This is a genomic window from Labrys sp. 22185 (assembly GCF_052045555.1).
Lineage (GTDB): Bacteria > Pseudomonadota > Alphaproteobacteria > Rhizobiales > Labraceae > Labrys > Labrys neptuniae.
On the sequence record NZ_JBQEPH010000022.1, the window covers coordinates 57,015 to 97,950 of the forward strand.

Annotated in this window: 35 protein-coding genes; 16 read left to right on the top strand and 19 right to left on the bottom strand. The window is 64.8% G+C overall.

The window, feature by feature from the left end:
- Positions 1 to 209 precede the first annotated feature (209 nt).
- Positions 210 to 1,781, bottom strand: coding sequence for an aldehyde dehydrogenase family protein (locus ACTJKX_RS28980; RefSeq protein ID WP_440727357.1), 1,572 nt, complete (start codon positions 1,779 to 1,781; stop codon positions 210 to 212).
- A gap of 179 nt (positions 1,782 to 1,960) precedes the next feature.
- On the opposite strand from ACTJKX_RS28980, the gene ACTJKX_RS28985 reads away from it, so the two are divergent.
- The 5 genes from ACTJKX_RS28985 to ACTJKX_RS29005 all read left to right on the top strand — a co-directional run bounded on the left by ACTJKX_RS28985 (position 1,961) and on the right by ACTJKX_RS29005 (position 8,133).
- Positions 1,961 to 3,172, top strand: a complete 1,212-nt coding sequence (locus tag ACTJKX_RS28985) for a 3-hydroxybenzoate 6-monooxygenase (RefSeq protein ID WP_440727358.1) — start codon at positions 1,961 to 1,963, stop codon at positions 3,170 to 3,172.
- 48 nt (positions 3,173 to 3,220) lie between these two features.
- On the top strand, positions 3,221 to 4,015 hold the full coding sequence (locus ACTJKX_RS28990) for a class II aldolase/adducin family protein (RefSeq protein WP_440727359.1): 795 nt from the start codon (positions 3,221 to 3,223) through the stop codon (positions 4,013 to 4,015).
- A 373-nt stretch (positions 4,016 to 4,388) separates the two neighbouring features.
- Positions 4,389 to 4,826 (top strand): MarR family winged helix-turn-helix transcriptional regulator, encoded by a 438-nt coding sequence (locus ACTJKX_RS28995; RefSeq protein WP_440727360.1) that lies wholly within the window; start codon positions 4,389 to 4,391, stop codon positions 4,824 to 4,826.
- Between the two features lie 278 nt (positions 4,827 to 5,104).
- A complete protein-coding gene (locus ACTJKX_RS29000) occupies positions 5,105 to 6,457 on the top strand; it encodes an MFS transporter (protein ID WP_440727361.1) in 1,353 nt (450 codons plus the stop codon).
- Positions 6,457 to 8,133: a GMC family oxidoreductase gene (locus ACTJKX_RS29005; protein WP_440727362.1), complete on the top strand. Its 1,677-nt coding sequence runs from the start codon at positions 6,457 to 6,459 to the stop codon at positions 8,131 to 8,133. The genes ACTJKX_RS29000 and ACTJKX_RS29005 overlap by 1 nt, the downstream gene beginning before the upstream one ends.
- A 237-nt stretch (positions 8,134 to 8,370) precedes the next feature.
- Here ACTJKX_RS29005 and maiA read toward each other — a convergent pair whose 3' ends face one another.
- The 4 genes from maiA to ACTJKX_RS29025 form a co-directional block, all read right to left on the bottom strand.
- Positions 8,371 to 9,018, bottom strand: a complete 648-nt coding sequence (gene maiA / locus ACTJKX_RS29010; RefSeq protein WP_440727363.1) for a maleylacetoacetate isomerase — start codon at positions 9,016 to 9,018, stop codon at positions 8,371 to 8,373.
- Positions 9,015 to 9,716, bottom strand: a complete 702-nt coding sequence (locus tag ACTJKX_RS29015; RefSeq protein ID WP_440727364.1) for a fumarylacetoacetate hydrolase family protein — start codon at positions 9,714 to 9,716, stop codon at positions 9,015 to 9,017. Before ACTJKX_RS29015 ends, maiA begins: the two co-directional genes overlap by 4 nt.
- A 195-nt stretch (positions 9,717 to 9,911) precedes the next feature.
- Positions 9,912 to 10,472 (bottom strand): maleylpyruvate isomerase N-terminal domain-containing protein, encoded by a 561-nt coding sequence (locus ACTJKX_RS29020; RefSeq protein ID WP_440727365.1) that lies wholly within the window; start codon positions 10,470 to 10,472, stop codon positions 9,912 to 9,914.
- On the bottom strand, positions 10,472 to 11,548 hold the full coding sequence (locus ACTJKX_RS29025; protein WP_440727366.1) for a cupin domain-containing protein: 1,077 nt from the start codon (positions 11,546 to 11,548) through the stop codon (positions 10,472 to 10,474). Before ACTJKX_RS29025 ends, ACTJKX_RS29020 begins: the two co-directional genes overlap by 1 nt.
- Positions 11,549 to 11,640: 92 nt before the next feature.
- Between ACTJKX_RS29025 and ACTJKX_RS29030 the strand changes: the two genes are divergently transcribed.
- The 6 genes from ACTJKX_RS29030 (at position 11,641) to ACTJKX_RS29055 (ending at position 20,146) form a co-directional block, all read left to right on the top strand.
- On the top strand, positions 11,641 to 12,069 hold the full coding sequence (locus tag ACTJKX_RS29030) for a MarR family winged helix-turn-helix transcriptional regulator (protein ID WP_367625769.1): 429 nt from the start codon (positions 11,641 to 11,643) through the stop codon (positions 12,067 to 12,069).
- Between the two features lie 82 nt (positions 12,070 to 12,151).
- Positions 12,152 to 13,147: a LysR family transcriptional regulator gene (locus ACTJKX_RS29035; RefSeq protein WP_440727367.1), complete on the top strand. Its 996-nt coding sequence runs from the start codon at positions 12,152 to 12,154 to the stop codon at positions 13,145 to 13,147.
- Between the two features lie 230 nt (positions 13,148 to 13,377).
- Complete coding sequence (locus ACTJKX_RS29040) at positions 13,378 to 15,498, top strand: hydantoinase/oxoprolinase family protein (protein WP_440727368.1); 2,121 nt, start codon at positions 13,378 to 13,380, stop codon at positions 15,496 to 15,498.
- Positions 15,485 to 17,608, top strand: coding sequence for a hydantoinase B/oxoprolinase family protein (locus ACTJKX_RS29045; RefSeq protein WP_440727369.1), 2,124 nt, complete (start codon positions 15,485 to 15,487; stop codon positions 17,606 to 17,608). The genes ACTJKX_RS29040 and ACTJKX_RS29045 overlap by 14 nt, the downstream gene beginning before the upstream one ends.
- Before the next feature lie 25 nt (positions 17,609 to 17,633).
- Positions 17,634 to 18,395 (top strand): SDR family NAD(P)-dependent oxidoreductase, encoded by a 762-nt coding sequence (locus ACTJKX_RS29050; protein WP_440727370.1) that lies wholly within the window; start codon positions 17,634 to 17,636, stop codon positions 18,393 to 18,395.
- Positions 18,396 to 18,691: 296 nt separating this feature from the next.
- On the top strand, positions 18,692 to 20,146 hold the full coding sequence (locus tag ACTJKX_RS29055; RefSeq protein WP_440727371.1) for an aldehyde dehydrogenase family protein: 1,455 nt from the start codon (positions 18,692 to 18,694) through the stop codon (positions 20,144 to 20,146).
- Between the two features lie 154 nt (positions 20,147 to 20,300).
- Here ACTJKX_RS29055 and pcaD read toward each other — a convergent pair whose 3' ends face one another.
- From pcaD to ACTJKX_RS29100, 9 genes are all read right to left on the bottom strand, one after another.
- Positions 20,301 to 21,086 (bottom strand): 3-oxoadipate enol-lactonase, encoded by a 786-nt coding sequence (gene pcaD / locus ACTJKX_RS29060; RefSeq protein ID WP_440727372.1) that lies wholly within the window; start codon positions 21,084 to 21,086, stop codon positions 20,301 to 20,303.
- A 74-nt stretch (positions 21,087 to 21,160) separates the two neighbouring features.
- Positions 21,161 to 22,492, bottom strand: coding sequence for an MFS transporter (locus ACTJKX_RS29065; RefSeq protein ID WP_440727373.1), 1,332 nt, complete (start codon positions 22,490 to 22,492; stop codon positions 21,161 to 21,163).
- A gap of 72 nt (positions 22,493 to 22,564) precedes the next feature.
- Positions 22,565 to 23,350 (bottom strand): benzoate diol dehydrogenase BenD, encoded by a 786-nt coding sequence (gene benD, locus ACTJKX_RS29070; protein WP_394315304.1) that lies wholly within the window; start codon positions 23,348 to 23,350, stop codon positions 22,565 to 22,567.
- Complete coding sequence (benC, locus tag ACTJKX_RS29075; RefSeq protein ID WP_440727374.1) at positions 23,347 to 24,375, bottom strand: benzoate 1,2-dioxygenase electron transfer component BenC; 1,029 nt, start codon at positions 24,373 to 24,375, stop codon at positions 23,347 to 23,349. Before benC ends, benD begins: the two co-directional genes overlap by 4 nt.
- 36 nt (positions 24,376 to 24,411) lie before the next feature.
- Entirely contained in the window at positions 24,412 to 24,900 is a 489-nt protein-coding gene (gene benB, locus ACTJKX_RS29080) for a benzoate 1,2-dioxygenase small subunit (RefSeq protein WP_440727375.1), read from the bottom strand.
- Positions 24,897 to 26,255, bottom strand: coding sequence for a Rieske 2Fe-2S domain-containing protein (locus tag ACTJKX_RS29085; RefSeq protein ID WP_440727376.1), 1,359 nt, complete (start codon positions 26,253 to 26,255; stop codon positions 24,897 to 24,899). The genes benB and ACTJKX_RS29085 overlap by 4 nt, the downstream gene beginning before the upstream one ends.
- A gap of 171 nt (positions 26,256 to 26,426) precedes the next feature.
- Positions 26,427 to 27,365, bottom strand: coding sequence for a catechol 1,2-dioxygenase (gene catA, locus ACTJKX_RS29090; protein WP_440727377.1), 939 nt, complete (start codon positions 27,363 to 27,365; stop codon positions 26,427 to 26,429).
- Between the two features lie 71 nt (positions 27,366 to 27,436).
- Positions 27,437 to 27,727 (bottom strand): muconolactone Delta-isomerase, encoded by a 291-nt coding sequence (catC, locus tag ACTJKX_RS29095; protein WP_149250260.1) that lies wholly within the window; start codon positions 27,725 to 27,727, stop codon positions 27,437 to 27,439.
- A gap of 10 nt (positions 27,728 to 27,737) precedes the next feature.
- A complete protein-coding gene (locus tag ACTJKX_RS29100; RefSeq protein WP_440727378.1) occupies positions 27,738 to 28,916 on the bottom strand; it encodes a muconate/chloromuconate family cycloisomerase in 1,179 nt (392 codons plus the stop codon).
- Between the two features lie 138 nt (positions 28,917 to 29,054).
- Here ACTJKX_RS29100 and ACTJKX_RS29105 point away from each other — a divergent pair, with 138 nt between their 5' ends.
- Entirely contained in the window at positions 29,055 to 29,978 is a 924-nt protein-coding gene (locus tag ACTJKX_RS29105) for a LysR substrate-binding domain-containing protein (protein ID WP_440727379.1), read from the top strand.
- Positions 29,979 to 30,333: 355 nt separating this feature from the next.
- Here ACTJKX_RS29105 and ACTJKX_RS29110 read toward each other — a convergent pair whose 3' ends face one another.
- Positions 30,334 to 31,152, bottom strand: coding sequence for a phytanoyl-CoA dioxygenase family protein (locus ACTJKX_RS29110; protein ID WP_440727380.1), 819 nt, complete (start codon positions 31,150 to 31,152; stop codon positions 30,334 to 30,336).
- Between the two features lie 85 nt (positions 31,153 to 31,237).
- Between ACTJKX_RS29110 and ACTJKX_RS29115 the strand changes: the two genes are divergently transcribed.
- Entirely contained in the window at positions 31,238 to 32,137 is a 900-nt protein-coding gene (locus tag ACTJKX_RS29115; protein ID WP_440727381.1) for a LysR family transcriptional regulator, read from the top strand.
- A 103-nt stretch (positions 32,138 to 32,240) separates the two neighbouring features.
- On the opposite strand, the gene ACTJKX_RS29120 is transcribed toward ACTJKX_RS29115, so the two are convergent.
- The 3 genes from ACTJKX_RS29120 to hutC all read right to left on the bottom strand — a co-directional run bounded on the left by ACTJKX_RS29120 (position 32,241) and on the right by hutC (position 35,831).
- Positions 32,241 to 33,662: an FAD-binding oxidoreductase gene (locus tag ACTJKX_RS29120; protein WP_440727382.1), complete on the bottom strand. Its 1,422-nt coding sequence runs from the start codon at positions 33,660 to 33,662 to the stop codon at positions 32,241 to 32,243.
- 158 nt (positions 33,663 to 33,820) lie between these two features.
- Positions 33,821 to 34,930, bottom strand: coding sequence for an aminotransferase class I/II-fold pyridoxal phosphate-dependent enzyme (locus ACTJKX_RS29125; protein WP_440727383.1), 1,110 nt, complete (start codon positions 34,928 to 34,930; stop codon positions 33,821 to 33,823).
- 139 nt (positions 34,931 to 35,069) lie between these two features.
- On the bottom strand, positions 35,070 to 35,831 hold the full coding sequence (hutC, locus tag ACTJKX_RS29130) for a histidine utilization repressor (RefSeq protein ID WP_440727384.1): 762 nt from the start codon (positions 35,829 to 35,831) through the stop codon (positions 35,070 to 35,072).
- Positions 35,832 to 36,217: 386 nt separating this feature from the next.
- On the opposite strand from hutC, the gene ACTJKX_RS29135 reads away from it, so the two are divergent.
- Genes ACTJKX_RS29135 through ACTJKX_RS29145 form a run of 3 tightly spaced genes read left to right on the top strand, consistent with a single transcriptional unit; the run spans position 36,218 to position 38,913 of the window.
- Complete coding sequence (locus ACTJKX_RS29135) at positions 36,218 to 37,114, top strand: ABC transporter substrate-binding protein (protein ID WP_394315316.1); 897 nt, start codon at positions 36,218 to 36,220, stop codon at positions 37,112 to 37,114.
- A gap of 45 nt (positions 37,115 to 37,159) precedes the next feature.
- Positions 37,160 to 38,128, top strand: coding sequence for an amino acid ABC transporter permease (locus tag ACTJKX_RS29140; protein ID WP_394315317.1), 969 nt, complete (start codon positions 37,160 to 37,162; stop codon positions 38,126 to 38,128).
- On the top strand, positions 38,125 to 38,913 hold the full coding sequence (locus tag ACTJKX_RS29145) for an amino acid ABC transporter ATP-binding protein (protein WP_440727385.1): 789 nt from the start codon (positions 38,125 to 38,127) through the stop codon (positions 38,911 to 38,913). Before ACTJKX_RS29140 ends, ACTJKX_RS29145 begins: the two co-directional genes overlap by 4 nt.
- A 509-nt stretch (positions 38,914 to 39,422) precedes the next feature.
- Here ACTJKX_RS29145 and ACTJKX_RS29150 read toward each other — a convergent pair.
- A complete protein-coding gene (locus ACTJKX_RS29150; protein ID WP_440727388.1) occupies positions 39,423 to 40,895 on the bottom strand; it encodes a nucleobase:cation symporter-2 family protein in 1,473 nt (490 codons plus the stop codon).
- Between the last annotated feature and the right edge of the window lie 41 nt (positions 40,896 to 40,936).

The window sequence follows — 40,936 nt, forward strand, 5'->3', positions numbered from 1 at the left end:
AACGCGCGTCCCCTGCTTGGTTGTCAGCACACAAAACTGGAATGCGGCCGGGTTTGTCCTGAAGGTTTCGCCTTCAATCTCCGCCTGCCTTGAAGGCCCGCGGATACTCCCTGGCTCATTAAACAGCATACATAAATTCAGTATGCTGTCAATATGACCGCGACGCTCTGCCGGCGCCAGCTCATCCGGGCGGGCCGGCGCCCCCGCCCCTACCCCTTCGGCAGTATGATGTTGATGGTCTTGGTCTCGGTATAGCCCAGCATCTCTTCGATGCCTTCCTCTCGCTCGATCCCGGAGCTTTTCATGCCGCCGAAGGGAACGCCAATGAAATGCGCCGAAGAACCGTTGATCCAGGTGTGGCCGGCGCGGATCTTGCGTACCATCCGCAAGGCGTCGTTGATGTTGTTGGTCCACACCGCCGCCGTCAGGCCGTATTCGGTACTGTTGGCCTTCTCCACCGCCTCGTCGAAGCCCGTCCACTTGCCAACCGACAGGATCGGGCCGAACACTTCCTCCTGCCACAGCCGCATGCCCGGCTCGACATCGGCATAGACGGTCGGCTCGACCCAGTAACCCTTTTCGAACATCGGACCATAGGGACGCTTGCCGCCGGTCATCAGGCGTGCGCCATCCGTCTTGGCGCTCTCGAAGAAGGAAAGCACCTTTTCCAGCTGCACCCGCGAATTGACGGGCCCCATGCCGGTACCGGGCGATTGCGGGTCACCGAGCCGGATCGCCTTGACCTTGTCGACGACACGCTCCAGCACGGCGTCGTAGATGTCGGCATGCACGAGGAGACGGCTGGTTGAGCCGCAGGATTGGCCCTGCCACGCGAAGTTCATGCCACGGACCGCTGCATCGGCAATCCGGTCCGGATCGACGTCCGGAAAGGCAATGAAGGGATTCTTGCCGCCCAGCTCCAGGCTGACATGCTTGACGCCGACCTCCGCCGCCGCGCGCTGGATCGCCCGCCCCGTCTGCGGCGAACCGATGAAGGCGATGCGCTTGACCAGGGGATGCTGGACCAGGGCGTTGCCGACGGTCCGGCCGTCGCCGGTGACGATGTTGAAGATTCCGGGCGGTAGCGCCTCCCGCGCAATCTCCGACAAGATCATGGCCGAGAGAGGGCTGGTTTCCGGCGGCTTGACCACGATGGCATTGCCGGCGGCCAGTGCCGCCGCGGTCCTCGCCACCGCGAACATCAGGGGATGGTTGAAGGGGGCGATGCGCACCACCACGCCATAGGGCTCGCGCAAGGTGATGTGCAGGTTTTCATGCGTGGAGGGGATCGTCTGGCCCTTCAGTTCATGCGCGAGGCCGGCATAGTAGTCGAGGCTGTCGACCGCGAAGCCGACATCGCCACACATGGGCGTGATGGTGTTTCCGGTATCGGCGACCTCGACCTTGAGGATCTCCTCCGAGCGGGCGCGCAATGCCTTGCCGAAATCGCGCATGGCACGGCTGCGCGCCAGGGGCGTGAGCGCGAACCATTCCGGCCAGGCCGCATCGGCAGCCCGGACAGCCCGGTCGACATCCTCGACCGTCGCACGCGGCACCCGGCCGATGACCTCTTCGGTCGCGGGATCGATCGACAGGTCGAACGCGCCGTTGCTGGCATGCACGAGTTCGCCGCCGATCAGCATGCGGTCCGCCTGGGTGACGTAGTTCATCGGATGGTGCTCCTCCCGTTCAACGAGCCGGTCGACAGGCCCGTTCGATTTTCCAGCCACCGGCCTCGCTTTCCGCAGGGCGTAGAACCGACGCGCCTCGGAACGGATCATGGTGGCTCATTTGATAATTGACAGTATACTGATTATCAGTTAACTGTCAATTATCAAATGCCTGATCGAACACTGCCAGGATCGCGAAGCCGGGGGTGCCTGCCCCGGCCCGCCGCAGGGTCTGCGATGCCGTGCGGACGGCACCGATCCCAATGGCAGGGACGGAGGAGACACTCGAAATGCAACACAAGATCGTCATTGCCGGCGCGGGAATTGGCGGCCTGGCAACCGCGCTCGGCCTTGCCCGCAAGGGATATGCCAGCATCGTGCTCGAGCGTGCCCCGGCACTGGGCGAGATCGGCGCCGGCATCCAGCTCGGCCCGAACGCCTTCCATTCCTTCGACTATCTCGGCGTCGGCGATGCCATGCGCAAGCTGGCCGTCTATGTCGACCAGTTGCGCATGATGGATGCGCTGACGGCCGAGGAGATCGCCTCCATCGACCTGACCGAACCGTTCCAGAAGCGCTTCGGCAATCCCTATGCCGTCATCCACCGCGGCGACATGCACCGTGTCCTGGTCGAGGCCTGCCGCGCCGATCCGCTCATCGACTTGCGCACCGGCTGCGCCGTGACCGGCTATGAGGAGGAGGGCACCAGCGTCACCGCGTTGCTCCAAGACGGCGAGCGCGTCAGCGGCAGCCTGCTGATCGGCGCCGACGGCTTATGGTCCAACATCCGCACCCAGCTGGTCGGCGATGGCGCGCCGCGGGTGACGGGGCATACCACCTATCGCAGCGTGATCCCCACCGAGCAGATGCCGGAAGATCTGCGCTGGAACGCGGCGACCCTGTGGGCGGGCCCCAAATGCCACATAGTCCACTATCCGCTGTCGGACTGGAAGAGCTTCAACCTGGTGGTCACCTACCACAACAACGCGCCGGAACCGGTTGCCGGCAAGCCGGTCAGCCAGGAGGAAGTGCTGACCGGCTTCCAGCATGTCCATCCCCGCGCCCAGGACATCATCCGCCACGGCAAGGATTGGAAATTATGGGTGCTGTGCGACCGTGATCCGACCGATAGCTGGACGAAGGGACGGGTCGCGCTGCTCGGCGATGCCGCCCACCCCACCCTGCAATATATGGCGCAGGGTGCCTGCATGGCGCTGGAGGATGCGGTCTGCCTGTCCGACGAGATCGCTGCCCATCCCGGCGACCACGAGACCGCCCTCGCCTCCTACCAGCATCGCCGTATCACCCGCACAGCGCGCATCCAGTTGATGTCGCGCGCGGTCGGTGATCACATCTACCATCCGGCGGGCGTCCACGCTCGCTTGCGCAACGAGATCATGTCGGCCAAATCGCAGGAGCAATGGTACGACACGCTGCAGTGGCTGTACGGCAGCAACGGCCTCGGCCTAGCCTCGGCTCCCCAATCCATTTCGGCGGCCTGACCGCCGCGCACCGATCCAGCCCTTCAAGAATATTTCGAGGACCTTCTCATGTGTGTCGATAAATCCCACGCTTCCGAAGATGCCGCCGGTGTCGTCGTCGCCGACCAGGCCAGTGCCGGTGCGGCACCATCGCCAGCGCTGATCGAGGACCTGGTTAACGCCAACCACATCCTGTTCGACCAGGGCGTCGTGGATGCCTTCGGCCATGTCAGCGTACGCCATGACGGCCGGCCGGACCGCTTCCTGCTGGCGCGCAACATGGCGCCGGGGCGGGTGGCGGCCGAGGACATCGTCGAGTTCACGCTCGACGGCGATGCCGTCAACGCCGAGGGACGGCGGGTCTATCTCGAGCGCTTCATCCATGGCGAGATCTATCGCCGCCGCCCCGACGTGATCGCCGTGGTCCACAGCCATTCGCATGCGATCGTGCCCCTGAGCGTGTCGAAATCCACCAGGCTGCGGGCCCTGTTCCATATGGCCGGCTTCATCGGCCAGGCCGCTCCGGTGTTCGAGATCCGCGAGGCCGGCGGCGACAGCACCGATCTCCTCATCAGTAACAACGCGCTCGGCCGTGCCCTCGCCGAAGAGTTCGACGCCAGCGACATCGTGCTGATGCGCGGCCATGGCTCGACCGTCGTCGCCCAGTCGCTGCCACAGGCGGTCTACCGGGCTGTCTATGCCGAACTCAATGCCCGCTACCAGCTCGAAGCCAGCCGGCTCGGCGAGGTGACCTATCTCAGCGAGGGCGAGAGCCGGACGGCGGCGCAGAACATTGAGGCGCAGGTCCATCGTCCCTGGGATCTCTGGGTCGAGCAGGCGAAGGCACGTCGCGGCCGGGGCTGAGGTTCGAATCCGGCGGCCAAGCTGCTTTGATTTGCTGCGGGCGATGATCTAGAGGCTGTTATGGACCATGGATAGGGTTTTGACGTGAGCGATTTTGCTCGAGGATGTCCGCACTTGCTTCGCAAGTGCGTGGGAGCGTGAGGACGCAAGCCTTGCGGCTTGCTACGACACGCGACGCGCTCATCGAGCAAAAGCGCCACGCCCTTTCGGGGTGAGGTGAAGACTGGCCATCTGCAGCGTCGCTTCGCTTGCCAAGACACAAGTCTTGGCAGCGCTCGCTCCTCCCATCCGGCCAGTCTTGACCTCATCAAAACCCTATCCATGGTTCATAACAGCCTCTAACTATCGTCCCGCGAAAATTGGGTAGCATGCAATGACAGAGCTCTATGGCATGCCGGGACACCTCATCCGGCGCGCACAGCAGATATCGAGCAGCATCTTCGCCGAGGAGTGCGAAGGCTTCAATCTGACGTCGGTGCAGTTCGCGGCGCTGTTCACTATCCGCGCCAATCCCGGCCTCGATGCCACGCGGCTGTCGAGCCTGATCGCCTTCGACCGCTCGACCATCGGCGACGTGCTCGAGCGCCTCGAGGCAAAAAAATGGATAAAGCGGCGAGCCAGCCCGACCGACAAACGCGCCAAGCTGCTTTATCTCGCGCCGGCCGGCGAAAAGCTCCTGGGCGATGTCGAGCCGGCTGTCCATCGCGTGCAGGAGCGCTTGCTCGCGCCGCTGCCGCCGGAGAGCCGCGCGACGATGATGCGCTTGCTCACGGAGCTGGTCAGCCTCCACAACGAGAGCACGCCCCCCTGATCTGCGCGTTCGGACGGTGAGGAAGCGCGGCATCCGACCGTCCGGCGAACGCCCAATCGACCTTCGTATCGGCGGTCGATTTTATTGACAGTATACATATTATATGTATACGTACTAAATTGAAAAATCGAACGGGCGCGCCCTCCTGGCTACCCTCCGAAGAGGCGGCCAAGGCAAATCGCGGGGCCACGCCCGCTCGACTTCGACAAGAAGCCAATAAGAATCCCGGCCGGATCTCTTCGCGGATGACAGCCGGCCATTCGGGGAGGAAACAAGACATGGCGAGCCCCTCGCTCAACGTTTCGCGGCTGATCGACGAAAAGCCAATCAGCGGGCTGCAGATCGCGGTGATCGCCCTGTGCGGCTTGATCAATTTCTTCGATGGCATGGACACCCAGTCGATCGGCGTGGCGGCACCGTTCATCGCCAAGTCGCTGGGCCTGACCATCCCCCAGCTCGGCCCCGTCTTCTCGGCCGGCCTGTTGGGCGCGGCCCTCGGTGCCATCGGCTTCGGGGCCATTGCCGACAGGGTCGGGCGCAAGCGCCTCCTCATCATCGCGGCGCTGCTCATTGGCGTCTTCACCCTGTTCACCGCCTTCGCCCAGTCCTTCCATAGCTTGATGCTCTGCCGCTTCCTCGCCGGCGTCGGCCTGGGCGGCGCCACGCCCTGCTTCATCGCGCTGACGGCCGAATATACGCCGGAGCGCCACAGGGCGAGCTGCGTGACCTTGATGTGGTCCTCCTTCCCGCTCGGCGCCATGGCCGGCGCCTTCGTCAATTCGCGGCTGATCGAGCATTTCGGCTGGCAGATGATCTTCTACATCGGCGGCGTGCTGCCGCTGGCCATTGCCGCCATCCTGGCGATCTGGCTGCCGGAATCGCTGAAATTCCTGATCGCGCGCCGCAACGATACGGCCAGGGCACGCCGCATTCTCCGGCGCATGGGCCTTGCCACTCTCACCGACGGCACCATGCTGGTGGCCGATGGCGACAAGACCGAACGCGCCTCCTTCGCCTCGGTTTTCCGCGGCGGACGCGCGCTCGGCACGCTTCTGCTCTGGGGGCCCTTCTTCACCGGCATGGGCGTGCTGACCCTCACCGTGCTGTGGACACCGTCCCTGATGGGCATGAACGGCATCTCGCCGGCCGATGGCGCCTTTGTCGTCGCCTTCAACGGTCTCGGCGCCTTCTTCGGGCAGGCCGTCGCCGGCCGCTGCATCGAGCGGTTCGGCATCATCCCGACCATGGTGCCGGCCTTCATCCTCGGGGCGGCCGCCACGGTCGGCCTGGGCTACAGCGTGGCGTCCGTGCCCGCTGCAGCCTTGTGCATCGGGCTCGTCGGCCTCTTCCTCGGCATCGGTACGGCCGGCGCCATCGCCATGGCCGCGGAAGTCTATCCCACCGCCATCCGCGCCACCGGCGTCGGCCTGAGCATGGCGGTCGGACGGTTCGGCCAGGTCTGCGCGCCCTATTTCGTCGGCCAGATGCTCGCCATCGGCGCCCTGCCCAGCGTGATCATGATCAGTGCCGGCGGCGCGGCCATCGTCGGCGGCATCTTCGTGCTCTTCTTCAAGCTGTGGCTGTCGCACAGGCCCGCCACGGCCACCTCCGAACTGAAGGCCGTGTCCTGATGGCCGACGAGACTCCCATCCCGGATACCGGCACCTACGATTTCGTCGTCGTGGGGGGCGGCTCGGCCGGCTGCGTACTGGCAAACCGGCTGACGGAAGGTGGCGCCAGCGTGCTGCTGCTCGAGGCCGGCCAATGGGATCGCGATCCCCTCATCCATATCCCCGTCGGTATCGGCAAGATCTTCCCGCAGCGCCTGCATGACTGGGGCTATTTCATGGAGCCCGATCCCGGCATTGACGGCCGCGGCATCGAATGCGCCCGCGGCCGGGTGATCGGCGGCTCGTCCTCGATCAATGTGATGGCCTATGTGCGCGGCCATCACAGCGACTACGATCGCTGGGCACGATCGGGCCTCGACGGCTGGTCCTATGCCGACGTGCTGCCCTATTTCCGCCGTTCCGAAAACTGGGAAGGCGGCGGCAATGCCTATCGCGGCGGCGAGGGTCCGCTGCGCGTGCAGCGCACCCGCTATCGCGATGGCATCCTGGCCGATTTCATCGAGGCCGGCCGCCAGGCGGGGTATTCGGTGACGACGGACTATAATGGCGCGCAGCAGGAAGGCTTCGACTACATCCAGGAAACCATCCATGCCGGCAGGCGCAACAGCGCCGCCACCGCCTATCTGCGCCCGGCGCTTCGCCGCAAGAGCCTGCGCGTCATTGTCGGTGCACGCGCCGACCGCATCGAGATCACGGACGGCCGCGCAACCGGCATTCGCTTCACGCAGGGCGGCCGTGTCCAGCTGGCCCAGGCGCGCCGCGAGGTCGTGCTGGCCGCCGGCGTGATCAATTCGCCCAAGCTGCTGATGCTCTCGGGGATCGGCGATCCCGCCCATCTGGCCGGGCATGGCATCGGCGTCAAGATTGCCAATCCCGGCGTCGGCGCCAATCTGCAGGACCATCTCTCAGTGATGGCGAGCTACCGGCGCAAGAGCCCGAGCTGGTTCCAGCAGGAAATGCGCTATGACCGTCTTGCCATGGCCATGCTGAAATCGCTGCTGCGCAAGGACGGCTTTGCCTCGGACGTGCCGATCGGCGTGACCGCCTTCCTGAAGACGCAGCCGGACCTGGCAGCGCCGGATGTCCAGTTCCTGTTCCTTGCGGCCCCCTTCCCCGCTCGGCCCTATCTGCCGCCCTTCACCAGCCCGGTGCCGGATGGTTTCGGCTGCCGGGTCGCGCTGCTGCGCCCCGAGAGTGCCGGCTCGATCAGCCTCAGCTCCGCCGATCCCGACGCCAAGCCGCGCATCACGCCGAACTTCCTGACCTCGGAGCGCGACCGCGACACGCTGCGCGAAGGCCTGCGCATCCTGCGCAGGACCATGAGCCAGCCGGCCATGGCTCCTCATATCATCCAGGAAAACGCACCGGGTGCCGCTGCCCGGGACGACGAGGCGCTCGACGCCTTCATCCGCGCGACCTCGGTGACCGTGCATCACCCGGCGGGAACCTGCCGGATGGGCGGGGCGCAGGATTCGCGCCGCGTCGTCGACGGGCAATTGCGGGTGGCCGGCGTGGACGGGCTCAGGATCGTCGATGCCTCCGTCATGCCGGACCTGGTCGGCGGTAACATCAACGCCGTGGTGATGATGATCGCGGAAAAGGCGGCCGACCTGATGCTTGGCAGGCCTGCCTTGGCACGTGACGATGACATGCACCGGGGCACCCCTGCCGCATAGGGATATCCGCAACAATAAGAGCATTGTTTGACAGGTGACACCGCCCCTCACCCTTACCCTCGCCCCGTTCTTACGGGGAGAGGGTAAGGGTGAGGGGCGGCGCAAGGCGGAAAGAATCGTTTGTTCTTGGATGTTTCGTGACGGAATGAAACGGCAATGCTGCGCAGCATTGCCGTTTTCGATTAATCGATCCACTACATGAAGACTTCGGAAGCCCTTGCCAACTCGGCCTGTGGATCAAGCCTCCCAGTCGGGCTGTTTCCTGGGGTGGGCATCGGCAAAGGCCGGAAGGGCCTCACAGGCGGCATGAACGGCCAGGAGGCGAGGCATGGCCGACAGGTCGGCGCCGAAGCGCTGGGCCGAGAAGACCTGCGGCACCAGGCAGATATCGGCAAGGGTCGGCGTCTCGCCGAAGCAGAAGGTCGAAGGCGCGCGCCGTGCGAGCAGCGTCTCGCAGGCGGCAAGGCCCTCGATGATCCAGCGCTGGCACCAGGCATCGAGCGCTGCCTGGTCTGCCGCGAAATTGGCCTTCAGATAATCGAGGACGCGAAGGTTCTGCAGCGGATGCACGTCACAGGCGATGATTTGCGCGAAGGCCCGCGCTTCAGCGCGCAGGTTCGCTCCCTGCGGAAGCAGCTTCGGCCCCGGCCGTGTTTCGTCGAGCCATTCGATGATGGCGAGCGACTGGGTCAGGCGGAAATCGCCCTCCTCCAGCGTCGGCACCAGCGCCTGCGGATTCAGGGCCCGATAGGCCGGGGTCTTCTGCTGCCCGCCATCCTTGCGCAGATGGACCGACGAAAAATCGTAGGCCACGCCCTTCAGGTTGAAGGCGATGCGGCAGCGATAGGCTGACGAGGAGCGGAAATAACCGTGGAAATGGATCATTCCGCTGCCCCGATCGTCAGCTCGATCGGATCAAGGCCATCGATGCCGCCGGTGATGACGTCGCCGGCCACCACGGGCCCGACGCCGGCCGGCGTTCCGGTCATGATCAGGTCGCCCGGCTCGAGATGGTAGTAGTGCGAGAGATGGCTGACGATCTCCTCGACCTTCCAGATCAAATCGGCGAGATGGGCCTCCTGCTTGGTCTCGCCATTGACCGCCAGATGGATGCGCTGCGGCCCGATGGCGGCGAAATCGGACACCTTGGTCACGGCGGCGAACACGGCGGATTGCTCGACATCCTTGCCGAGGTCCCAGGGGCGCTGCTTGGCGCGCGCTTCGAGCTGGAGATCGCGGCGCGTCATGTCGAGGCCGCAGGCATAGCCATAGATCGCCTTGGCGGCCGCGGCGCGATCGGCCTTGAAGACCGGTGCGCCGATGGCGATCACCAGTTCCATCTCATAGTGGAAATTCGAGGTACCGGGCGGATAGGCGACCGTCGCGCCGCTCTGCTCGGCGGTCAGCGCCGATTTGGTGAAATAGAATGGGGCCTCGCGGTCCACCTCCACCCCCATCTCGGCGGCATGGGCGGCATAGTTGCGGCCCACGCAGAAGATGCGGTGGATGGGATAGGCCGCCGCCTCGCCCTTCACCGGCACGGTTGGCCAGGCCGGGGACGCAAACAGGTTCGTGCTCGTCATCGGTTTGTTCCTTTTGCTGTGATGCCAGCGACGCTTGGGGAGCGGTGCGAAATAGGTCGGGCGTTTCGAGGGGCCGCTTCCGGGTGCACGGGCATCTTGCCCGTTCTTGAAACCGCGGCGTTTGCTGGTCACCAGAAAGTACGGGCAGGATGCCCGTGCACCCGGAGAACCGGTTACTTGTTTCGCGCGCCCCTCTTAGCCCCGGAATTCGGGCGGCAGGTCGCGTAATCGTGTTCCATTGTCGAGTTCGAGCGCCCCGCGCCAGAGCCGGCGCGCACGCTCCAACGCCGTGGCGCGCAGGGGTCGCAGAGTCCCACCGGCGTCGGCGGCAGGCACATCCCAGCCACTGCCCGGCAGGTCGCGCCAGACCACGTCGAGATGCACGGCGGCATGGTCGAACAGGTGGCGCAGCGCCCTGGCGGGCAAGGTGGCGCCGAGCTCGATGTCGCCGATCCGCCCGGCCTCGCCGTCATAGAAAGGCGGGACCGGCTCGCCTGCCGTCGCCGCCTCCACTTGCCGGCTGATCGCCCGCGCCTGATAGGCGACGTCGCAGATCACATGCGCCCGGGTCCAGCCGGACACCCGGGAGGGTGCGTAGAGCACGGCATCACCGAGTTCGCCAAGCTTGCGGGCGAAATAAGCGGTGCCCAGCCGGGCGAGCCGCAGACCCGCCGCCGGCGCTTCCGGCGCATCGTAGCGCGCACCGAGCCCCTGCCGCTCCTGCAGAGCCCGACGGGCGGCGTCGAGATCGCTCATCAGTCACCGCCCTCGACCAGCGTGCGGTCGAAATTCAGGCGCTCGATGATGGGGGCATCGGAAAAGCGGAACAGGTCGAACGGGGTCTCGGCCTGGAGCGACCAGGCAACCCAGGAGGGAACCACGAAAATGTCTCCCTTTTCGAGTTTGTGCGTCACGCCCGCCATCACCACGGCGCCCCGGCCCTCGAAGACCTGGAACACCGAGGAGCCGACTTCCCGCCGCGCCGCCGTTTCGGCACCCTGGCGCAGGCGGTGGAACTCGGCGCGGATGGTCGGCATCACGTCGCCACCGGTGGTCGGGTTGACATAGCGGATCGCCGCATGGCCCTGATCCACCGTCGCCGGCTGTCCCTCCTCTTCGAGCAGCAACTGCTCGGTAAGGGCGCGGTCGGTATACTCCCAGCGATAGGCGCCGATGGGCGAGGACACCGTATTCTGCAGCCCCGACAGCGGGCGCAGGCCCGGATGGCACCACAGCCGTTCGCTGCGCGAGAACCGCGGCGTGGCGTAATCGGTCACGCGTTCCGAGCCGAATTCGAAGAAGCCGACATCGTTCTGGTAGGAGAAGGGGATGTCGAGGCCGTCGATCCAGGCCATCGGCTGGTCGGTTTCGTTGTGATGACCGTGGAAGTTCCAGCCCGGCGTCAGCAGGAAGTCGCCACGGCTCATGCGCACGGGATCGCCATTGACCACCGTCCAGACCCCCTCGCCCTCGACCACGAAGCGGAAGGCGTTCTGCGAGTGGCGGTGTTCGGGCGCCATCTCCTTGGCGCCGAGATACTGGATAGCGCACCAAAGGGTCGGCGAAACATAGGCCTCGCCACCGAGGCCGGGATTGGCGAGGCCGATGGCGCGGCGCTCGCCGCCCCGGCCCACCGGCACGAGATCGCCCGATGCCTGGGCCAGCGGGAACAGATCCGCCCATCTCCAGACATGCGGCACCGCCTTGGGACGGGGATGGCGCGGCATCAGGTCGCCGAGCTGGGTCCAGAGCGGATTGAGGTGCTGATCCTTGAAATCGGCATAGAGCTTGCGCAGGGCCGGCGTATCGTCCGGCTGCATCGCATTGGCCATCGTCGTTTCTCCCTGAATAAATTAGTACGTATACTTACTAATTGAGATTGTCAATGGTTGTCGCGATTGCGGGCCACTGATAGGAAGCGAACATGGCGTTCATCCATCACCTTCCCGGCCACCTGATCCGGCGGCTGCATCAGCTCTCCGTCGCGACGTTCACGCAGAAGACGCAGGAAGCCGGCTTCGACCTGACCCAGCTGCAATTCGCGGTGCTGTCGATGCTCGAAGAGAACCCGGAAATCGACCAGGCCACGCTGGCCATGCTGGTCGACATGGACAAGGTGACCATCGGGGACGTGGTTTTGCGGCTGGAGACGCGCGATCTGATCCGCCGGGTCGTCAAGAAGACCGACCGGCGCGCGCGAACGCTCACTTTGACCACGGGTGGCAAGGCCCTGCTGGCCGATGTGCGCCCCCTGGTGGTCGCGATTCAGGACGACATTCTCGGCTCGCTGTCAGCGGAAGAGAAAACCAGTTTCATGGCTCTCGTCACCAAGGTCTGCCGGCCAGCAGATTGAGCGCCTTTCGTGATTGAGGCTATGGTGCCTAGCCATCCAGAGCCGATCGCAAGAGCGTGTTGCTCCAGCGGGAAAGGTCCCAATGCCGAGCGCCGATACGTCTCCAGCCGCCAAGGGGCACGACGCGCGGCGCTTGTTCGCCTCCCAGGCCAGCCTCCACAAACTCGAGATCTTCTGCATGGTCTGCGACCTGCAGAGCGTAACGCGCGTGGCCGAGCGGCTGCGCATCGCCCAGCCCGTGGTCAGTGCGCATCTGCGCTTCCTGGAAGACAAGGTCGGCGCCAAGCTGTTCGAGCGCAGCGGACGGCGCCTGGTCCTGACGCGCGAAGGCGCCCGCGTCGAGGCCTGGGCACGAGACATCGTCACCCGAACGCGTGAACTGGAGCGCGAACTGGCGCTGTCGGGCGACGGCGAAGCCGGCAGTGCCGTGGTCTCCGCCTCCATGACGGTCGCTTCCTACGTGCTGCCCCCGCTGTTCGCCGCCTTTCGCCGGACCCTGCGCGAGGGCGGCATCACGGTGCAGGTCTCCAACCCGCAACTCGTCACCGCCAGCGTCAGGGACGGGTCCTGCGATTTCGGGCTCTGCATTCTCGATCCCCGCCATGATGTCGACGGCCTCAGCGTCGAGAAGCTGTGGACCGAGCAGCTCGTCCTGGTGGTTGCGGCCGACAGCACCCTGGTCGGCGACAGCGCCGATGCCGACACTATCGCCAGCCTGCCCTTCATCTCCTCGCCCCGCCAGCAGGTGCGGCGCGAACTGGAAGAGGATGCCCTCTATGCCCATGGCATCCGGCATCGCGAGGTCATCCTCGAATTCGGGCATCCGGAGGCGATGAAGCAGGCAGTGCGCCACCATGCCGGCGCGGCCTTCGTATTGGAAAGCTGCGTGCGCGACGAACTGGCCAGAGGCCTGCTGCGACAGGTCGAGACACCGGGCCTGCACCTGCCCGTTCCCATCTTCCTGATCTACAAGCGGGGCAAGGCCTTCTCGCGGTTCCAGTCGCGGCTGATGGACTTCGTGCGGCAGGCTGCCGGCGACGGCCGGCTGCCGGTTTTCGCCTCGCCTTCGCCACTTTGAACGCCGGCGATGACGGCAGCCAAATCATAGGCATTTGGCTATATATCGACGCGAATTATATATTGGATTGTCGTAAAGCCCGGGCGTAGAACCCGATCCATGCTCGCGGGGAAAGAGAGCCCCGCGCCGGGACAGAATCCGATTTTGAGCGCGTTTCCAGCCGCTGTGCCAGGCACGGCGGCCCTCGCGCTCGGCCACGGATCACCCGGTATCAAGCTGGGAGGAAGGCCATGTATCTGGGTGTCGACATCGGCGGCACGTTCACCGATCTCGTCCTCTTGGACGAACAGGGGGGCCTGGTCACCACCAAGGCCCTGTCCACGCCGGGCGAATTGGAGGTCGGCGTCTTCAATGCGGTGCAGGATGCCGCTGCGCAGCGCGGCATGACGGGCGAGGAATTGCTGGCCCGCGTGGTCGCCTTCGGCCATGGCACGACGCAGGCGACCAATGCGGTGATCGAGCGCGACGGCGCCCGCACCGGCCTCATCGCGACCCGCGGCTTCGGCGATACGCTGGCGATCCAGCGCCTGATGGGCTTCACCGCCGGCGTGCCGGTCGACCGGCTTGGCTGGTATTCGCGCCGGCGCTATCCCCAGCCGATCGTGCCGCGCCATCTGGTGCGGGAGATCCGCGAGCGCGTCGACCATGCCGGCAAGGTGCTGGTCGCGCTCGACCAGGACCAGGTGCGGGAAGCCGTTCGCTCGCTGGCGAGCGAGGGCGTGCAGACCTTCGCGGTCGCCTTCCTGTGGTCGTTCCGCAATCCCGAGCATGAGCGCATCGCCGCCCGCATCATCGGCGAGGAAGTGCCAGGGGCCTATGTCAGCCTGTCGAGCGAGGTGGCGCCCGTCATCGGCGAATATGAGCGCACCGCCACCGCCGCCCTCAATTCCTACCTCGCCCCCAAGGTCGTCTCCTATCTCGACGGTATCGAGCAGATGCTCAGGAAGCGCGGCTTCAAGGGCGCCTTTTCCATCCTCAATTCGGCCGGCGGCGTCATGCCGGTCGCTGAGGCCGCACGCCGGCCGGTGACGCTGGTCACCTCAGGCCCGACCGGCGGGGTGATGGGCTCGGTGCACCTGGCCAAGAAACTGGGCTATCGCAACCTCATCACCACCGACATGGGCGGCACTTCCTTCGACGTCGCCATCGTGGTCGACGACAAGCCGCTGATGTCCACCAATCACGAGGCCGGCGGCTTCCATATCGCCACGCCGATGATCGAGGTGCGCGCCATCGGTGCCGGCGGCGGTTCGATCGCCCGCGTGGTCGACGGCCAGCTGCGCGTCGGGCCGGACAGCGCCGGCGCCCGGCCGGGACCGGTGTGCTATGGGCGCGGCGGCATGCTCGCCACCGTCACCGACGCCGATGTCGTGCTCGGCATCATCGATCCTCAGACCTTCCTCGGCGGCAAGATGAAGCTCGACAAGGCGGCGGCATCCGCCGCCATCGAGGAGCAGATCGCCAAGCCGCTCGGCCTGACCACCGAGGAGGCAGCCGCCGGTATCCGCCGCATCGTCGACGCCCAGATGGCCGATACGCTGCGCGAGGTTACCATCGGCCGCGGCCATGATCCGCGCGACTTCGTGATCTTCGCCTATGGCGGGGCCGGCCCGGTCCATTGCGCCGGCTACGGCGCCGAGCTCGGCGTGCCCAAGATGGTGGTGCCCGTCACCTCCATGGCGCATTCGGCTTATGGGGCGCTCGCCGCCGACCTGCAATTCGCGGTCGAAAAATCGCTGTTGATGCGGGCCGGCGGTGGATCTCGCGCGCCGGCCGACGGCCTAGTCGCCTCCGAGATCGCCACAGCCTTCGCAACGCTCGAAGCCGAATGCCTGGACGCCATGCGCCGGGCCGGCGTCACCGGCGAGGACGTCCAGCTCCTGCGCACGGCCGATCTGCGCTATCGGCGCCAGACCAATGATCTCATCATTCCCGTGCCGGCTGGCGAGATCGCCGCCGCGACGCTGGACGATCTCGTCGCACGCTTCGAGGCCACCTATGAGCAGACCTACGGCAAGGGATCGGCCTTCCGCGAGGCCGGCCTGGAATTGACCAATGTCCGCGTCGAGGCCTTCGGCAAGGCACGCCGGCCCGAAATCGCCCTCGTGGCTCCCTCGGGCGAGCCGACGGTCGGCAGGCGCCGGATCTTCGAGCCCGTCGCCGCCGCGTGGATGGAGTGCGCCGTCTACAATTGGCGCGAGCTGCCGACGGACTTCACCGTCGCCGGCCCCGCCGTCATCGAGCATCCCGAAACCTCGGTCTTCGTCGCGGCCAGCCAGGTCGCCCGGCTCGACGCCACCAGCAACATCACCATCGAGCAGCGTGAGGAAGACCGCCATGTCTACAACTGACAACGCCATCGACCCCATCACCTTCGAGGTCGTGCGCAACAAGCTGCAGGCGATCACCGAGGAACAGGCGATCACGCTCAAATCAGTCTCCGGTTCGCCGGTGGTGACCGAGGCGACCGACTTCAACAACGGCCTCTATCTCGCCGACGGCTCCATCGTCACCATGGGCCCCCAGGTGCTGTTCCACACCGGCACGATGTCCTCGGTCATCCGTTCGATCAATGCCGAGTTCGCCGAGAATCCGGGCATCAACGAGGGTGACATGTTCATCCTCAACGATCCCTATCGCGGAGCCATCCACCAGCCCGACGTCTCGATCGTCGCGCCCATCTTCCATCAAGGCCGCCATGTCGCCTGGGCCGGTTCCTGCGCCCACCAGCTCGACGTCGGCGGCATGAGCTTCGGCTCCTGGGCCATCGGCGCCACCGAGATCCAGCAGGAGGCCATGCTGCTGCCGGGCATCAAGCTCGTCGAGAACGGCGTGCTGCGCCAGGATCTGTGGCAGATGATCATGGGCATGACCCGCCTGCCCCATGTGCTGGGGCTCGACCTCAAGGCGATGATCGCCGCCAACACCGTGGCGGCCCGCCGCCTGGTCGAACTGATGGACCGCTATGGCGGGGATACCGTCGAGACCATCATGGCCGAGGAGATCGCCAGTTCCGAGCGCCAGATCCGCCAGGTTCTTTCAACTCTACCCGACGGCGTCTTCCGGGCTCGCGACTATATCGAGCATGACGGCCATGAGAACGTGCTTTACCGCGTCTGCGTCACCGCGACCAAGAAGGGCGACCGCCTCACCCTCGACATGACGGGCACCTCGCCGCAGGCGCCCGGCTTCATCAACTGCACGGCCTCGGGCATGCGCGGCGCCGCCCTCACGGGGCTGCTGCCCATCCTCGCGCCGCGCATCCGCTGGAACGAGGGCATCCTGCGCGCCGTCGATTTCGTCGCGCCGGAGGGCATCCTGTGCAACGCCTCCTGGCCGGCTCCGGTTTCCTCGGGCACGATCTCGACGGCCTGGATCGTCCAGAACGTGGTGGTTTCAGCCCTGTCGCGCCTGGTGGCCTGCTCGCCCGAGCATGCCGGCGAAAGCCAGGCCGTCACCAAGGGCCACATGATGGTGATGACCCTGGCGGGGCAGGACCGGGACGGCGCACCCTTCGGCACCTTCCTGCTCGACTCCACCGCCGGCGGGGGCGGTGCCTTCCCCGACCATGACGGCCTCGACGGCTCGGGCGATTTTTGCGTGCCGCGCCCGGCCATCGCCAATGTCGAGGCCAATGAGGCGAACGGGCCTTTCCTCTATCTCTTCCGCGCCTTCGTGCCCGACAGCGGCGGCCCCGGCCGCCAGCGCGGCGGCGCCGGCGCCTCCCTCGCCATCGCACCCTATGGCACCGACGCCCTGCAGGCGATGATGCTGGGCCATGGCGTGGAGGTGCCCAATGCGGTGGGCCAGTTCGGCGGCCTGCCCGGCGCTTGCGGCCGCAACGTCATGCGCCGCGACGCCGGCGATCCGGCCACCCTGGCGGGTCTTGCCGGCGATCTCGAGGAATTGCTGGCTACCGGGGTCGATGAACTCGGCCCCAAGCCCGGCCGCATGCGCCTCAGCTCGCGCGACGTGCTCGGCTATGCCTTCCAGGGCGGGGGCGGCTATGGCGACCCGCTGCTGCGCACTCCCGCCGCCGTGCTCAGCGATGTCACCAACGGCCATGTCAGCCTCGCAGCCGCTGCGGCCCAATATGGCGTGGTGATCGCGCAGGGCATGGTCGACCAGCGCGCCACCGAACAGGCCCGGGCCGCCATCCGCAGCCGGCGTCTGGCTGGTGCCACGCCGACGCGGACAGCGGGCAAGGGCGAACTCGCCATCACCGAGGGCCGCTTTGCCTGCGGCTGCGGCTGCGACCTCGGTCCGGTCACGGCAAACTGGAAGGAGAAGGTACGCAGCTATCGCGTCGAGCCGGAGACCTATGGGCCGCATATCCGCACCCATGCCGATCTCGAACTGCGCGAGCATGTCTGCACCGCCTGCGGCACCCTGCTCGAGGCCGAGGTCGTGCGCAAGGACGAAGCTTCCCTGGTCACGCTGCAGCTCGAAGCAGCCGCCTGACCCACCGGCAGGAAAGGAATTCATCATGCAACCTTATCCTTCACAGGGCGCCGTCGTCGTCACCGGTGCCGGCCAGGGCATCGGGCGCCGGCTCGCTCTCACGCTCGTCGGCGAAGGCGTCGATGTGTGCATCGCCGACTGGAACGAGGAGAAGGGCCGCACGGTGGCCGAGGAGGACACGCCGGGAACCGGCCGGCGTCTGTTCGTGCGCACCAATGTCGCCGATGAAGCCAGCTGCCAGGCTGCTGTCGATGCGACGCTCGCAGCGTTCGGTGGCGTGTTCGGCCTGGTCAACAATGCCTCGATCTTCTCGACCCTGAAGATGCGTCCCTTCTGGGAAATCCCCTCCGACGAATGGGACCAGGTCCAAGCTGTCAATCTCAAGGGCGTCTTCAACATGACGCGGGCCGCCCGTGAGGCCCTGGCCGCCTCGGGCGAGGGCTCGGTCGTCAACGTGGCGTCCTCGACCATCCTGTTCGGGCGGCCCAATTATGCCCATTACGTCTCGTCCAAGGCCGGCGTAATGGGCCTGTCCCGGGCGATGGCGCGCGAACTCGGCAGCCAGGCGATCCGGGTCAACACACTGACGCCGGGCCCGACCTTCACCGAGGTCGAACGGGCCACCGTCACGCCCGAGCAGAAGGCCGCCATGATCGAGCAGCAATGCCTCAAGCGCGCCGGCGGCCCCGACGACATCGCCGATGCCATCGCCTTCCTGCTCTCGCGCCGGGCCCGCTGGATCACCGGACAGCTCCTCAATGCCGATGGCGGCATGATCACCCATTGATGTCCGGTCCCTTCATGCCAGGCCTGGGGCAGCAGATACCCGCATGGGATCCCGCTGAATCGGTATTGCTCAGGTAGTGCTGCCCCTCCCCCTTACCCTCTCCCCGTAAGAACGGGGCGAGGGGGACTTCGGCCAAGCATTTCATGCCGAGAATGCATCGCCCCGCCCAACCATGGGCGAGATGAAAGATCCGAGAATTGATCACGACGCTCGCGCCCCCTCGCCCTGTTCTTACGGGGAGAGGGTAAGGGTGAGGGGCTTCGCGACCCGGAAGATAAGGTGAAAGGCAAGCAGACATGGCTTACGCGATAGAACATGACAGGATGCTGATTGGCGGCGAACTGGTGCACGCCTCGGGCGGCGAGTTCGACCTTTCCATCAACCCCGCCACCGAGGAGGTGATCGGCCGCTCGCCGCACGGCACGGCCGAGGATGTCGAGCGCGCCTTTGCCGCTGCCGATGCCGCCTGGCCTGCCTGGGCCGCCCTCACCCCATCCGAACGCGGCGCCCGCATGCGCGCCTTCGGCGAGGCCTTGCGTGCCCGCGCCGAGGACTTCCTGAGGATCGAGGTCGCCGATACCGGCAACACCATCACGCCGATGCGCGGCGATGTCGGCCATGCCGTCGACAGCCTGACCTACTATGCCGGCCTCATTCACGAACTCAAGGGCGAGACCATTCCGGCCACGGCCGAGAACCTGCATCTTACCCTGCGAGAGCCCTATGGCGTGGTGGCGCGCATCGCGCCCTTCAACCACCCGCTAATGTTCGCCGTCGCCCGCACCGCCGCCATGCTGGCCGCCGGCAATGCGGTGATCGTCAAGCCGCCGGAAACCAGCCCCCTGTCGGCGCTGCTGCTGGCCGAGGTCGCGCGCGAGGCCCTGCCTGCGGGTGTGTTCAACATCGTCACCGGCCCCGGCGCCACGGTAGGCAATGCCATCGTCCGCCATCCCGGCATCAAGCGCATCGCCTTCATCGGCTCGCCCCAGACCGGCCGCGCCATCCAGCGCTCGGCGGCAGAGGTGGCGGTCAAGCATGTGACGCTGGAGCTGGGCGGCAAGAATCCCCTGATCGCCTTTCCCGACACCGATCCCGACATCATCGCCGCCGCCGCCGTACGCGGCATGAATTTCAGCTGGCAGGGCCAATCCTGCGGCTCGACCAGCCGGCTGCTGTTGCACGAGGACATCCATGATGCCGTGCTGGAGCGCGTGGTCGCGAAGGTTGCCGGCCTCAGGCTCGGCGATCCCTTCGACCCCGCCACCGACATGGGCCCGGTCAATTCACGCATCCAGCATGAAAAGGTGCTGTCCTTCTTCGAAACCGCCAGGCATGACAGCTCGCGCCTGATGACGGGCGGCCGCAAGCCGTCGGGCGAACGCTTCGCCAAGGGGTTCTGGGTGGAGCCGACGGTCTATGCCGACGTCAAGCCCGGCATGCGGCTATGGCAGGAAGAAGTGTTCGGCCCGATCCTGTCGGTCGGGCGCTGGAAGACGGTGGACGAGGCGGTGGAGCTCGCCAACAGCACCGAATACGGCCTGACCGGCGCGGTGTGGACCCACGATATCCGCAACGCCCTCAACGTCGCCCGCAGGATCCGCTCCGGCCATGTCTGGATCAATGGCTGCTCCAACCATTTCCTCGGTGTTCCCTTCGGCGGCATGAAGAACTCCGGCGTCGGCCGTGAGGAAGGCATCGAAGAGATGGTCTCCTACACCGAGGCCAAGACCATCAACATCATGCTGGAGTGAGCGAACAGCCCGGCATGGCCTTATTGCGTTCCCGATCATCTGCAGCTCTTCAATCGCCGGCCGATCCAGGACAGGCGGTCCTGCACTGACAAGGTACGGTCTTCGCTGGATAGCTACTGCTTTCCCACGCCCGGGAATCTCAAGCTGGAATGTCTCAGCGAGATTCCAGAAAATCGGATAGCACGGCATTGAACTGCGATGAGGCTTCGACGTTGACGAGGTGCCGACCGACGAGTGAGACGTGCCGTCCCCGCTCGACGGCAGCGGCAAGGGCCTCGAGGTCGGAAGGAGGGCAAACCGGATCGTCCACCCCGGAAATGGCAAGAACGGGGCTTGCTATCCCGGCGATCTCTCCACGAAGATCGGCATTGGCAAGGGCGTTACAGCAGCCGACATATCCTTCCGGCACGGTCATCTCAAAACGGTCTAGGACGTTTCCCACGGCATCGGGATTGCTGGCGATGAAGGCCGGCGTGAACCAGCGTTCAGCCGTGGCCGCCACGAACGCGCCGAGACCGTCTCTCCGCACGGCTGCGATACGGGCATTCCAGCTTTCGGGCGTCCCGATCCGCGCTGCGGTGGCACAGAGGACGACCTTGCCGAGACGGTTCCCCGCATGGACGGCAAGCCATTGACCCGTCAGGCCGCCGAGAGAAAGGCCGCAGAAATGGGTCCGCTCGATAGCCAGCGCGTCGAGCAGCGCCAGAACGTCGTTGCCGAGATCGGCAAGCGCGTAGGGCACCAGCGGCGCCGAGGAAAGGCCATGGCCGCGCCGGTCGTAGCGCAGCACGCGGTAGCTCCGCGACAGCGCCGACGCCTGCCCGTCCCACATGGTAAGGTCGGTTCCCAATGAATTGCAGAACAGCAGCCACGGCCTGTCCGCGGCATCGCCGTCGATGCGGTAGTGAAGGCGGTGACTGGCGAGATCAAGATAAGACATGGCGGCTTTCGGCGTGGCGAAAAGGAAGAAAGCGACGACCGGCGGATGAGTACTTGTCGGTCGCCGCCCGTTGCTCATATCGCCGCGAGTTGGCCGGTTTCGGCACTGCGGGCGTTGCTGATGGCAAAGACCAGCATGGCGATGGTCGAGACCAGAGCGGGAATGGCGAAGATCAGAAAATTCTGCTGGAGTGGAAATTCCCTGGCGAGCAGCATGCCGCCGAGCGTCGGGCCGACGATGGCGCCAATGCGCCCCACGCCGGAAGCCCAGCCCAACCCCGTCGAGCGAATGGAGAGGTTGTAGAGCTGGGCGACGCTCGCATAGAGCAGGATCTGCGTGCCGATGGTGCTGGCGCCGGCGATGAAGACCATCAGAAACAGGAGGCCGGCCGGCGGATTGCTGCCGATCAGCGCGATGGAGGCCGCGGCTGCGGCGAAGAAGCCGATCACCACTTTCGGCAGGCCGAAACGATCTCCCAGCCAGCCGCCGGCGACAGCCCCGGCCATGCCGCCGAAGTTCAGCGAGAACAGGCTGAGCAGGCTGGCCTTCTCGGCATAGCCGGCCTCCTGCAGCACCTTCGGCAGCCAGGAGGAGAGCAGGTAGACCAGCAGCAGGCAGCAGAAGAAGGCGATCCAGAGCATGAGCGTGCGCAAGGCGCGCTGGTGGCGGAACAATTCGAGGATCGAGGCGGATGTTCCCTTGCTTTCCGTGAAAACCAGCGTGTCGCCGCTTTCGAGCTTGGCGGAGGGTAGGATGCGCGCATAGATGGCCCGCGCTTTCTCCTGTTCGCCCTGGCGGATCAGGAAGCCGAGCGATTCCGGCAGTTTCCACAGGATGAAGGGCAGGAGGAGGAGCGGCACCGCGGCGACGAAGAACATCGGTTTCCAGCCATGATGCGGGATGAGGCCGATGCCGAGCCCGGCCGCCACCATGCCGCCGACGGAATAGCCGGAGAACATCAGCGCCACCATGGTGCCGCGCAGGCGCTTGGGAGCATATTCGTTCATCAGCGCCACCGCGTTCGGCATCAGGCCGCCGCAGCCGAGGCCGGCGATGAAGCGGAAGATCTTGAACTGGTCCGGTGAGGTGGCAAAACCGGTCGCCAGGGTGGCGATGGTGAACAGCAGGAAGCTGATCGCGATGCCCCTCTTGCGGCCGATCCGGTCGGCGAGCGGCCCGAGGACCAGCGCACCGAACATCATGCCGAACAGTGCCCAGGCCTGCAGCACCCCGGCCTGCGGCTTGCTCAGGCCCCATTCGGCGATCAGCGTCGGCAGCACCGTGCCGGCCACGAAGACATCATAGCCGTCGACGATCAGCAGCAGGGCGCAAAGCGCCACCACCGCCCACTGGAACGGCCCGAACGGATTGTTGTCGATCGCTTCGATCACATCGATCTTGCGCATTGTCGTTCCCCCCGATTGTCTTGGACATCTCAGCCCAGATCGCTTCAGCCAGGTCTTTTCAGGCCAGTCTTTTCAGCCCAGGTCCCCACCGGCGACCGGCAACACGCTGCCCGTGATGTAGGATGCCTCGTCCGAGGCGAGGAACAGGATCGGCGCCGCCTGCTCCTCGATGGTGGCGTAGCGTTTCATGAAGCTCGACTGCTTCACCTGGCTCACCACTTCGGCCATCCAGGCCTTTTCCCGGTCCGTATCGCCTGCGGCGTTGCGTGGAACGCGGCGCGGCGGCGCTTCGGTGCCGCCCGGCGCGGTCGCGACCACGCGGATGCCGAAGCCGGCCATCTCCATCGCCAGCGACTGCGTAATGGCGTTGACGCCGCCCTTGGCCGCCGAATAGGGCAGCCGATGGATGCCGCGCGTCGCATTGGAGGAGACGTTGACGATGGTGCCGCCGCCTCGGGCGACCAGCAAAGGCAGCACCGCATGGCAGCAATAGAGCGTCGGCATCAGCGAACGGCGGATTTCCGCGTCGATCTGCTGCGGCTCGAATTCGAGAAAAGGCCGCATGCGGATGGCACCGCCGACATTGTTGATGAGGATGTCGATGCCCCCGAACCTGTCGGCGGCAAAGCGCATCGCCGCCGCGGCCCCCTCATGGTTTTCGAGGTCGGCGCTAAAGGCGGCCGTCTCACCGCCCGCTTGCGCCGCCACCTCGGCGACGAAATCGGCACGGTCGACGAACAGCACCCGGCCGCCTTCCCGCGCCGCGCGGATCGCCACCGCGCGACCGATGCCCTGCGCCGCCCCGGTCACCACCAGCACCTTGCCGGCGAAGCGGTCGGTGAAGCACGCCGGGTTCATGCCGCTTCCTTCGCCGGGGCGTTCGGCGTGAACTTCTCATAATGGAAGCTTGCGGGCTTCACGCCATTCTCGTCGAAATGCCGGCGCACCGCATCGACCATCGGCGGCGGGCCGCAGAGATAGACGTCGACATCGCCGCCATGCAGAAGCTCGGCGGGCATGTGCTGCGTGACCCAGCCCTTGCGCGGATGGCTGGAGGCTTCCTCGGCCACCACGGTGGTAAAGGTGAAGTTCGGCAGGAGAGCGGCATAGGCCGCGATTTCGTCGACGAGAACCAAATCGAGATCGCGGGTGACGCCATAGATCAGGTGGGCCACCTGCTCTGACCCCGTGCGGGCAAGGACCTCAAGCATCGAGAGGAAGGGCGCGAGCCCCGTGCCGCCGGCAAGGAAGAGGAGAGGACGCTTCACGTCCCTCAGATAGAAGCTGCCCAGCGGGCCGGTGAGGTCAAGCTTGTCGCCGGGCTTGGCCCCGGCGAGCCATCCGCTCATCACCCCATCAGGAATCTTCTTGATCAGGAAACCGAGACGCCGATCGCCTGGCGCCGAGGAGAAGGAATAGGAGCGGTTCTGCCCGCTGTCCGGCACGTCGATATTGACATATTGACCGGGAAGGAAGGCTGGCGCGGCGGCGGCATCCACCTCCAGTTCCAGCATGATCGCGGCGTCATGATGCGGCGTCACGGCCGCCACCGTGGCAGCGAATTTCTGGTGGCCGGTCTTGCAGGCGAGTGAAGTCGTCGGCACTGCGAGGACGCAATCGCTCGAAGGCACCATCTGGCAGGTCAGCACCAAGCCCTCCGCCGCCTCGTCCTCCGTCAGGGCATCCTCGATGAAATCACTGCCGAGATCATAGGCACCGCTTTCGGCGCGGCACTTGCAGGTGCCGCATACGCCGTCGGAGCAGTCCATCGGCAGGTTGATCTTGTTGCGGAAGGCGGCATCCAGGACCTTCTCGCCCTGCTTGCAGTCGACGAAACGGGTGACCCCGTCCTCGAAGTTCAATGCGATCGTGTAGAAGGTCATGGAACCCTCCTCTTCGTTCCTGTCCGGCCGGTGCCGTCAGATGTGATAGACGTCGATGACCTGGCGGATGTAATCGTTCTTCAGGACGATTTTCTTGTTCGATATCAGCAGCTTGTCGCCATCCTGGCGTAGCGTCACGAACATGGTGCCGAAGAACTGGTCGGTGACCTTGTAGCGGTGGTTGAGCGTGTGGAAGTTGTAGCGCACGTCCACCTCGCCACCCCGGTCGGCCACCAGTTCGACATTGATGACGCTGTGGCTGGTGCGCGGCTCCGGCGTCGAGGCGCCGGACCGCTCGGTCTTGATGCGGAAGACGCGGTCTTCCAGGCCTTCCCGGCTCGGATAGTAGATCAGCGAGATCTGCGCATGCGGGTCCTCGGTGATCGCATCATCGTCGTCCCAGGCCGGCATCCAGTAGGTGACGTCGGGCGCATAGCAGGTCAGCCATTCATCCCATTGGCGATCGTCGAGAAGGCGCGCCTCGCGGAACAGGAATGCGCGAACGGTATCGTAGGACAGGCTCATGCGACCACTCCCTCCCTCTCGGCAGCGAGCGCCTGGCGCATCACCGTCGCCCAATATTCGTGCTGGCGGACGAACAGCCCCTCGTCCTCGCTGCGCTCACCCGAGAGCAGCGGCTCGAGGCCCATCCGCCTGGCATTGTCGTCGGGACCGTCGATCCAGAGCGGCGCACCGCGCGACAGGTCGTTCCACAGCGCCGCCGTACCGGCATAGCCGGACTGGCAGGCGCGGAACTCCTCGAGATCGTCGGCCGTGCCCATGCCGGAGACGTTGAAGAAATCCTCGTATTGGCGGATGCGCAGCGCCCGGTCTTCCGCACCCTCGCCCTTCGGGGCGAAGCAGAAGATGCTGACCTCCGTCTTGTCGACGCTGATGGGGCGCGTCACGCGGATCTGCGTGCTGAACTGGTCCATCAGGAAGAGGTTGGGATAGACGCACAGATTGCGGGTCTGGTTGATGATGAAATCGGCCTTGTCGGCGCCGACGCGCTCGCGGATCTTCTCGCGTTGGCCGTAGACCGGGCGGACCTCCGGATTCATCGTGTTGGTCCACAACAGGATATGGCCGTTCTCGAAGCCATAGACGCCGGCGACCGATTTGCTCCACGAATTGGCGTCGACCGCCTTGGTGCCTTCCTCGCTGCGGCGGCCCATGGTGGCGGCATAGTTCCAGTGGACGGAGGAGACATGGTAGCCGTCGCAGCCATTCTCCATCTGGAGCTTCCAGTTGCCGTCATAGATGTAGGAGGAATTGCCCCGCAGCACCTCCAGCCCGTCCGGCGCCTGGTCCACGATCTGGTCGATGATGATCCGCGCCTGCCCGAGGAAGTCGGTCAGCGGTGCCACGTCCTCCTTCAGGCTGCCGAACAGGAAGCCGCGATAATTCTCGAAGCGCGCGACGCGGGTCAGATCATGCGAGCCGTTCTTGGCGAACTGCTCGGGATATTGGGTGGTCTTTTCGTCCTTCACCTTCAGGAGCTTGCCGGTGTTGGAAAAGGTCCAGCCGTGGAACGGGCAGGTGAAGCTGCCCTTGTTGCCGTGCTTGCGGCGGCAGAGCATTGCCCCGCGATGCGCGCAGGCATTGATGACGGCGTTGAGCGTGCCGGTCTTGTCGCGGGTGATCACCACCGGCTGGCGGCCGATTGTGGTCGTGTAATAGTCGTTGTTGTCGGGGATCTGGCTTTCATGGGCCAGATAGACCCAGTTGCTCTCGAAGATGTGCTTCATCTCCAGTGCGAACAGGTCGGCGTCGGTGAAGATGTCGCGGCGGCAGCGAAACACGCCGGCCTCGTGATCATCCTGCACGGCGGTGGCGAGCAGATGATCGAGATCACGGGCCTTGTCGATGATTGCGGACATGACTTCTCTCCCGCAAGGAACGGCGGTCGGCGCGGTCCTTGCAACGATGTCGATGATCGGGGTGGGACGGCCCTCAGGGCCGCCGGTGTCTGTGCAGACTGGAGCAGAGTGCGATGTCTTCGAGGCAGTCTTTGCTCACCCTGCCGTTGAGGTCGCGCTGCCCAGTAACAATCAAGCTGCGGCGCGCTTGCGCTGGTCGTTGATCTGGTTGTCGACGCCGTCGACCAGCGCGGTCAGATGGATGTCGAACATGATCTCGGCGAAGGGCCCCTCCAGCCCGTTGGCGGCGATGCTGGCCGCGTCCGTCCGCTCGACGACGGCTGGAACGAGGCCGTCGCGGGTGGCATAGGCGAAGTCGTCATTGACCAGCGGATCGCCCTCGATGTTGATCTGGGTCGTCAGCTTGCGATGGCCTTCACCGCTGATGAAGAGGTGGATATGGGCCGGGCGCTGGCCATGGCGGCCAAGGGCGGAGAGCAGCTTTTCCGTCGGGCTGCCCGGCGGCACGCCATAGCCGTTCGGCACGATGCTGCGGAATTTGTAGCGGCCCTCGCCGTCGGCAATGATGGTGCGGCGCATGTTGAACGGCGCCTGCTTTCCGGTCGGATCGAAATGCGAGTAGAAGCCGCGGGTGTCGCAGTGCCAGACCTCGACGGTCGCCCCCGGCAGCGGCCGGCCGTCGGCGCCGCGGACGGTGCCGTGCATGATCAGCGTGTGGCCGTTCGTATCCGTGCCGTCGTCGAGGCGGGCGAAGCCATGTGAGACCGGCGCTCCGGCGACATAGAGCGGTCCCTCGATCGTGCGTGGTGTCGGGTTGTCGATGCCGAGCTCTGCGTCGATCGCGTCGAGGCGTTCGTCGAGGAAGTGATCGAGGCCGAGGCCGGGGGAAATCAGGCCCGCTTGTCCGGCCGCACCGATGTCGTTGAGCCAGGCGATGGCTGTCCAGTATTCGTCCGGGGTGATATCGAGATCGTCGATCGCCTTGAACAGGTCCGACATGATCCGATGGACGACGTGCTTGACGCGCGGATTGCCACCGTCCTTGTCGAGGCCGCTCAGGACCTTCAGGAAATCCTGGATGTCCGGCCTTGCGAAGATCTTCACGCTCATTTCAATCCTCCATTTATTGCTTTTGAATTTATGGGGGCCTCGTCATCATGGTCGCCCCGGATGCGGTGATGTCAGCCATCGCCGTCGCGGATCGAGGAGGGGTGCCGCAGCAGCGGCGCCACCTCGATACGCATGAACTTGAACAGCGGCAGACCCGAAAGGATTTCGTGCAGTTCCGCATTGTCCTTCACATCGAACACGCTGTAGTTCGCGTAGGCACCGGCAATACGCCAGATATGCCGCCACTTGCCGCTGCGCTGCAGCGCCTGCGAATAGGCCTTTTCCTTCGCGATGATTTCGGCCGCCTCACTCGCGGGCAGGTCGTGGGGGATGTTCACATCCATCCTGACGTGGAACAGCATGGCTCTCTCCTCAACCGGCGCTGATCGTCTTGCGCAGACCGTTGCGGGCGAAGAAGGCGACGCGTTCCTCGTCCAGTTCGATGCCGAGCCCGGGCCCATCCGGAACGGTCAGCTCGAAGTCGCTGTAATCGAGCGGCTGGCGCAGGATCTCCTGCGTCAGCAGCAGCGGGCCGAACAATTCGGTGCCCCATTGCAGATCGGCAAAGGTCGAGAAGACCTGCGCCGAGGCGATGGTGCCGACCGGCCCTTCCAGCATGGTGCCGCCATACAGGCCGATACCCGCCGCGTCCGCGATGGCCGCGACGCGCTGCGCGTTGTAGAGGCCGCCATTCTGCTCGATCTTGACGGCGAAGACGTCGGCGCCGGCGGTCTTGGCGATCTCGAAGGCGGATTCCGGCCCCGTCAGCGCTTCATCGGCCATCAGCGCCACGGGGAAACGGCGGACCAGCCGGGCCAGGGCGGCGGCCGAGGCCACGGGCTGTTCCACCAGTTCACAGCCGGCGTCGGCCAGTGCCGCCATGCCGAAGGCAGCCTCGGTTTCGCTCCAGGCCATGTTGACGTCGACACGCACCGCGCCGCGCTCGCCGAGCGCCCGCTTGATTGCGGTGACATGGGCGATGTCTTCCTTCAGCCCCCTGGCGCCGATCTTCAGCTTGAAGATGCGATGCCGGCGCAGATCCAGCATATGTTCGGCCTCGGCGATATCCCTGGCCGTGTCGCCGGAGGCGAGCGTCCAGGCCACCGGCAGCCGGTCGCGGCGGCGCCCGCCGAGCAATTCGCTGACCGGCAGGCCGAGGCGCTTGCCGTGGGCATCGAGCAGGGCCGTCTCCACCGCGCTCTTGGCGAAGCGGTTTTCCTTCACCATCCTGCCGAGGCGGGCCATTAGGACCTGCACGCGGGTCGCGTCCTCACCGGTCATGACCGGCGCAAAATAACTGTCGATGGCGAGCTTCATGCCCTCCGGGCTTTCCCCGCCATAGGCGAGACCGCCGATCGTCGTGCCCTCGCCGATACCGGTGATGCCGTCGCTGCAATGAACCTTCACCAGCATCAGGGTCTGGCCGTCCATGGTGGCGACCGACAATTTGTGCGGCCGGATGGTGGGCAGGTCGACGAGCAGTGTCTCGATCCGTTCGACGACGGGAGCGAGGGCTGTGGCCGGAGCGAGGGGGGCAAAAACCGTGTTCATGCTGCGATCCTGCGGCAGCCATGACGCCCCGTCCAACACCATTTGTGTTGGGCATGATACCTTGTAGGTATAGTACTGGGAAAAGTCCTCGAATAACGGCACTTACCGCAGTGCAACATACCTCCGAGGGAGGGTAAAATGGATCTTCGCCAGATCCGCTATTTCGTGGCGGTGGCACGCGAGCGCAATTTCACCCGCGCGGCCGAGCTCCTGCACATGGCGCAGCCGCCCTTGAGCCGGCAGATCCAGCTGCTGGAGGAGGAACTGGGCGTGCCCCTGATCATCCGCAAGAGCCGGCCCGTGCGCCTGACGGATGCGGGCCGGCTCTTCTACGAGCAGTCCCTCCAGGTTCTCGGCCGGGTCGACCAGATGCTGACGGCAACCCGCCGGGTCGGGCTGAACCAGAACAGCGTGTTTTCCATCGGCTTCGTCGCCTCCACCCTCTATGGCGGCCTCCCCGCGCTCGTGCGCAAGCTGCGCCAGCATGCACCGGAGCTCGACATCCAGCTCCTGGAAATGGTGTCGGTGCAGCAGATCCCCGCCCTGAAGGAAGGCCGCATCGACATCGGCTTCGGTCGGCTTCGCCACAGCGATCCCAATGTCACCGGCATCGTGCTGCGCGAGGAACGGCTGGTCGTCGCCATCCCCAAGGGCACGCCGCTGGCCGAAAGCAACGCACCGCTGTCGATCAGGACATTGGCGGACCGGAAGATCATCGTCTATCCCAAGGAACCGCGCCCCAGCTATGCCGACCATGTTCTCGGCCTGCTGCACGGCCATGATGCGCGTCCCGCAGAGGTTCAGGAGGTGCGGGAAATCCAGGCGGCACTCGGGCTGGTCGCGGCGGATGCAGGCCTATGCCTCGTGCCCGCCTCCGCCCGCCAGATGCGGTCGGACGTGCACTACAGGCTGCTGGAGGAGAGGGACGCCAGTTCTCCCGTCATCCTCAACCAGAGGGTCGGCGATAGCTCACCCTATATCGACCTGGTCAAGAAGCTCATCCAGGAAATGTATGCCGAAGATCCGCCCTGGCTGGACAAGGCCCACAACTATATTCCGTGACTGCGACGGCTAGGACTGCGCAGGGGCCCAAGCCGTATTGCGAGCCATTCGGCATTCACACGCGCGAAAATATTTAGGCGTAGCGCCATTCGGAGCTGCCGCCCGATTTGAATCAGGGAGGTCAGTGATTGATCCTTCCTGTGCACAAACCGGTGTTCACAAAGCAGAACCCCGCGGAATCATGAGACCTCGCGGGGGTTGGTGCATATTTGATTGGGTTGCGGGGGCTCAGGGCACGGCAACCCGTACTCCCTTGAAAACCCTCTATTGTAACGCCACGACCACTTGATTGCGGGTTGTCTTCCGCAGAGGGCCCTCGCTGGAAAAACAGCCGGCACCGGCCCTCGATGATGTGTCAGCCGACGTCGCGCGTAGCTCCACGTTGGAAAACCGTCGGGAACCAGTCTTCGCGCAGCTTTTCGCCCGCCGACATGCCGTGGCCGGGATAGGGAGGCGAGGTGCGGCCGGGCCGCTCGACATAGCGAGCGTCGTCTCCCACCAGGCGCAGGGAAAACGCCCGTCTGCGTGTTGTGGCATTGTTGCCGCGAGCGCCATGGAGCGTCATGTAGTTGAAGGCGACGGCATCGCCCGGCTCCATCTCCCACTCGCGAATATCCATGCCTTCCGCATCGGGATCGGGTACGGGGATATAGGCATCGCTGTCGGCGTAGAAATTCTCTTCCGAGAGCCAGCGCGTCGGCAGGACCGGCTTCGGCCAGCGATGCGAGCCGGCGACGCAGCGCAGCGACGCTTCGCGCACCGGATCCAGCGGCGACCAGAAGCTGACCGTCTGCGTCCCCTCGACAAAATAATAGGGACCGTCCTGGTGCCAGGGCGTCGGCTTCGATGTGCCGGGTTCCTTGACCAGGACATGGTCGTGGAAGACCTGGACCGAATTCGCCCCCATCAGGTCCGCCGCGACCTCGCCGGCTGCGGAGTGACGGATCACGGTCTCGAATTCGGGGATGCGCTCCCAATTGCAATAGTCGTCGAAGAAGCGGCCTGCCTCGCCAGGCTTGAGGTTCTCGGCGCCATATTGGCTGGGCTCCGCCATGTTGCGGGCCACACCCGCCCGCAGTCTCTCCACGTGATCCTTGAACAATCCGCGCACCAGCACGACGCCGTCGCGCTGATAGGCCTCGATCTGTTCCTGCGTGACGAGCGGATGTATCATTGCGTTCCTCCCTGCTTGACGGAACGAGCAAACAGGCAATCGTTTATAGTTTCAAATAATAAGTATCTAAACTACTCTTAGGCTCATGCTATATCTCACGCTTCGCCAGTTCGAGTATGTTTCCGCCGTGGCCCACTCCGGCAGTCTCTCGGCCGCGGCCTCGCAGCTCAACGTATCGCAGCCCTCGCTTTCGGTCGCCATCACGCAGGTCGAGCGGCGCCTGGCACGCAAGCTTTTCATCCGGCGCCGGGGTGCCCCGGTCGAGCTGACCGATTTCGGCCGGGATTATCTTGCCCAGGTCGAGGAGATCATCTCCCTCGCCCGGCAGTTGGATGATCCCGCCCGCAACCAACGCGCCACTGCCGGCCGCCTGACACTGGGGCTGTTCGAGGATCTGGCGCCGCTTCATATCGGCCGCCTGCTCAATGCCCTGCGCAGCAAGCTGCCGGGCGCCGAGATCCGCTATCGCATCGCCGATTTCGAGACACTCGCCCGCGACATGCTGCAATCGCGCATCGACCTCGCCGTGACGTTCGACCTCGGTCTCGACGCAAGCTTCCTGCGCCGACCGCTCGCGTCGGTCCAGCCCCACGCCTTGATGCGCGTCGACGACCCCCTTGCCGGCTTGCGGCAGGTCAGCCTCCGTGACCTCGGCCAACGTGCACTGATCCTCTTCGAGGAAGGCCTGTCGGTAAGACACGTCCTGGGCCTCTTCCGGCGGATCGGTGCAGAGCCGGTCGTTCGCCACAGGGTGCAGGCACTCGAGGTCATGCGCAGCCTGGCCGCCCATGGCGATGGCATCGGCATCACCTATGCAGGATCGAAAAGCAGCTGTGCCTATGACGGGACTCCCCTGGCCAGTGTGCCGATCGCCGAGGATTTCGCCCGGGAGCCGGTCATCCTCGCCTGCCCGCTCGACGGTGCGAAGAGCGCGATCCTGAATCCCGCCTCGCAAGCCATTGTCGAGGCGTTCGGCCACGGATGAGCCCTTCCGCAACATCCAAACTGGCGTCGCGGCATCGGACTTGATCCATAAATCGAAATAGACGCCATAGTTTCCTATATTGCGTCATTTTCCTGAATAAGATCTATCTCGATACAATGCGCTGGCCTGGCGCTTCGAACCGTTCCGGCAGGATCTTTCCCGGGTTCATGATGTTCTTCGGATCGATCGCCGCCTTGATGGCCGCCATCACATCCAGTGCCGGGCCCATCTCGCGCTCCATATAGGAACGCTTGCCCTGCCCCACGCCATGTTCGCCCGTGCAGGTTCCTTCCATGGAAAGAGCCAGCTCGTTCAGCCAGCCGATATAGGATTTGGCAGCGGCCCGCTCTGCCGGGTTCTCCGGATCGAGCACGATCAGATTGTGGAAATTGCCGTCGCCGACATGCCCCGCAATCGGAGCGAGCAGCCCCAGTGATTGGGCTTTCTCGGCCGCCGCGCCGATGCATTCGGCCAGTCGCGAGATCGGCACGCAGACATCGGTGCTGATGCCCTTGGCGCCGGGCCGCAGGCCCAGGACCGCCCAGAACAGGTCGTGGCGCGCCTTCCACAGCCGCGTCCGTTCCTGTGGGTCGGTCGTCCAGTCCAGCGCGGTGGCGCCGTGCTCGCGGGCAATTTCGCCGAAACGCACCGACAATTCGGCGACCGTGTCCGGCGTGCCATGGAATTCGGCCAGCAGCAGCGGCGTCTCCGGCAGGCTCAGCTGCGAATGGGCATTGACCGCCCTGACCGTGGTTGCGTCCAACAGCTCGATCCGCGCAAAAGGCAGACCGAATTGCAGGCCGCTGATGACGGCATTGCTGGCAGCTTCGACGGTAGGGAAGGAGCAGCGGGCCGCCGACACCGCCTCGGGAATGCCTCGCAACCGAACCGTGAGTTCGGTGATGATGCCGAGCGTGCCTTCCGAACCGACCAGCAGCCTAGTCAGATCGTAACCCGCCGCACTCTTACGCGCCCTGTGGCCGGTGCGGATCACCCGGCCGTCCGGCATCACGGCCTCGAGCGACAAGACTGCGTCCTTCATTGTGCCATAGAGCACCGCGGTCGTGCCCGAAGCGCGGGTGGCGGCCATGCCGCCGAGGGTTGCATCGGCGCCTGGATCGAGAGGGAAGAACAGGCCGGTATCGCGCAGATATTCGTTCAGGCGGCTGCGTGTCACGCCCGGCTGGATTACGCAGTCCATGTCTTCGACATTGACTGCAAGAATTCGGTCCATCCGCGTCAGGTCGACGGATATGCCGCCCCTTGGCGCATTGAGCTGGCCTTCGAGCGAGCTGCCCGCCCCGAAGGGGATGACCGGCACGCCGGCCTCGCTACACAGCCCGACGATATCGGCAACCTCCGCAGTGCTCTCGGCGAAGACCACGCCATCCGGCGGCTGGTTCTCGATCCAGGTGGTCGTGGAGCCATGTTGCGCACATATGGCCGCCCCGGTCTGGAAACGATCCGCGAACCGCTCGCGCAGGGTTTGGACGAACGCCTCGGGAAGGGTGCTTTCTCTCGACATGGCACTCCGCTGATTGTGCTGTCCGCAGGACGTCTGCGGAATGGACGAAGGCGCCCACGGCTTGCGAGCGGGACAAGACTATCCTGTCGCGGTCACGATGGTCGATAGGACGATCCCGCCATAGCCGCACCGGTGAACGGCATCGGGCAGATCGGCCTTTACCTCGACAGCCACGCTGCCGCCGCCTTCAGCAGAGCCTCGGTGGCGGCAGCTGTACCCGTCGTGACGCGCACCCCCTCGCCGCGAAAACAGCGTACCGCAATCCCGGCCGCGGACAAATGAAAGGTCAGCGCTTCCGCTTCCGCGCCGACCGCCAGCCATACAAAATTGGCCTGCGAAAGCGCGACCTCGAATCCTAGGGCCAAAAGTCCCTCATACATACGCCGCCGCTGCTCGAGGCTGGCGGCTATTCGCGCCGCGACCACATCCTCTTCGGCAAGGGCGGCGAGCGCCGCCGCCTGCGCGGTTGCCGGCAGCGGGAATGGCGGCGCGACCGCATTGGCCGCCGCAATGACGCTTCGATCCGCCAGGCAATAGCCGACCCGCATGCCGGCAAGCCCCCAGGCTTTGGAAAACGTGCGCAGCACGGCAAGGTTCCGATGCCGGGCGAGGCGGCGCGCGGGCGAGGCTGCAACCATCGCCGCCTCGTCGGCATAGTCGGCATAGGCCTCGTCGAGGATGATGAGCGTTTGCGCGGGTATGGCATCCAGCAATGACTCCAACTCGTCCGGCGCCAGCACGGTGCCGGTCGGATTGTTGGGGTTGCAGATGATCACCACCCGCGCCTCGCACCTGCAGGCATGGAGGATCGCTGTCGCATTCAGCCGGTGACGACCGTCGAGCGGCACCTCAACGAGGCGTGCGCCGGCTCCGCCGACGATGATCGGATAGGCCTCATAGGAGCGCCAGGGCGTGATCACCCTGTCGCCAGGATCGCAATAAGCGCGGATGAGCTGGTCCAGCATGGTGACGGAGCCCGCCGACACCGCGACCATGTCGGCGGGCAGACCATGCCGGTTTGCCAGCGCCTCCGCCAGCGTTTCGCCACGCAGATCCGGATAGCGGTGCGCGCCCGTCATTGCCTTGGCCACGGCGGCCTGGACGGCCGCGCTCGGTGGATCCGGTGCCTCGTTGGAACCGAGTCGGTGCGCGAACGCGATGCCGGGCCCGGCCCGGCCGCGTCCGTAGCCGGGCAATTCCGTCAGCCGCGCGCTGGGCTTGGGCGCGTCAGCTCCCTGATCGCCGATTGCAAACATTGGCCCCAACATGTCGGCATCCAAGTTATATAGAGTTGTATATGCAACTTGAATATCCTTCAGATGTCGAGCCCCTGTCAAGGCAGACGAAGCCTCTTTGGCGCAGTGAGGGCGAGGCTGAGCCGGCCAGAAACGCGGCGCGCCCGTCGCGTCAGCGACCGACAGGCATTCGCCCGGCAAGACTGAAGCGAGGACCCGGGTGCAGGAAGCGCGCGCTGGTGGCAATCATGCCGCGCGACCAGGTGCGGCGGCGCAGCAGAAGCAGCGGCTCGCCCTGCTTCATTTCGAGCAGCTTGCAGCTGAACTCATCGGCCAGGACGGCCTGAATGACATGCTCGACCTCCTCCAGGGGAGCCACGGCCATCAGGTGGACATAAGGCGTTATTTTGGTGAAATCCTGCTCCAGATAATCCGGAGAAAACTGCGGGTTTACGTATCTGTCTTCAATTTGCAGCGGTCTTCCGTTTTCCCGGTGAACCAGCAGTGAGTGAAATACCGTGGAACCGGGCACGACATTGAGCTCGGTCGCGAGATTGAGATCGCTATTGACCTCCTCCATCTTGATGACGTCTGTCGTATGTCGGTTCCCGCGCGCTTCGATCTCGGAATGGATGTTGCGCAATTCCAGGAAGGTGGATTGGCTCTGGCGGGCGGCGACAAAGGTGCCCGCCCCCTGCCGCCGCACCAGCACCCCCTCCGCGGCGAGGTCGCGCATGGCAATATGGACGGTCATGCGCGAGGCGCCCAACTGTTCCGAAAGGCGCGATTCAGACGGCACCTGATAGCCTTCCTGCCATTCGCCAGAATTGATATTCGCCAGAATATAGTTGCGCACCTGCTGGCCCAGCGAGACCCCGATCTCGCCGTTGCCGCGGGCCATCTCCTTCAAGGCGCCATCTCTTTTCTTGTTCATCTCGCCATGTGCCAATGCGTCTGAATCAAACAGGTCTACATGTTAATACAAGCTGCGTGGGGCAGCGGTCGAGAACCGCGATATCCCCGAAGGCAGGCTCGATGGGCAACCATTCCCAATAATGTATATAGCTATATAGTAAAACGAAATGCCCGCCAGTCCCGATACGCCGCCGTGTCGGGAAGAGCCGGAGCGCCAACCGATCCCATCTCGCTACCGAAGGGCGCTCCCCGGGACCTCAAGGACGGATCGTGCTTGACAAAAACGGCTTCGGCAAGTTGTATAAGCTAGTATATACATCTAATCACCAACCCATCCAGAACCAAAATCCGCGAGCTTCGAGACCACGTCAATGTGGCCCTCGCGATAAACAGGGGACTCAATGCATGGGCAATCAACGTCGTCGTCACGCTCGGTCGGCCTCGGCGACCGCAGCCGCGTTGTTCCTGGTCGGAGCAATGCTCGTAGGTACGGCTCATGCCGATACCGCCATTGCGACCAAGGCAGATCCCAAGATCCAGGCCATGCTGCCCGCCAAATTGAAGGAAGCTGGCCAGATAAGGGTCGCCAGCAACGTCGAATATCCGCCGTTCGAATATTTCGACACCGACAACACCACCATCATCGGCCTCGACAAGGATCTGGCAGAAGCGATCGGGCAGAAGCTCGGCGTCAAGCTCGAATTCCAGCATATGAGCTTCGATGCCATCATCCCGGCTCTCGCGGCCAACCGCTACGACATGGCGATGTCGGCGATGACCGACACCGAGGAACGACGCAAGAAGGTCGATTTCGTCGACTATTTCACCTCGGGTGGCGGTTTCCTGGTCAAGCAAGGCAACCCCAAGAACATCCATAGCCTGGCCGACATCTGCGGCATCTCCGTCGCAATCGACAAGGGCACCACGGAAATCGACGATGCCAAGAAGGCTTCGGACGACTGCGTGAAGGCCGGCAAGCCGGAAGTCAGCGCCAAGATCCTGCCCGGCACCAGCCAGATCGTCCTGGCCTTGCAGGCGGGCCGGGCCGATGTGGCCATGATCGACACCGCTGCCGGCGCCTATATTGCGCAGCAGCACAAAGGCTCCTTCGAGGTGCCGGGCACCTCCTATGCACCGCGTCGCTACGGCTTGGTGCTGCCCAAGGGCTCCGACGAACTGGCCAAGGCCCTCCAGGCCTCCGTGCAGGCTTTGATCGACGAAGGCACCTACGGCAAGATCCTGGCCAAGTGGGGACAGGAGGTCGGCGCCATCAAGACGGCCACGATCAACGACGGCCAATAAGGGATGGAGGTCGCAACCCGGCAGCCGCAACTTCGGGAGCCAGCCATGTCGGTCAACGAGACCCGTCCGAAGGGAGCGGATGTCGATCCCACGATCGACCTGGCCATCAGGCCGGCCAGTCATCCCTGGCGTTGGGTGGCCATCGCCTTCGTCGCCCTTCTGGCGGCGATGCTGGTGCACACGCTCTTCACCAACCCGCGGTTCGAATGGGCTGTGGTCGGTCAATATTTCACCTCGCAGACGATCTTGCTGGGCGTATGGCGTACTCTCGAGCTGACGGCCATCGCCATGGTGATGGGTGTCGCGCTGGGCGTGATGCTGGCGGTCATGCGGCTGTCGCCGAACCCCATCCTGTCGGGTGCATCATGGCTTTTCGTGTGGTTCTTCCGCGGAGCGCCGCTGCTGGTGCAATTGCTGGTCTGGTACAATCTGTCGGCCCTGTTTCCCCATATCTCGCTGGGCATCCCGTTCATCGGTCCCGACTTCGTCGAGCTGGATGCCAATGTGCTGATCACGCCCTATGTGGCGGCAATCCTCGGGCTCGGCCTGAACGAAGCCGCCTATAGCGCGGAGATCATCCGCGCGGGCATCATTTCCATCGATCACGGCCAGACGGAAGCGGCCCAGTCCATCGGCATGTCGCGCGGGCGGCTGCTGCGGCGGGTGATCCTGCCGCAGGCGATGCGCGTCATCATCCCACCGCTCGGCAATGACACCATCAACATGCTGAAGATGTCGGCCCTGGTCAGCATCATCGCCGTCCCCGAACTGCTCTTCGCCGCCCAGACGATCTATACGCGCACGTTCGAGACCATTCCGCTGCTGCTGGTGGCGGTCATCTGGTACCTGATCATCGTTTCGGTGATGAGCGGCATCCAGTATTACATCGAGCGCCACTACGCCCGCGGCAGCAGCCGTAACCTCCCTCCAACGCCCCTGCAAAGCATCGGCGCGTTCTTTGGGCTGTCGCGCAACAGCCGGCTCGATCCTGGCGAGAAAGGGAGCGCGTCATGACCTTTCAACCAAAGCCGCCGGCCAAGATCATGGTGCAGGCGACCGGCGTGCGGAAGTCATTCGGCGCCCTGGAGGTTCTCAAGGGAATAAACCTGTCCGTTTCGAACGGCCAGGTGATGTGCCTGCTCGGCCAATCCGGTTCCGGCAAAAGCACCTTCCTACGCTGCATCAACCATCTGGAGCGTATCGACAAGGGCCGCATCCGCGTGGATGGCGAGCTGATCGGCTACAGGGAGCACAAGGGCTACCTCCAGGAAATGCACGAGCATGAGATAGCGCGCCAGCGCATCCATATCGGCATGGTGTTCCAGCACTTCAATCTGTTCCCGCACATGACGGTTCTCCAGAACATCATGGAGGGACCGGTCGGGGTGAAGCGGGAGCCGCGCGAGGACGTGAGGGAGCGCGCCCAGGCCATCCTGAAGCGCGTCGGACTGGCTGAGAAGGTCAACGCCTACCCCCGCCAGCTGTCCGGCGGGCAGCAGCAGCGTGTCGCGATTGCGCGCGCCCTCGCCATGCAGCCCAAGCTCATCCTGTTCGACGAACCGACCAGCGCCCTGGACCCCGAGCTGGTCTCCGATGTGCTGGACGTGATGCGCGATCTTGCCCAAAGCGGCATGACGATGATCGTGGTGACCCACGAGATCGCCTTCGCCCGTGAAGTGGCTGATCATATCGTCTTCATGGCCGGCGGCGAGATCATCGAAGAAGGTAAGCCCAGGGATGTACTGGGCAACCCATGCCATCCACAAACGCAAGCCTTTCTCTCCAAGGTGCTTGTATAGGGATAGACAAACATCGTTTAGTCGTTGTCTTGAACCGGGAGTTGCCGCCTGGCGGAGACGCAGGCGTAGCAAGTTTGACGAGAGCGTCGTGCCGAAAAGTGGGTATCGGTTTCCGGCAGAGACGATGCGGCAACAATCAATTACAGCATCGTGATCGGGTCGGAGATCGGGCACGATGCTGTAAGTGGCCGATGATGTTGCTCCCAGGTTTTATCCAGCACTGAGTTTGCTCTGGAGGTTGGAAATCCAGGTTCGGGGGCGGTGCTGCCCACGCGGCAAGCGGCCCTTGATAGGAAACAGCGCCGCCCCGCACGCTCCCATCACCGCGTCCCGACGTGAGGGACCGATGATTGCCTCCGAGAAGGTGGCCTTGCCCCGTGCGTCCAGCGCATTTCGAGGCGGGCGCGAGACGGAACGGATTTCACGATGGGACTCCGTTCATCAAGCCGTTGCTACCGCTTCGTCATCACCAACATGCCGGCGGGCATGCATAAACCCACGGCTCTCCCTCAATGGTGGCCCTGTTCCTCGACCTTCACCTCGCTGCCATTTGCATCATAGAGCTTGCCGTTGAGGAAATAGTCGCCCTCATGCAGCATCGAGATGTCCTGGTAGCGCAGAGTGCGCTCCATGCCGGCGACGAACACCGATTGCTGGTCGGAATTGCCGGCCCTGAAATGGTTGAACACCAGGTTCAGCGTGATCGCCATCAGCGCGGCCGAGCTGATGCCGGAATGGAAGATGGTGACGAACCAGGACGGGAAGTGCTCGTAGAACTGGGGTGCGGCGATCGGGATCATGCCGAAGCCGATCGAGGTCGCCACGATGATGAGGTTCATGTTGTTGGTGTAGTCGACCTTGGAGAGCGAGCGGATGCCGCTGGCCGCCACGGTGCCGAACAGCACGATGCCGGCCCCGCCCAGCACCGCGGGCGGCACGGCGGCGATCACCCGCCCCATCACCGGCAGCAGGCCGAGCGTCACCAGGATGAGGCCGGCGGTTGCGACCACGAAGCGGCTCTTGATGCCGGTGACGGCGATCAGGCCGACATTCTGGGCAAAGGCGCTCTGGGTGAAGGAGCCGAAGATCGGCGCCAGGGTCGAGGAGAGCATGTCGGCGCGCAGGCCGTCGCCGAGGCGGCGCGAGTCGACCTTGGTGCCGATGATCTCGCCGACGGCCAGGATGTCGGCCGAGGTTTCCACCAGGGTGACGATGATGACGATGAACATCGAGACGACGGCGGCGATCTGGAAGGTCGGCCAGCCGAAATGGAACAGGCTGGGCAGGGCCGCGGTGGGGCCGCTGGCGACCTTGGAGAAATCGGTCATGCCGAAGGCCATGGCGATGGCGGTGCCGATCACCATGGCGAGCAGGATCGACAGGCGGGAGATCGCAGCGTTGCCGAGCTTGCTCAGGAGCAGCACGATGCCGAGCGTGGCACCGGCGAGCGCGATATTGGGCATGCTGCCGAAATCGGGGGCCTTGGGATTGCCGCCCATGGCCCAGCGTGCCGCCACCGGCATCAGGGTGAGGCCGATGGTGGTGATGACGATGCCGGTGACCAGGGGCGGGAAGAACTGGGTGATCTTGGAGAAGACCGGGGTGATCAGAAGCCCGAGCAGGGAGGCGGCCATGACCGCGCCGAGCACGGCCGGCAGGCCGCCGCCGGTGGGGCTGACGACGATGGCCACCATGGTGGCGACGCCGGCAAAGGAGACGCCCTGCACCAAAGGCAGGCGGCAGCCGAACAGGGGCAGGCCCAGGGTCTGCAGGATGGTGGCAAGGCCGCCCGCGAACAGCGAGGCGGTGATCAGCATGCCGACCTCCTCGGGCGCCAGGCCGGCCGCCTGGCCGACGATCAGCGGCACGGCAACGATGCCGCCATACATGGTCAGGACGTGCTGCAGGCCATAGGCCAGGTTGGCGCCGATGCCCAGATTCTCGTCTTCAGGGCGCTGCAAAGCTGGGGCAGCCGTGCCGATCGATGTGGAACTCAAGCCGGTTTCCTCCTTCACGCGTTCTT

Bases quoted from the DNA above. Each gene is read 5' to 3' on its own strand.
- ACTJKX_RS28980 (WP_440727357.1), bottom strand. From the start codon at position 1,781: ATGATCCGTTCCGAGGCGCGTCGGTTCTACGCCCTGCGGAAAGCGAGG.
- ACTJKX_RS28985 (WP_440727358.1), top strand. From the start codon at position 1,961: ATGCAACACAAGATCGTCATTGCCGGCGCGGGAATTGGCGGCCTGGCA.
- ACTJKX_RS28990 (WP_440727359.1), top strand. From the start codon at position 3,221: ATGTGTGTCGATAAATCCCACGCTTCCGAAGATGCCGCCGGTGTCGTC.
- ACTJKX_RS28995 (WP_440727360.1), top strand. From the start codon at position 4,389: ATGACAGAGCTCTATGGCATGCCGGGACACCTCATCCGGCGCGCACAG.
- ACTJKX_RS29000 (WP_440727361.1), top strand. From the start codon at position 5,105: ATGGCGAGCCCCTCGCTCAACGTTTCGCGGCTGATCGACGAAAAGCCA.
- ACTJKX_RS29005 (WP_440727362.1), top strand. From the start codon at position 6,457: ATGGCCGACGAGACTCCCATCCCGGATACCGGCACCTACGATTTCGTC.
- maiA (WP_440727363.1), bottom strand. From the start codon at position 9,018: ATGATCCATTTCCACGGTTATTTCCGCTCCTCGTCAGCCTATCGCTGC.
- ACTJKX_RS29015 (WP_440727364.1), bottom strand. From the start codon at position 9,716: ATGACGAGCACGAACCTGTTTGCGTCCCCGGCCTGGCCAACCGTGCCG.
- ACTJKX_RS29020 (WP_440727365.1), bottom strand. From the start codon at position 10,472: ATGAGCGATCTCGACGCCGCCCGTCGGGCTCTGCAGGAGCGGCAGGGG.
- ACTJKX_RS29025 (WP_440727366.1), bottom strand. From the start codon at position 11,548: ATGGCCAATGCGATGCAGCCGGACGATACGCCGGCCCTGCGCAAGCTC.
- ACTJKX_RS29030 (WP_367625769.1), top strand. From the start codon at position 11,641: ATGGCGTTCATCCATCACCTTCCCGGCCACCTGATCCGGCGGCTGCAT.
- ACTJKX_RS29035 (WP_440727367.1), top strand. From the start codon at position 12,152: ATGCCGAGCGCCGATACGTCTCCAGCCGCCAAGGGGCACGACGCGCGG.
- ACTJKX_RS29040 (WP_440727368.1), top strand. From the start codon at position 13,378: ATGTATCTGGGTGTCGACATCGGCGGCACGTTCACCGATCTCGTCCTC.
- ACTJKX_RS29045 (WP_440727369.1), top strand. From the start codon at position 15,485: ATGTCTACAACTGACAACGCCATCGACCCCATCACCTTCGAGGTCGTG.
- ACTJKX_RS29050 (WP_440727370.1), top strand. From the start codon at position 17,634: ATGCAACCTTATCCTTCACAGGGCGCCGTCGTCGTCACCGGTGCCGGC.
- ACTJKX_RS29055 (WP_440727371.1), top strand. From the start codon at position 18,692: ATGGCTTACGCGATAGAACATGACAGGATGCTGATTGGCGGCGAACTG.
- pcaD (WP_440727372.1), bottom strand. From the start codon at position 21,086: ATGTCTTATCTTGATCTCGCCAGTCACCGCCTTCACTACCGCATCGAC.
- ACTJKX_RS29065 (WP_440727373.1), bottom strand. From the start codon at position 22,492: ATGCGCAAGATCGATGTGATCGAAGCGATCGACAACAATCCGTTCGGG.
- benD (WP_394315304.1), bottom strand. From the start codon at position 23,350: ATGAACCCGGCGTGCTTCACCGACCGCTTCGCCGGCAAGGTGCTGGTG.
- benC (WP_440727374.1), bottom strand. From the start codon at position 24,375: ATGACCTTCTACACGATCGCATTGAACTTCGAGGACGGGGTCACCCGT.
- benB (WP_440727375.1), bottom strand. From the start codon at position 24,900: ATGAGCCTGTCCTACGATACCGTTCGCGCATTCCTGTTCCGCGAGGCG.
- ACTJKX_RS29085 (WP_440727376.1), bottom strand. From the start codon at position 26,255: ATGTCCGCAATCATCGACAAGGCCCGTGATCTCGATCATCTGCTCGCC.
- catA (WP_440727377.1), bottom strand. From the start codon at position 27,365: ATGAGCGTGAAGATCTTCGCAAGGCCGGACATCCAGGATTTCCTGAAG.
- catC (WP_149250260.1), bottom strand. From the start codon at position 27,727: ATGCTGTTCCACGTCAGGATGGATGTGAACATCCCCCACGACCTGCCC.
- ACTJKX_RS29100 (WP_440727378.1), bottom strand. From the start codon at position 28,916: ATGAACACGGTTTTTGCCCCCCTCGCTCCGGCCACAGCCCTCGCTCCC.
- ACTJKX_RS29105 (WP_440727379.1), top strand. From the start codon at position 29,055: ATGGATCTTCGCCAGATCCGCTATTTCGTGGCGGTGGCACGCGAGCGC.
- ACTJKX_RS29110 (WP_440727380.1), bottom strand. From the start codon at position 31,152: ATGATACATCCGCTCGTCACGCAGGAACAGATCGAGGCCTATCAGCGC.
- ACTJKX_RS29115 (WP_440727381.1), top strand. From the start codon at position 31,238: ATGCTATATCTCACGCTTCGCCAGTTCGAGTATGTTTCCGCCGTGGCC.
- ACTJKX_RS29120 (WP_440727382.1), bottom strand. From the start codon at position 33,662: ATGTCGAGAGAAAGCACCCTTCCCGAGGCGTTCGTCCAAACCCTGCGC.
- ACTJKX_RS29125 (WP_440727383.1), bottom strand. From the start codon at position 34,930: ATGTTGGGGCCAATGTTTGCAATCGGCGATCAGGGAGCTGACGCGCCC.
- hutC (WP_440727384.1), bottom strand. From the start codon at position 35,831: ATGAACAAGAAAAGAGATGGCGCCTTGAAGGAGATGGCCCGCGGCAAC.
- ACTJKX_RS29135 (WP_394315316.1), top strand. From the start codon at position 36,218: ATGGGCAATCAACGTCGTCGTCACGCTCGGTCGGCCTCGGCGACCGCA.
- ACTJKX_RS29140 (WP_394315317.1), top strand. From the start codon at position 37,160: ATGTCGGTCAACGAGACCCGTCCGAAGGGAGCGGATGTCGATCCCACG.
- ACTJKX_RS29145 (WP_440727385.1), top strand. From the start codon at position 38,125: ATGACCTTTCAACCAAAGCCGCCGGCCAAGATCATGGTGCAGGCGACC.